This window comes from Ignavibacteria bacterium (assembly GCA_041649015.1).
Taxonomy (GTDB): domain Bacteria; phylum Bacteroidota; class Ignavibacteria; order Tepidaquicellales; family Tepidaquicellaceae; genus CAIKZJ01.
In genome coordinates this window covers 1-57,671 of record JBAZNU010000010.1, presented here as the reverse complement: position 1 = coordinate 57,671, position 57,671 = coordinate 1, and the positions used below count along the sequence as shown (strand labels likewise).

The following is a 57,671-nucleotide window of genomic DNA, read 5'->3' as shown; positions in this document are numbered from 1 at the left end:
CCGGGACGGTTGATAAAGAATTTTTTAAAAGAACCTTACGAAACGGATAAAAGCGAATAGCTGCATAATTGGAAACAAAGTACCTGGGTATCGATTACGGTTTGAAGCGAGTTGGTATTTCTGTTAGCGATAATTCGAAGAAATACGCATTCCAGCGTGATCATTTATTAAATGATAATAAATTTTTTGATAAGCTCCTGGAATTAATAAGGAAAGAAAGCATTTCAAAGATTGTTATTGGTTATCCGCTGAGATTTAACTCAGAAAAAACGCATTCAACTGAAGATGTAGAATCTTTCAGAGAAAAACTTTCATCTTTGCTCAGTAAAAACTCTCTCGATGCTGAACTTATTTTTTTCGATGAAAGGCTTACAAGCAGTCTTGCCTCATACAACCTCGAAAGTTCAGGATTAAGCAAGAAGAAAAGACAGAATAAAGGTCTCGTTGATTCTATATCGGCACAAATAATTCTTCAGGATTATATCGATTCTGTCTCTTAAACCTCACACAACATGGTTCTGGATATATTTACTCTCATTGAAGACGGCGAAAGCGAGACCGTTGAATTTAAAAGAAAATTTTCAACCTCACGGAAAATTGCAAAAGAAATGATTGCTTTTGCGAATACCAAGGGCGGATATATTCTTTTTGGAGTAGATGATGATAAATCCATATCCGGAGTGGAAAGCGAAAAATCTGAACTTGACCTTATTGAAACTGCTGCAAGGTTTTACTGTGAACCCGAAATAAAATATTCTACTGAAATAGTACCAGTTAAGTCGAAAGATGTAGTTGTGATTATAATACCCGAGAGCAACAAAAAGCCGCATAAACTCATTGATGAAAATGATAAGAAATCTGCAAGGGTTTATATCAGGTATAAGGACAAATCTATAATCGCATCAAAAGAAACAGCAAGCATACTAAAATTCTCAAATTTCGACAATTCTCCGCTTGTGATTAATCTTGGTGATGCAGAAAAGATACTTTTAAAGTATCTGGAAGAATATGACAAAATTTCGGTTAAGGAATTTAAGAAATTAGCAAATATTTCCGAAAGACGAGCGGGAAGAACACTCGTAAATTTAGTCCGGGCTGGAGTGATTAGACATCACAGTCTCGACGGAAAAGAATTTTTTACTAATGCTTAACTGGAATCAGACTCTCTTTTCAAGCAGCCTTTCAACCTGTTTCAGATTTTTTACTGCTCTATCGAGAATTTCATTTCCCTCATTCAATACTTCTGATTTATAATCCTCATCCTGAATCTGGGGTAAATTTATTTTTACGTTTTTGAAGGCACCCCATATTCCGGTTTCGAGACACTTCGCTCCAACCTCAAGGTCTGAAGCAGAAGAAAGATTTCCATACTTAGCCATTTCTTTCATGGAATCCCAGCACCCGTCCGCAGTTCTCATCACTTTTAAAGGTACTTCTACAGCTTTCTTAAGTCCATCCTGCATCATTTGATTCCTCGCTCTTTTCTCTTCCTCGGTGTTTTTAGGCAATCTCATCGCATTCATGTAATCATTAAATGCGTTCGTATCAGCGTCAATCATTAATATCAACTGCTTCATTGCAAAATGCAAAGGCGGTATAAATTTCCTCATCTTTGAATCGATATGCTCAAACTTCTTGCTGCCGTAACTCATCCATCCCATCATTGCACCAAGACCTGCACCGAGCGATGCCGCAAGTGCTGAGACACTTCCTCCGCCCGGAGCCGAGGTTCTTGCACCAACAAGCTCAGTAAAGTCTCGGACTGTCATGTTTGCGAGAGGTTCATTAACTTCTTCATCAAGCATGTATTCTATAATTCTCTTTTCAGGAATAAACTGTGAAATTGAAGAAAGTCCCATCCGTTCAATAACAAGTCTAATTTTCTGTTTTTCATCAAGAATAAAAAGATTTTCCCTTTCTATGTAATACTCAGCAGCCATAAGCATTGCTTCAAGAGGTATTAAACCAACAAGCTCGCTTCCTGCTGCGGCGATGTTAAGTTCTTTTGCATCCTTTACGCATTCTTCAAAAGCAACATGCGGGGGAGTAATTTTAAAGTTGTCAAGATTCATAGAAACCTGTGCCATGTTGTATTCGTTCACGTACCAGCCTATCGCTTTAACGGCACTCAATCTTCCCGGTTCATTATCACTCCTGCCCTGTTCGCGTATGTTAAGCGCTATCCTGTGTGCCTGCTCTTTTGTACCAAGAATATTTACGTTATAAGCTATCAGGAAGAATCTTACACCGGTTACTGTTGCACCGGATTTAGGAATAAACTCCTGCGGACCGAAATCCGGTTTCCATTCGGGTTTATAGATTTTATCTTTAATACCTTCATATTCACCTGAACGAATCTGCTTCAGCATCTTGCGTGCAGGGTTTGAAGAAGCTTCTTCGTATAGATACACAGGAATACCAAGTTCTTTCCCTACTCGTTCGCCGTATTTCTTTGAGCAATCTATACATTCCTCTATGCTGACGTTTGCCACAGGAACGAATGGACATACATCAACTGCTCCCATTCTCGGATGCTCACCGAAATGCTGCGTCATATCAATCAGTTCAAACGCTGTCTTAGCGAATTGAAAAGCAGCTTCTACAACAGATTCGGGGTCACCTACAAAAGTGAACACTGTTCTGTTTGTCGATTTTCCCGGGTCAACATCAAGAAGTTTAACTCCTTTTACCTTGCGTACAGATTCTGCACAAGCATCTATAATGCTTTGATTGCGCCCTTCTGAGATATTCGGAACGCATTCTACAATCTTTCTCATTTAAAATATAATTATATTTATTTTGAATCGTAAACCATTTTAAGAAACTCAGCTACCCCGTCTTCATCATTCGTTTTCTCGGTTACATAATCAGCCATCAACTTCAATTCTGCAACTGCATTCTGAAGTGCAACGTTGAATCCGCCGTATTCGAATAGAACCCGGTCGTTGAACCAGTCCCCTATCACAGCAACCTGGTTCTTATGATAACCAAGATGTTTAACAAGCTTGTGAATTCCCGTTTTCTTCGATGTCCCGGATTTTCTGACTTCAAGATGATAAACTCCAAGTTTTGAACTCGAACGGAAATATTTTGCAGTGTGAAACAACTTCCATGGAAAATTTATTTTCTTCTGTATATACCGTACAACACTTTTTTCATTTCCCATCATTATTATCTCAAGAATGTTGTCGGTGTATTTATCGTATGAATCTACAAGCCTGTAATCTGCACCGAGCCTGTACATAAAGTCTCGAAGTACTGAATTGCTTTCAGTAAAGACAATCTCATCCTCATGTACCAGAGCTATTCTAACAAAATACTTTTCGGCAAAATCCATTGCCTTTTTAACAATTTTTGGATCTACAATAGATTTGGAAAGTATATTGCCTTTAATGTCTTTTATGAGTGCCCCGTTTATTGAAATTATAGGTATGTCAATACCAAGTTCTTCAGCAAAACCGGTTACCGATGAGTGAATTCTTTGGGTTGCGAATGTGATTTTAACGTCTTTTGCCGCAAGTTTTTTTACAAGGTCTTTTGTTTCTTCACCTAACTCATTCTGGCTGTCTGCTATCGATCCGTCAACATCTGATACGATAAGCTTAATTTTCTTAAGTCTATCGTTTATTTTGTCATTGGGCATTAAAACGATTAATTTTATTTATTATATTTATGGAGAAATTGTTTAATTGGTAATTTAGCTATTTAAATTAACTTTTAAAATCTAAAACAGCATCAGAAATTAGCGGCTTCAAAACATCTAACTTTTTGAAATACCATTAAAATACCTGTTTTATTACATTCAGAAATTAAAGTTTTTTTAATATATTAATGCATGGGACATAAAGAATCAAAAGTTGATGCAGGAAAAATATTAATCTCCGCACCTCATTTGTCGGATTTCTTTTCACGAACCGTTATAGTCTTGACTGAATATAACGAAAACGGTTCTCTGGGATTTGTTATAAACAGACCGGTTGAAGGAAAACTAAGTGAATTAGTCGAAGACTTTCCCGAATTTGATGCAAAGGTAATGCTCGGTGGTCCTGTAGAAACTGAGATTGTTAATTTCATTCATAGAGCGGGTGATATTATCGAAGGAGGTCTTGAGATTTGTGATGGTATTTTCTGGGGAGGAAATTTTAATACGCTTAAACTTCTCGCTGAATCAGGTAGTCTGAATCCTCGTGACTTTATTTTCTTTCTCGGATATTCAGGATGGAGTGCCGGACAGCTTGACGGCGAACTTCGGGGAAATACATGGATTGTAACTGAATCAGAGGCTGACCTAATTTTCGACTTAGAACCCGATAAAATCTGGGCTGAAACTCTTAAAAGAATGGGCGGTGAGTACAACACTATTGCAAGCTTCCCCGTCGACCCCTCTGTTAATTAATCTTAATGTGATTAATTATATTCTAACTCAAATCTTATTAGTATTTTTGGTATATTATTTGTTTATAAATTGAAAATCTTATGGAAGTATTTTTACATTCTGCTTCGATAGCTTTTATAACTCTGTTCCCGCTCGTAAATCCTGTTGGCGGTGTTCCGCTTTTCTGCACTTTAACTGCTAACAGCGACGAAGCGTACCGGAGACAAATGTCACTAAAAACAGCGATAAGCGTCATTGCTATCCTTGTAGTATTTCTTTTTATGGGTAAACTTCTTCTTGAATTTTTCAATATAAACCTCGCTGTGCTTAAAGTAGCCGGTGGTTTGATTGTTGCGCATACAGCCTGGGAAATGGTCACGAATAAGAGTAAGCTTTCAACAGATGAAACCCGGGAACTGAATGAAAAGCAGGATATTTCATTCACTCCTATGGCTATGCCCGTCCTCAGCGGTCCCGGCTCTATTGGTGCTGCTATCGGTCTAACATCCGCAAAGTCAATCACTTCTATCGATTACTACCTTGGATTTTGTATAGGTATTTTTTTAATAGGCGTTATCGTTTATGTTCTGCTGATTCTATCTACTAAACTTTTTAAGATTCTCGGTAATACGGGTATTGGCGTTCTTAGCAGGATAATGGGATTCTTCATACTCGCTATAGCTGTTCAGCTTATTTACGAAGGTATTATTTCTTTGAAATTGCTGTAGAATAGTTTTAAATTTAACCAAGCTCAAACGTTGTAACACCAAATACGTTATTAACAGGTACATCCGGAATGTACTTGTTGTACATCCTCACTGTTTCAAATACTTTTTTCATGTACATCTTTTCACATATTCTAATGGCTCGCTTGTTAACAGCCGGTACATCAAGATAGAACTTTTCACCTATGGGTATGGATTTTAACAGGTCAGTAATTATTGCTTCAGCTGTATTTTTGTCGTCAGCAAATACGGGTCCTATCTTATAACCGCTGAAACATTCCCTGATTACTCCAAAACCTGTTGCTTTGCTTCCGTGTAATTTCACTTTAACCGCTTTTGCATTCTTGAACCAGACTTTTAAAAAACCTCTCCTGTCAGATAGAAAATGTTTGTTGTCATAAGAGTTTAGTTCATCGAATAAACTCTCATCAAAATCAACAGTTTTATCGAAACCCGAAACAACATTATTCAATCCTTCAAACCTAATGTTTTTATACGCCAGTTTAAAGCCCGACCTTTCATAGTTTTGTTGCTGTGCAAGTACACCATCTAATCCAATATTGATATCGCATGCGTACTCGAGTGCATTGTCCCAGATTTTTATCCCATACCCATGTTCTCTGTATTCACTGCGGACTATATAAAATCCCATAAAAGCAAAATTATCGTCATATTTCACGCATGAAATCGTTGCTATTGGAGTGTTATCGAGTAGACCGACGAAAAAACCCCTATTATCTGATTCCCAAAATGACATTATGTCATTCAAACCCGGATTCCAGCCCTCTTTTCTCGCATAATCCGTAAAAATACTCAACTCGTGTAATGCTGCATTTCTTACTACATATTTACCGTTCATGCTTATTTATGTTTAAAATTTATGATTGCCGATAAATATCTCGATTTTTGGAATTAATTTCCATTTACTAAAGATTTTGATTCTTTATTTTTATTATACGGGGATTTATATATGTTTTGAAATTAAGGTCTAAAATTGTTATATTGAATGTTTTATAAATCATAATATCGAAAAATGTTTGCAATCGTTGACATAAAAGGCTCACAATACAAGGTTCAGGAAAAACAGACTCTATTTATACCTAAAGTTTCAGGTGAAAAAGGTGCTAAAGTTAATTTTGACAAGGTTCTTATTTTTTCCCCCGACGCTAAAGCTATCGAAGTAGGAACTCCTATGTTGAATCATAACGTTGAAGCTACAATTTTAGACCATGTAAAAGATGAAAAGATTATCGTTTTCAAAAAGAAAAGAAGAAAAGGCTATAAGGTTAGAAAAGGTCATAAACAACAGTACACAAAAGTTCAAATTGATAAAATAAATTAATAAATTATAAGTTATGGCACATAAAAAAGGATTAGGCAGCTCTAAAAACGGCCGCGATTCAAACTCTCAGAGACTCGGTGTTAAAAAGTTCGGCGGAGAAGTTGTTAAAGCAGGAAATATTCTTGTCAGACAAAGAGGAACAAAATTCATTCCTGGAAAAAACGTTGGCCTCGGTAAGGATTACACAATTTTTGCTTTAATTGACGGCAAGGTAAAATTCACCGATAAACAGGGAAGAAAAATTCTTAACGTACTACCGGTAGAATAAGAGCAATTTGTTTTTATATATAAAAAAGCCCGCTTATATCGGGCTTTTTTGTTATCTGAATTGTATTTTTAACTTACTACTTTTAACATCGATTTCACATCGTTTGCCGACTTATCAAGTGCGGCTTTCTCTTCATCAGTGAGCTTCAACGGAACAATTTCTTCCATCCCCTGTGCACCTATCTTTATCGGCACTCCGAGACATATATCATTATAACCAAATTCACCCTGCAGATAAACACATCCTGCCATTATCCACTTCCTGTTGTTTACGATTGCGTCAATCATCTGTACCGTAGATGCCGCTGGTGCGTAATATGCACTTCCTGACTTAAGTAGTTTTACGATTTCTGCACCGCCGTTTCTTGTCCTTTCTATCAATGTCTCAATCCTGTTCTTAGGCAGTAAGTCTGAAAGTGGAATACCCGCAACGGTTGTGTACCTGATTAACGGCACCATAGAATCGCCGTGTCCGCCAAGAACTATTGCATTTATGTTTTCAATTGAAACATTCAGTTCCATACATATGAAAGCTTTTAAACGAGCCGTATCAAGTACACCTGACATTCCTATAACCCTGTTCCTCGGAAAATGACTGTTTACAAACGATACGTAGGTCATCGCATCAAGCGGATTCGAGACTACTATAATAATTGCATTAGGTGAGTACTTTACTATCTCCTTCGTGGCATTCGAAACAATTTCAGCATTAATGTTCAAGAGGTCATCCCTCGACATACCCGGCTTTCTTGGAAGACCCGCTGTGATTACAGCAATATCAGAATTTGCAGTAAGTTCATACGTATTAACACCGTGTATTTTTGTGTCAGAATACTGTATTGCAGCAGATTGATAGATATCAAGTGCTTTGCCCTGAGGCACTCCTTCTACGATATCAAGCAGTACAACATCGTTTGCCAAAGCTCGGTCAACGATTATTTGTGCGGCTGTTGCTCCAACATTACCGGCACCAACGATTGTAATTTTCATTTTTAATTATTTTAATTTAATAAAAATATTTTATAATAATTACTTTTTTATCACTATCCTCAGTTTAACAGTGGTTCCGCTTTCGCACGTCTTGCACTCATATCCGTCAGTCAGTGATTTCATTATAAATATTCCCCTTCCGTGGTCCTTATAAAGATTGTTATTCTTCGTAGGATCGGGCACATCGCTCGTATTAAAACCCGTTCCTTCATCTTTTATTATTAGCTCTACAGAATTTTCTTCCTCAAAGATATCAACATATACCCTTTTATCCTTAGACTCTTTATTACCGTGAACAATCGCATTCATCAGTGCTTCCGAAACAGCAATGTGAAAATTTACAAACCTTTCCTGGTCTATTTTATAGAACTCATTCAGCGTAAATAGCAGATTTTCAAGTTTACTAATCTCGCTTCGCTTGCTTTGCAATATAAGACTTCCTTTATGCAATTTCACTTCCTATATATTCCAAATAATTTTTAAAACAAGATTCTCTGACGTAAGTACATCAGGACTATCGCTTACTTCTACCCTGTCTAATCCGCCAAGCAAAAAAATACTTGAATTATTTTTCATATTCACTATAATTCCGGCAAACGGTCCGTATGTACTCTGCGTCCTTTTTAAAATTTTATCCGTTCTTTCGTACGTATAAAATCTTCTTATATAGTGCCTGTAGCCCAGATAAAACTTAATAAATCCCTGCGTTTCATAGTTTATGCTCGTTCCGAGCGTTCTCTCATCATAATATGCAAGCGGCTTTACGGAAAAATTATCCTCATTAAACTGTCCCTGCTCGTACAGTTTAAGCTCGCCAAATAAACCGACATATACTTTCTTTGTAATGTTTATCTCAGTAGAATCAAGCAGATATAGCTGCCTGTATGAGAAACTCTGCACCTGAGATACTATATCTTCGTACTTGTAAACAGTGTAATTTGAAAGTACCTGAAAAAAGTTCTTCGTTGTAACACCTTCAGCAGGTTTAAATATACTGTAAGACCCAAGTTTATAAACTCTGTTGGAATTATTATTCGAACTCTTCTCCTTGAAAATATAATTTAAAATCGAAGAATTATATTCAAAAGAGGTTTCTAATAAAAAATTTTTAAAGTTATAATACCTGTGGGTTATCATACCGTTCAGCAAAAGCTCATCTCTATCGTCGTAGTTAATATCACTGTTAGTATCGTATCTCAGCATGGATGTCGCCCCCTGTACCCTTAACGTATGAGTGTTTGTAAGATTATACATCACCTCCATGTAAGCCGTAGCCGTCTTACTATTATTGTTCTTGTCCTTTTCAATTTTCTCAATTTCAGTCCTCTGCACTGCCGGCAAATAATCCGTGTTCATTGGCTCATGGTCTTCTGTCCTTTCTGTGTAAGAAACATTCAGTCTTGTACTCAATGACTTCAGTCGGTATTCTGCCTCAAATCCCGCTCTCAGTGAATTTTCTCTTATGTTATTATCATAAACACTCTCTGTCAGGATTCCAGAGCTGGTTGGTTTAAACTTATATTGGTTTTTTATATTCTTCAGAAAAAACATTCCCTGTATTTTTATCCTTAAATCTCTGTTAAAACTGTAATCAAGGTCATCACTCACAAGAACATAATCTTCAAGTCTTGACTGTATATTATTAATCACCCCGTAATTATCAGTTATACTCTTTGTCGCAGGTGTGTAGAAGTCCGTCCGAAGCGTAAATGCCCGTAAAGTACCGCTGTTTCTCGCATTCTCAGAAAATACCTTGTCAACGGTTGTGTTTAAATCATAGTTGTAATTTGTTCTCTCGGAAAATTTATCGAGAGACATATATATGCTGCCCGAAGAAATAAAATCGGATATATTCAGATTTCTCAATCTTGATTCAAGTATCCCCGAAAATCCGGTATTGTATACTCCTATCTGCTTCTCGTCTTTAATCCCAAATTTTGTATTAACATAAAACTCCTCAGTAGGCAAATAATCTAAACTTGTAAAGAAAAAATTTGAGTATCCGTTCGATAAATCAAGCTGCTGATTTGAATATACAATCTTACTCGTCGCTCCTGCTCCCGCATAAAAATTCCTCGCAAAATTGTAACTCGAACTAACTTCAAGATTGTTGTTATCGTTGGAAAAGTTTTCTGTGAACTTTGTTACTGAGGAGTTATATACATTGCGGACAGTAAACATCATACTCTTTATTTTCGTCTTTACCGACAATGTAGCAAAGAAATTTGCCGCATTCATATCATTGTTAAAATCCGTTGTGAAAAAATTGCTCGAATCTTTTAGTGATAAAAGAGCCTGCGGCTTTACACTCGGACAAAGGAAAAATGTTAAAAGAAAGATATTAATCAAATATCTCGTCATACGAAAATTCTTTCCTTGAACTTGTTTCTCTCATATCTCGAAATATATTTTCCAATGACTTGAAATCGTTATTTGACTTGAGCTCTTCTTTTGATGAATTTATTTTAATCCTTCCATTCTCTATGATAATTACTCTGTCGCTTACCTTCTCCATTATATCAAGTAAATGAGAACAGTAGAAGATTGTCTTTCCTCGTTTTGCGAGTTTCGAGATTATATCCTGAAATGTTATTATCGAATATGCATCAAGACCGTTAAGCGGCTCGTCAAGTAGTAGAATATCAGGATTATGCAACAGGGCAGATACAATCAGCACCTTTTGTTTGTTCCCTTTTGAGAGCTTGCCGATTGATGAATTTAAAAAATCCTTAAATTCAAACAACTCAGCAAAATAATCTACTCTTCGTAAGAATTTGCTTTCTTCAATTTCCCTTACATCTTTTAAAAAATCAAAATACTCAGTCACCCTCAATGAATTGAATAATTCAGGAGTCTCGGGAACGTAACCTGTTATGGATTTAATCTTCAATGCGTCATTAGGAAGCTTGTAATCGTTTATTAAAACCTCCCCGTCGTCGAATGTAACCACACCGCACAAAATTTTTAGCGTTGTGGATTTACCCGCTCCATTAACGCCAATGTAACCAGTTATCTCAGATGGATTAACATCAAACGATACGCCGTTCAGAGCTTCAATCCCGCCCTCGTAAGTTTTCTTTAAGTTTGTAATTTTTATCATAACTCTAAAAAGCAAAATAGAATTTTTCCATCAAAAATGAAGTTCCTTTATTAATATTATTGGCTATAGAAGAATAATTATAAAGTGTCGATAATTCCTGCTAAACTATTTATCATAATAGGATTTAATAAAACTTTTAAAAACACTATCTTTATTATTATTTAAAATCTATACGGGTTTAATAAAGCCCCCGTAGGCTAATGGATAAACCCTCTGACTACGGATCAGATATTAGAGGTTCGAATCCTCTCGGGGGTACTAACTTTTTTACCGCGACTTCATCAAATCAGAATTAGTCCTTTTTTTCATAAATCACATCATTAATTATACCTTTTTACATTAATTTTTATTCTAAGTGCGCTGAAAGTGCGCATAAAGTGCGCATAAAGTGCGCATATTTTGTACCATAATAATTCTAATTCACACATTCTTGCTGCTCTCGCTGCTCTTGATTTCATTGTAACTTAATCAGAATATGGGTAATTTAATTAATTAGATAATAAAATTACGGAGAGGTGGCTGAGTGGTTGAAAGCGGCGGTCTCGAAAACCGTTATAGGGGCAACTCTATCGAGAGTTCGAATCTCTCCTTCTCCGCAACGAAATTTTTAATCCATTTCAATTCACACGTCAAAATTTAATCTTGTGATGAATTTCATTTCAGCACTTATATTATATACAAAAACCCAAATTAGATTTTACTTGCGTTTCTTCATATTTTTGATTACGTTCCGTTAAGTATAAATAAAACTGGGGGCAATATGTTAGTAAATCTAAAACATTCAATAGTTTTTGTTTTTATTTTAACAGCTGTCGTTATTTCATTTAACGGAAGTTTAAACTCTGAAACAAATAACACTGCTGCTCTTAATCCAAATCTTTTAGACACAATCACAATTCAAGCTAATCCTGGTCCTTCAAACAACGGTGGTTCTTCAAACTGGGCAATGTTCTTTGACCTGATTGCTGGGTCAAGAAATATTAGTGTCACTCAAATGACAACTGGAAACACTGCTTCAGCCTCGGGAGGTTTCAATGTTGAAGTGTTTACCAGAAATGGTACAGCATTAGGAGGTCCGGTGGGCTCTGGTCCGGGAAGTTCCTCAGACGGATGGACTTCGCTCGGAATTGTAACGGTAACTCAAGGTCCTACAACCAACGGTGTATCGCTTGTATTTACCCTTCCTACTATATCAGTACTTGCTTTTGATACAGTAGGGGTAGCAATTAAATTTATGGGTGCAGGACCGAGATATTTTGGTACAGGAACACCGCCATACAGTACGTATGCAGATACTAATCTCACATTAATAACAGGTGACGGCCGTTCTGCACCTTTTACTCCATCTGGAAGCTGGTTTGCATCCCGTGCTATGGTCGGAGAAATTCGTTATGTAATAAGTCCGGTGACATCATTAGGAAATACAGGAAATGTATTGCCAAGTAATTTTAAGCTGGGACAAAATTATCCGAATCCCTTTAATCCTGTCACAAGGATTCAATATTCCATTCCTGAAAATTCATTTGTAACTTTAGTTGTTTTTGATTATTTGGGAAGAGAAGTACAAACATTATTCAACGGAGTTAGAACTGCAGGCATTTATGAGGCTTCGTTCAATGGAAGTTCCCTGTCAAGCGGAGTATATTATTATAGACTAACTGCTGAAAAATTTACAGATACGAAGAAAATGATTCTAACGAAATAAATTTGTGTAAAATTAAATCAAAGCCGGATGGTTTTTCCGGCTTTTTTTATTCTACTGCTTTAATAAGCTATTAATAAATTATTATATTTGTTTAATTCATTAATGAGTTTTCAAAGTCATAATCCATTTTGAAGTATCTGATTGCCTTAAAAACTGACTTTGCAATTTCGGTTTGACCTTTATCTGATTTAAGGTATTCTTCATCAGACTTGTTAGAAAGGTAGCCGCACTCAACGAGTACAGAGGGCATTGAAGCACTCAACAGCACCCAAAATCCTGCCTGAAAAACTCCTCTGCTCGGCAGTTTGCATCCTTTTATCATTTCAGTTTCTATAATACTTGCAAATCTGTTGCTGTACCTCTGGTATGTTTGCTGAAAAATAGATGCAAGTATTTTTCTCTGCTCAATGAATGCTGAATCTGGTTTTTCGGATTTTGCGATGAACATGTTTTCATCATAAGTAATATTCTTTGCTTCATCAACACGAGCTAAATCGAGAACGTATATTTCGAAACCGCTTTTATCATTTTCTTCAATCTTTTTTGCGTTGCAATGTATGCTTACGAAAAGATTGCCCCCTTCACTGTTTGATATGGTTCCTCTTGTCTTAAGTTCTATAAATTCATCGCTGTCTCTCGTCATAATAACTTTTATATCTGTGTATTCCTTGCTTAAATAATCCCTTATCTTCTGTGTTATTGGTAAAACTATATTTCTTTCATAAACACCTGTCGTTCCAATTGTACCCGGGTCCTTGCCGCCGTGCCCCGCATCAAGTATTACCGTGAATATCTTTTTATCACTCCTTTCTTGTGGTACGGACTTGTCTGTTACTAAAAACAAAATCGTAATTATGAGAACAGCAGCAGGAATAAATATGTAATAATATTTCTTCATACGGTAATTTAAATAAATCTTTTTAAATAATCATCATAAATAAAAAAGTCCGAAACACTATCAGCATTTCGGACATATCTTTGTAGCGGGAGCAGGACTTGAACCTGCGACCTTCGGGTTATGAGCCCGACGAGCTACCAACTGCTCCATCCCGCGATATTTTTTAATATACTCAGATTTTACATTATTTTCAATGTATCTTTCACCATCTAATCTTGCAGCTTAAAGTCACATTTACTCATACTCTTTAATCTTTTTCAATGTCTTTATTGAATTTTAAAATATAAATTAATGTTAAAATAGTAATTTTATAAATTTAATCTGGAATTATGAAAATTGTAGTTTGTGTTTCAACCGTACCCGATAGTACTACTAAAATTAAGGTCGGTGGAAACTCTAAATCAATCGATGAATCAGGTGTTACGTTTATCATTAATCCTTACGATGAATTCGCCGTTGAAGAAGCAGTTCAGCTTAAAGAGAAAAATGGAGGAGAAGTTATTGCCGTTTCTTTTGGTACTGATAGAGCAAAAGAAGGTATAAAGAAAGCTTTTCAAATGGGTGCTGATAAGGGTATTCTGATAAAATCTGCCGTCAATGATTTTGATTCATTCACAGTATCTAAGAATCTTGCTATGGTTTTAAAGGAAATTAATCCTGATATCGTTCTTTTTGGCAAACAGTCTATCGATTTTGACGGACTTCTTGTCCCCAAAATGACTGCTGAATTCTTAAATCTGCCCTCAGTCAACGTAGTAACTAAACTTGAAATTAATGGTCAGGATGTCGTAGTTGAACGTGAAATTGAAGGCGGTAAGGAAATCCTGAAATCTAAATTGCCTGTCGTTATTGGAACTCAAAAGGGTATTAATAATCCTCGATATCCAAACCTTAAAAGTATTATGGCTTCAAAGTCTAAACCTATTGAAGAAAGATCCCCGGTTGATGAACCATCCAAATCAGTAGTAACAGATATGAAACTTCCGGACGCAAAAGGCAGTGGAAAAATATTTACAGACGGCGTTGCAAACGTCCCCGAACTCGTCAGACTTTTACGTGAAGAAGCTAAAGTAATTTAAACCTTTAAAATATAATTCTATTATGAGTAAAATATTAGTATTCGCAGAAACAAAAGATAATAGTTTTAAATCAAATGCTATTGAAGCAGTATCCGCTGGGAAAATGCTTTCCGATAAACTCGGCAAAGAATTTTCAGTTATAACGATTAATAATGCATCAGACGAACAGCTGAAAACTCTCGGTAAATATGGTGTTTCAAAAGTTTATCAAATTGGATTAGATGACCTGAACTCCAAAAGCGGGATTTCTGACATAAAGTATTCTCATGGCTCTTTCGCAGCTGCAATCAGTAGTTTTGCAAAAAACAACGATTATGATATTATCTTATTATCCGCCACTTCTTTCGGAAAGGAAATCGCACCTTCCGTTGCTGCTAAAACTGACTCTGCAATTATAACTGATTGCACTGAGTTTGCTTTCGATGAAAGTTCTGTCTCATTTAAAAGACCCGCGTATGCCGGTAAATGCTATACTTTTGTGAAATCCGAAACAGAAAAAATTGTCGCTACTATTAGGCCGAACGTATTTAAAGCTGTTGAAAATAGTAATGATACTGCAATTGAAAAAATTTCTTCCGATTCACTTGGTATCACTGCTGGTGATTTTGGGGCGTACGTATCAGATGTCTCAATAGCCTCAGGCAAGCTCGATGTAGCTGAAGCAGACATAATTGTCTCAGGAGGAAGAGGACTTAGAGGTCCCGAGAATTTCAATCTTATTGAGGACCTTGCATTAGTGCTCGGTGCAGCTACAGGTGCCTCACGCGCTGTTGTTGACGCAGGATGGAGACCTCACGGCGATCAGGTCGGACAGACTGGTAAGACCGTCTCCCCGAGTCTGTACATTGCTTGTGGTATAAGCGGCGCTATCCAGCACCTTGCAGGTATGTCATCATCAAAATTCATTGTTGCTATTAATAAAGATAAAGACGCTCCAATCTTTCAGGTTGCAGATTACGGTATAATCGGTGATGTTTTCGAAGTTCTGCCTGCATTGACTGAGGAGATTAAAAAACTTAAAAACTGAGTATTTTTGCTATTCACGATGTGCCTTTAAATTAATCTCGTTTAGCTGTAATTTGATACAGAATTATGAAACATTTTTGACGTTTTGAGTGTAATAATATTAAAGAAAGTATGTAATAAATGAATTATAATGATTTAATAAAAGTTGAACTTGCTGGTATTCCGGTTTCATCTGCAATAAGCGGTGGAGGTTACGCTCTCCTGCTTAAAGAAGTTGATGGCGAAAGACGGATCCCGATAATTATTGGCCATTTTGAGGCTCAGGCAATTGCATTTGAACTCGAGGGACTAAAACCCCCTCGTCCACTTACTCATGAACTTATAAAAAACTTACTGGAAGTACTATCATACAGAATTGAAAGCGTTGTTATAAATGAACTTCGTGATTCTACTTTTTTTGCTAAATTGATACTGGACTCCGAAGAAATCGACCCGCTCGACGCAAGACCTTCGGACGCTATAGCACTTGCTATGAAATTTAATGCACCGATTTACGTCGCAAAAGAAGTCATGGATGAAATTGGGTTTGTTCCAAAAATAAACATTCAAAACGAAGAACCTGACCTTGATGATTTAGATTCAAACGATATCTCCGAATTTGAGGAGAATACGTCTGATGACAGCCATAAGAATTATAAAACAGCAACTAAAGAGGAAAAACTAAAGAAACTACAAAATGACCTTGAGGATGCGGTTAATGACGAAGATTATGAAAGAGCTGCTGAACTTAGGGATCAGATAAAGAAAATTGAAATTTCTAATTTAAACTAATTATAATGAAACTAAAATTAATTCTCTCATCTCTCACCATCTTAATTTTATTTTCCACAGGGTATTCACAGAACAGATTAAATAACATTGAAGGTACTGATTTCATGATTTCGAAATCTTTTAGCACTTTACCCCCTTCATCAAAGATTGCACTTGGCGGCGGTTTTGGACCTTCTTTTATCGTTCAGGGCAGTACAGGTCTGACAATTAACTTTTTTGCCGAAATTAAAACAGAGAGTTTTTCTCTTTTACCGCAGGTTAATTATTGGAAAGCAGGCGATCAGAATAATTTTGAAGTCGCCGGCCTTATGCGTCTGAAGTTTAAGACTACTTCCCTCGTACCTTACGTCGATGGAGGAATAGGTGTAAATTTTTTAACTCAGAAAATTCTTGGTGTATCTGAAAACTTAACTAAAGTTGGTCTTGATCTCGGAGGAGGTATTGAATTTCCGGGTATCGGTCCGACGATTTCGCTCTACGTTGACGGAAAGTATAAAATTATAATTAGTGAACCTAATATAAGCGGATACTTCCTAACCGGCGGTATTAAATTCGATATGTAATCTGATTAAATTTATTATTATTTTTCGGGGGACAAAAGTCCCCTTTTTATTTTAAAATGAATTATCTTCTTATCGATATAGGCAACACAAGAATTAAATGCTCGCTTTCTGCTGACGGGAAAATGAGTTCACCGGAATTGTTTACGTATGAAAAGGAAATGTTTAGAAAACATTTCAGGGTATTATTAAATCGATATAAAGGACGGTTTGACGAAGTTTATGTTTCTTCGCTGAATAAGAACTTTAATAAAATTATTAAAACTATTATTTCTGACTTCAAGGTTCGGTTTATCATAGCGAAATCATCATTGCCGATAAGATTTGATTATGCAAAAACTCTTGGCAGCGATAGAATATGCTCTGCTGTCGGAGCATATTCGAAATATCGTAAGCATAGAAACATTCTCGTTATAGATTTAGGTACTGCAACAACTTTTAACATAATTTCTAACGGAATATACAGGGGCGGAATGATTTCGGCAGGTATAAAAACTGCTTCCGAAGCGTTGCTCAAAAAAACAACTCTTCCGAATGTAGTATTAAACAGCAGGACAAATCTTGTTAATAGAACTACAAAAAGTGCTGTAATCTCCGGTTTGATTCTACAGCAAGTTTTTTTCATAGAAAAATCAATCGAAGAGTACAGAAAATTGTTTGAAAGATTATTTGTCGTAATCACGGGCGGAGGCTCCGAGATTTTTGGAAATAAAATAAAAGGAGTCAATAAAATCGAACTCCACCTCGTTCTCGAAGGTTTAAACATATTAGCAACATATAATTCGAAATGCAATGAAACTATTCGATAAAAATAAACTGAAACCTGAATGGGTGTTCAATCAAAATGGAAACCTTTGGAAATTTATCTTCGGGGGTAATGACTTTATAGCCGGTGAAACGCGCGACCTTGAGAAGAAGTTGTTGTATCTTTTCTCTGTAAGTATAAAGGATGGCAGGAAACACATGTCTAATTTTACCTTCGAAGAAGGAAATTATTGGATATCGGTTGAAGGTGCGACATCAAAGATTCTTTATCTGAATAGATTTGAAAGACCCGAGATCCCATACCATAAAAACATTATTGCTCTCGATATATTGACCGGTAAGAAATTATGGGAGAATGAAGATTATCAGTATTTCTTTTCAACTGAAGAAAAACTTTTTGGAATTAAACAGAATTTCGATAAAACTGAAAGTTCTGAAATAAATATCTTTGACGGTAAAACTATTAGTGTTTTTTCTGAAAATGAATATCCCGAACTGCTCAACTTAAAAAGGAAATCCGATAATGATCTATACAATGAACAATACGATTATCCGAGGTCATTAACAAAATTTCCACCTGATAAAAATATTATAAACCTGATAAATCATGAAATATACGGTTCAGAAGGGGATACAGAGTATCTAATAAAAAATGACTATTTGATATTTAATTATTATAAAAAAACTGGGACAGATATTAAAGATATTATCCGTAATTACTATCAAAACATATTTTGCATTTTTGATATATCTAAAGGAAAAAAAATATACTCGGACATTCTTAACAAGCAGTCAGGTTATAATGTACCGGATAATTTTTTCTGCAGAAATGATTTTATTTATTATCTGAGGGAAAAGAAAGATATAGTTGCTCTAAAATTATAATTATAATAGATTACTTTAACTATCAACTAACATGACATTTTTTGAAGAAATAATTATATCCTCAAAAGGTAACTGTGATATCAAAAATATCACTGAGGAAACATCGTCAATATTAGAAAAATCAGGAATAAAGAACGGCATAGTCATATTGTTTGCCGTTGGTTCAACAACCGGTTTGACTACATTAGAATATGAACCCGGACTTCTTAAGGACTTACCAAAACTAATGGATAAAATTATCTCTCCGGCAGGAATTTATAACCATAACGATACATGGGGTGACGGTAATGGTCATTCTCACCTTCGATCAGCTCTGATAAAAACCGATTTGACTATACCTGTTTATAATTCTGAAATGACTCTCGGTACATGGCAGCAAATTGTTTTCATGGATTTTGATAATCGACCTCGTACTCGCAGAATTGCAGTCCAAATCATCGGCGAAAAATAATATTTGTCTCTTCAGGTTATACACCACATTCATATTTACGGATTCTTTAATTCACGAATCATTTAGTATATTTACGATACCTATTTATAAAAGTATATTTATCCACCTCCTGCTCCCTTAATCCTATACCTGCTCCCTTACCTTATACCTGCCCTCTGCACCCCGCTTATCGCTGTTCTAATTTCTTTATCTATAAATTTTTAATCTCTATACCCTATACTCTATCACATACACCCATATCCCCCGTCCCAAATTCTTATCTTTCATATTTATTTCCAATTCACTAACTTGACAAAAAATTTTATCAAAAATGATTAAAAGCATTCTGTTTGCAGTTATCCTGATTTCTGCTGTTGTGTTTTTCTTGTATTCAATAAAAAATTTCATTTCTTACCTAAGTCTTGGCAAAAAGGAATACCGGCTTAACAACATTAAGCAAAGAATTATCAACACTTTAAACATTGCTTTTCTGCAGACAAAACTCTTTAGGAGTAAACTTGCAGGATTTTTACATTTTTGTATCTATTGGGGATTCCTGATTCTTTCACTCGTTATTCTTGAATCTGTGATCGAAGGTTTCTTCCCGAATTTTTCATTTAGTTTTCTCGGCAGGTTTTACTCTGTAATTACTTTTACACAGGATTTCTTTGGGGCTCTCGTTTTCTGTGTCGTACTTTTTTCATTACTCCGCAGATTCATCGCAACACCTAAACGTCTGCAGGTGGAGACCTCATCGCGTAACGATGCTGTATTTATTCTCCTCATGATTCTTATGATTATGATTACAATGTTCGGGGCAAATGCAGAAAGAATTCTTCTTGGACAATCTCATGGTTACAGACCTGTTTCAACATTTCTGGCAGGGTTGTTTTCAAGTGGTAGTTTGACATTGTATGATATTTACTGGTGGATGCATAATTTAATCGTACTTGTGTTCCTGAACTATCTGCCTTATTCAAAACATTTCCATGTGCTGTCGTCAGTCCCGAATACATTCTTATCTAACTTTAGGATTGATAAAAAGAATGTTCTTAAACCTATTAATTTTGAGGACGAATCTCTTGAACAATACGGTGCAAAGGATATTGAAGATTTAACATGGAAACAGCTCCTCGACGGATACACTTGCACTGAATGCGGTAGATGTACAGAAGTATGCCCTGCAAATTCTACCGGCAAACTACTGAATCCGAAGAAGATAGTTACAAAAATTCGTAAGAGAACTATGGCGAAAGGTCCTTTGGTTGTCAATAAAATTGAAAACAATCCTGAACTTGAAAAGACCTTGGTTCACGATTATATTACTAAAGAAGAACTGTGGGCTTGCACGACGTGCGCTGCTTGCATGGAAGAATGTCCTGTTATGATTGATCACGTTACTTCTATTGTTGAACTCAGACGCAACCTCACTATGATGGAATCTGATTTTCCTCAGGAATTGAATACAGTTTTTAAGAATCTGGAAAATAATGAATCACCTTGGGCATTCCCCCCTGAACAGCGTAATGATTGGATTGATGAGTTCTCGGAGGAAATAATGAAAGAAGGGAAAGAACTTAAACTAAAGAAACTAAGCAGCATTGGTTCAGCTGATAGTTTAGACGTACTTTTCTGGGTTGGATGTGCAGGTGCTTTTGATAACCGTTATAAAAATGTTACTAAGTCATTCGCAAAAATTCTTAACAGTGCTGGAGTAAATTTTGGTGTTCTCGGCAGTGAGGAGAAATGCAACGGTGATACTGCACGAAGACTTGGTAACGAATTCCTTGCTCAGCAATTTATGCAGCAAAACATCGAAACATTTAAACGTTATAATATTAAAAAAGTTGTTACCGCTTGTCCTCACTGTCTGCATTCGTTAAAGAATGAATACTCGCAGTTTGGTGTTGACCTTGAAGTTACACATCATACGGACTATATAAATAAACTGATATCTGAAGGTAAAATTAATACTAAAAATAAAACAGATGAGAAATACACATATCATGATTCCTGTTACCTTGGCAGATATAATAATATTTACGATGCTCCCCGCAATTCTTTAATGAACGTTCCGGGTCTCGAGATAGTTGAGATGAAACGGTCAAAAGATAAAGGATTCTGCTGCGGTGCTGGAGGCGGGAGAATGTTTATGGAAGAAACTGAAGGAAAACGGGTTAATATCGAAAGAATAGAAGAAGCACTTGCAACGAATGCTGCTACAATTGCATCAGCTTGTCCTTTCTGTATGACGATGCTCACTGACGGTATTAAGGAAAAAGGTAAAACCGAAGAAGTAAAAATAAAAGATGTCGCCGAAATAATCGCTGAAAGCCTGTAAGTCATTTTACGAATAAAACTGTTTTCAATGAATGATGAATGTTGTCAGTAGTTTACAGGTAGTCGTGATACTTATATAATCTGTTTTGCGTCTTCATATTCGCCTTGAAACTATATAGCAATCCTGCAGCAGACAGACACCTTTACTTGTATAAAACTTCTCAGTTCTTGTTATTAATAAACGTAAACCTATTTCAGCACAAGCGACTATCATCTACCTTCCAATCTCTCTTTTCAACTGATAATTAATATTATTTTAATTATTTTCTTTGAATATTAAAAAATTAATTTATAAATAATAAGAAGGGAAAACCAATGTCTTACTTTTTTACGTCCGAATCCGTTAGTGAAGGACATCCGGATAAAGTATGTGATCAAATATCTGATGCAATTCTCGATGATATATTAAAACATGATCCGACAGCCAGAGTTGCCTGCGAAACTTTCTGCGCAACAGGCTTGGTTCTGGTTGGAGGCGAAATAACAACCAAACATTATGTAGATGTTCCTAAAGTCGTACGCAAAGTTGTTCAGGAAATTGGATACACAAAGGGTGAATATAGGTTCGATTACCATTCAATAAATGTGATGTCTGCTATTAACACACAATCTCCGGATATAGCAATGGGTGTCAATACTGGCGGTGCTGGAGATCAGGGTATGATGTTTGGATATGCGACGAATGAAACGAAAGAGTTTATGCCAATGACTCTTGTATTCTCTCATAACCTCGTAAAAAGACTTGCAGATATCAGGAAAAAACAGCCAAAACTTATGCCTTATCTCAGACCCGATTCAAAGTCACAGGTTACTATAGAATATGGAAATGACAATAAACCTAAACGAGTCGAAGCTGTGGTTGTTTCAACTCAACATGATGGATATGTTTCACAGAAGAAAATAAAAGAGGACGTAATTAAATACGTCATCAAAAAAGTTATTCCTGCACGACTTCTTGATAAAAATACCAAGATTCATGTCAACCCAACCGGTAAGTTTGAAATAGGCGGTCCTCACGGCGATACTGGTCTCACTGGTAGAAAAATTATCGTCGATACGTACGGCGGTAAAGCCCCTCACGGCGGAGGTGCTTTCTCCGGTAAAGATCCTTCAAAAGTTGACAGAAGCGCGGCTTATGCATCAAGACACATTGCAAAAAATATCGTCGCTGCAAAACTCGCTGATGAGTGCCTTATTCAACTTTCTTACGCTATCGGAGTTGCACAACCCGTATCTATCTTCGTTAATACATTCGGTACAGGAAAAATATCCGACGAAAAACTTGCTGACATTATTAGAAAGAATATTGACCTTACTCCGGCTGGAATCATTCGCAGACTTGACCTCAGAAAACCGGTATACAGAAACACAGCTGCCTACGGACATTTCGGAAGAAATGAAAAGGGATTCACATGGGAAAAACTTGACTTGATTAACAAACTCAAAAAACTTGTTAAATAATTTAACAGGAAATTTATTATTCTCAAAAACCCGTTGACTTAACGGGTTTTTTATTTTTTACAAGCACATTTTAAAATTTGCTTTGTTAATTCTATGTATTTTTCATAATTTGATAGAACATATATTAAATTTATCCGTAATAATAGTATTTAACAGAAGAATTGAAGTTTCTAAGTAAATATACAGATAATACTCTTAGGTTTTTTATTATTATTCTGACACTATATGCACTCATATTTGCAGGTATTCCTATATTTAATTCAATTTTCACAAAGCGGCTTACATTTGATGATTGCAGCAAAATTGAATCAGTTGATATAAACGGAAATGTACATGTTGAGATTTCCCGCCTTTTTCCTAATGGCGTCGGAGAAAAATCAGGTCTAAAAGTAGGCGATAAAATTCTTGCTGTAAACGGTATCCCTGTTAACTCAATGAATGAATTCCTGAATATAATCGTTAAAGTTGATACCCACGTGCCTGCACTGTACACAATCGAAAGACAGACAGAAATAAAAAGTATTGTAGTTCCTGTTTATAAATATTTTCATCTTATATTCTATATTTTTGCTTTTCTCGGACTCGGGTTTCTTATGAATGGATTCTTTGTCGGCATTTCAAAACCAAAAGAACTAACATCGCAAATTTTCTTCCTCTTTGGGTTTTTCTCGTCAGTAGGTTTTATGATTTATGGCGGTGTATGGTACTATGTAGGTTACAGCGGTACCCTTATGATACACTATTATATGGCGAATATTTTTGTTTACCCTCTGCTGTTCCACTTTTTCACGATTTATCCCGTTTTTGTTAACTTTAAAAAACGGAAATTAATTATATTTTTTGTTTACCTTTATTCACTGATTTTAAGTTTTCCGCTTCTGCTGTCTGAACAATCTGAACTTTTTCTAGATAAAAGCCCTGTCGTCTCTATATTGGTTAGCTATTCACCGTTGTTAATCATAATCGCCGCATTTTCAATTTTTGTTAAATCATACTTAAAAATAAGAAATCCTGAACGAAAAGAACCACTCAGGGTTCTCTTGATAGGACTCATAATAGGTCTTGCAGGGTTTGCTTATTATTATTTTGTGTTCTCACTTTTTGTTATTAATCTCGGAATGAGCCCTCTGTATCGTTTGCCGGCTATAATGGTTCTTGCAATTCCAATTACTTTTGGATATTCTATATATAAATTCAGAATTTTAGACACTGAATTTTTCGTAAAACGTGGTATAGTATTTACGCTTGCTGCTTTGGTAACTATCGTAGCGTATCTTTTTGCGATTGATATGCTCGAAACTATTTTTGAATACTATAAATTCAGCAATAAGCAGCTGATAACCGTTATTACCGTTATTCTCGTAATATTTTCTTTTAGTTATATTACTAAACTTATTAAATCATTCGTCGATAAAAGATTTTATAAAACCAGGTATAATTATAGGAAGTCCCTTCTGAATTTTTCAAACGAACTGCCCTATCTGAATAATATGGATGAAGTTGCCGTGAAATTGAAGAATACTCTGTCGGAAACTATGGGTGTTAAGAAAGTGGAATTCTTGGAAATCAAAGGGAAGTACTGTGTTTCGGATAATCCTGAAGATAAACTTATAAATGACCTTTGTTTTTATCTATTCGAAAATGATAAGAACCCGAAACTTCTTTTTGATATTAATATGGCGGAAAATAGTATCCCGCATGAATACGCCGAATATATTAAAAAAGAGAATATCGTTCTTGCTTTGCCCGTGCTCGTAAAAGATGAACTAATTGCCTCAATTAATCTGGGAGAAAAACCCGAAGGCTCTCCTTACACAGATGAAGATATAGACCTCTTGAAAACTATTTGCTCTAATATTTCTGTCGTTTATGAAAATTCAAGACTGCGTTTAGAAGAGATTAGAAAGAATAAGATTGAAGAAGAACTGAAAGTAGCAAAGAATATTCAGGAAGGACTTCTGCCTGATAGAGATTATAAGTGCGAACATCTTGAGATAAGTTGTGCTTCATCCCCCGCAAGAATAATAGGTGGGGATTTCTTCGATATTATTTGTTTGGACAAAGATAATATTCTTATAGTTATCGCGGATGTCTCAGGTAAAGGTCTTCCCGCAGCACTCTATATGGCGAAAGTGCAGGCATTAATCAGATTTGCTGCAAAAATCTTCAAAACTCCTAGGGAAATAATCATCGAAGTAAATAAACAGATTTTCGGTAAGTTTGAGAGAAATGCATTCGTCACAGTTTCGCTCGGAATGTTTAATATTAAAGAGCGAAAACTTAAATATGTGCGGGCAGGTCATAACCCTGCAATATTTGCAAGAAACGGCTCTGTTGAATTGCTTAATACACGCGGAATTGGGCTTGGTCTGGATAAAGACCATCTTTTTTCAAAGCATCTTGATGAACATGAACTTAAACTGGAAAGTAATAGTATAGTGCTCTTTTACACAGATGGTTTAAATGAAGCAATGAATAGAAATAAAGAAGAATTTGGTATGGAAAGATTAATTAATTTAATACGCCAGAACAAACACCTGTCACCGTCTGATATCAACAGAAAACTCGAATCAAATGTAAAATCTTTCGTAAAAGATGCTGAACAGCATGACGATATAACTTTTGTGGTTGTAAAAACGTATTAAAAGTAAACTAAGTTTATATAGTTCTTTAACATTACTGATTTTAATACACTGTCATTCCGGCAGTTTAAATCAGTGTGCAAATGTTTTTTGATATTATAAGAATTTGAAAATAAAATTTGTGATAATCTGTGTTCAAAGGTCTATTTGTGGAAATCTGTGTTCAAAGGTCTATTTGTAAAAATCAGCGTTCTATTATTTAAAAATGAAATTATTTAACAACATATCCGAAAACACTCTGAGATTTTTCATAATTCTCATTGCATTCTTTTGCCTTATACTTTCATTAATCGCTTTCGAAAACAATTTCTTCTCCAAGCGCATGACAACCGACGATTGCCTTTGGATTGATAAAACAGATTCTCTCGGTAATCACTTCCTTATGATTACTCAGATAATCCCTGGTGGTGTCGCAGATGAAGCAGGAATTAAAGACGGTGACCTGCTAATCGCAATTAATGGTATCAGTCTTAGCCAGTCAATGAAAGCTATGGATATTTTAAATAAATTCAGCAGTGAATTTATCACTTATACTGTTCTGCGGAATGATGAAATTATGGATTTCAAAATCTGGGTTTATAAATTCACAAACTATAGTTTCCTTATATTCTGGATAGTCGGACTCGGATTTCTCTTTGTCGGTACCGCGGTTGGCTATTCAAAACCAAAAGAACTTACTTCGAAACTCTTTTTCTTCTTCAGCGCTGCAGCATCCATTGGACTTATTATGTATTCTGGAACAAGCCCCGCAGGAGCAATTCAGATTGAAATTGTCACTATTTGGCAGAAGATTTTCTTTATTACCTTAAATATACTCTTTCTTACGGGAGCTGTTTGCATTCCTCCTTTGTACGTGCATCTTTTTCTTACCTTCCCGGTAAAGTATGAATTCCGTCGCAGGAAACTTTTTATACTGCTTCTATATGCAATCGTTGTTCTTCCGGTATTAGTTAATATTATTACATCTGCAAAGTTTAACAGAATTCTCTCATTATTCTTATTTCAGGTAGCACCTGTTCTTTACTTTATTCTTGGTACTGTATTCTACCGCCGTTCCTTGAGTAAAGTTATCGACCCCGCTTTGAAAAAATCCCTGTCAATTATCAGCAAAGGATTTTTCCTGGGCGGACTCGGCATTTCTTATTACTTGATCTATAATCTTATTAATAATAAACCCGTATTTCTTGTTAATCCGATTCACCTTACTCCAAGTATTCTCGTAATGGCAATTCCTATTTCATTCGGTTATTCAATCATGAAATACAGGATTTTCGATACTGAATTTCTTGTTAAAAAAAGTATTGTCTTCGGTATCGTCACATTGACAATAGTTATTCTGTACCTCGTTCTCGTGTTTGTTTTGAATTCTTTCTTCAGAGAAGTTTTTGAAGGGAGCAACCAGATGATGATTATTACTTTTATTATAATTTTTACATTCTCTTTCGATTTCGTCAATAAACAAGCTAAGTCGTTTGTCGATAAACAGTTCTTCAGAGAAAATTATAATTACCGTAAATCACTTCTCGAGTTCTCTAAAGAACTTTCTCGTATATCCGACATAGATGACCTTGTCGCTAAAATCAGAACTTTCCTGAATGAAACAGTTGGGATTAATTATTTTAATCTTCGTGTTTTAAGCTCCAAATACATTAAGTCACTCGGCCTGACTAATGATTTTGACCTTGATAAACTCCTTCTCAAAATTACTAAATATAATTCTGGTGAAGCTGTCATCATAAACGCAGCTAACATAAACGAACTCGGTATTTCTGACACAGAAAAATCTTTGCTTTCCGGTATAAATTTAATTATTCCCATTAACCATAAAAATGAGTTAATTGGAGCTCTTACATTCGGCAGTAAAAGTTCGGGAAAAGCCTTCTCAGAAGAGGATATCGATTTGCTTAAATCATTTGCATCTCAAAGTGCAGTATCTCTCGAAAACACACGTCTCAATATCGAACAGATTAATAAACAAAAATATGAAGAAGAAGTCAACATAGCAAAACGTATCCAGAACGGCCTTCTGCCGAAAGAAAAGTCTGCTCATAGCAGACTTGTTATTTCAGGATATTCCGAACCCGCTCGGGAAATTGGTGGTGATTTTTATGATATAATAAACATATCAAAAGATAAGGTTCTCGTGGCTATTGCAGATGTATCTGACAAAGGAATACCCGCCGCACTTTATATGTCTCAGGTTCAGGCGGTTCTGCAGTTTGCTTCGAACATATTCCCGTCCCCTAAAGAAATGCTCGGTGAAATCAACAAACAAATTTACAGTCAATTCAATAGAAAATCTTTCGTTACAATACTTCTTGCTCTATTCGACCTTAACCAAAATATAGTACAGGTCGCGCGGGCAGGACATACTCCTTTAATTAGACTTCGTAACAATAGTATTGAAAACATATATACAAAGGGAATTGGCATCGGACTAGATAAAGAAAATATTTTTAACACAAACATCGAAGAACAAACATTTGATATCACCCCCAATGACATATACATGTTGTATTCAGACGGCGTTTCTGAATCAATGAATGCACAAAAAGACCTATTTGGCTCCGAGCGTATCGAAAAAATTCTTCTTCAAAATCATAATGCCTCCCCGGAAACCATAAAATCATCTCTCCTCGCATCCATTAGTAATTTCACTCAGAACATAGAAATACACGACGACATAACATTCGTAATACTGAAAATCACCCCATAATCACAATAATCTAATCACTTTATCTTCTTATCTTTTTGTGATATCAATAGCTTTAAAAGTTCGAATAATTTCTTTATTTTACAACCGTACTTATATTTCGCATTATTCAATTGAATACATGATAATAAATCATTTTTTAAACTTTTGTCATTCCACCATGCTTTTAGATGAATCCAAAAGATTTTTATTTATATCTGTGTTTTTTCGTAAAACCAATGTTCTATTTGTTCTTTATTTTTATACGAGTTGATATCACCTGCTCATTGTGAGATTTGTGTGAGAATGATTTTAGGAGCAAAAAGTACTCTAAAATTTCTATCTGTGTAAATCAGTATTTTTCAGGCTATTTAGTTTTATTTGTTCTTTATTTTTTCCGTGTTTATCCGTTTAATCTGTGTTACCAGCGTTCTATTGAATTGCATAATTTGCATCATCCGTGGTCACATTAAATATTAACTATTAGATTTAAATTATTAACTATCAAATATTAGCTATCAACTATCAACTATAAACTATCAACTTAAGTGTTTCTAAATAACATAATATTATTATCTCTTATTGCTGTTGCCGTCCCAATTCTTCTCCATCTACTGAACCTTCAAAAAGTTCAGAAAATGGAGTTCAGCACTATCATGTTCCTTAAAGAAATCCAAAAATCAAAATTCCGCCGACTCCGAATAAAAAATCTTTTTCTCCTTCTTGTAAGAATAGCTATCATTGTTTTTCTTATCTTCTCATTTGCAGATCCCTTTCTTAAAGGTTACTCCGGAAAAAACTCGGATTCAAAGAAACTCGGTATAATATTCATCGATAGCTCTTTCAGCATGTTGTACAAAAAGGATTCTGCAAATTTATTCTCAAAAGCATTAACCGTGGCTGACCGCATAAGTAGCACATACTCATCATCCGATGAATTAATTTCATTAGTCGCTAAAGTTCAATCAGATACATCAAACAGCTATATCCCTGTAAAACCAAACTTGAATTCAATACTAAATAAAACAAACGAAATCTTTGAAAATAGAAATCAAAACACTTCAGAAATTTTTATCATAAGCGACATGCAAAAAGTTAATTTTCATGATAACCTCTACCAACCGGATAATTACTCAAACTTCTACTTCATCGATGTCGCGGAAAATGAAATGCCGAATATTTCTGTAAGTAATATTATTATCGAGTCTAAAATCCTGGGAATCTCATTTCCTTTAAATCTGAAAGTCATTGTCAGAAATCATACTAATAATTTTATTATAGAAGAAAAACTTTCACTATACAACAACAGTACATTTCTGGAAGAGAAATACTTTGACCTTAAACCAAATGAAATTAAACAAATTGATTTCTTGTACAAACCGGTATCAGTCGGAATCCAGACTCTGAAAGTCGAGCTTAAATCACCCAATAAACAATTGGATGCATTCAGCGAAGACAATCTCTTCATTAAGCAAATTTATATTCCCGAAAAACTTAACATAGCAATCATTTCCGGAATCCGTGAATCTTCAAAATACATTAAAGCTGTTTTCGATGCAGCCAATTTAAATTCACCGAATGAAAAAGTCTATAATTACACTGAATCAACCTTCCTTGACAATTTACAGCAATACGATGCCGTTTATCTCTGCGGAATAAAAGAATTCTCTGACACCGACAGAAAAAATATAAGAAATTTCTCCGAATCAGGAAAAATGATTGTAATATTCCTATCTGACAATATCAACATCGAAAGTTACAACAAGATTTTAGGAGAAAAAATAAACAATCTCAATAAAGTAAATACTAATGCATCCATCAGTGAAATCGACACCGAATCCTCACTATTCAGTGATATATTCAAAATAAAAAAAGGTGAAACCTTTAACAGTTCCACCCTTGATAAAATAAACTTAAAATCCTATTTCAGTATAGTCCCATCACAAAATTCTATCACATTAATATCATTACAATTACTAAACTCCAACACCACAATCCCTCTCATTATTTCTTCCCTAACCCCAACATCCCCCCTCTTCGTAACCGTATCCTCTGATAACACAATGTCATCATTTGCCGAACACTCCCTATTTGCTCCCTTCATACTTCGTTCCGCCACTCACACTTCTAACTCCGCATTATACCCTGCTCCTTCATCCCTATCCACTACACCATATACAATATACCCTGAAAGAGATACCCTCGAATCCAACTCTGAACTCATAAACGAAAACGTATTAAAAACAGCCCTTGACACAAAAGGTATAAAAAATTACCAAATAATCCCAAACAGTAAATTACAGTCACTCGAATCCATCATCTACGAAAACCGCACAGGCAAATCTCTCTGGTACATACCTCTCATTATCGTTCTCACTCTCATCCTCTTGGAAATATATGTGTCAAGGATAAAATAATAGTATTCCAATTGATGATACTACTTCGCAATGTTGGTGATTGGTATATCAGGAAGTTATTTGAGAAATACCTAATAACATCTTTTTAATAATAATCTGATAATTTTATATAAATTATAAAATTTTAGCGTTATTAATAAAAAGATTATCGGTTATTATCCCTATATGTTTTTTTTAATAACCTTTGCAGGTACACCAGCAACAATGGTCGAGGCAGGAACATTTTTTGTAACTACCGAACCTGCTCCCACTATAGAATTCTCCCCTATTGTTACGCCGCAAAGAATAGTTGCTGATGAGCCAATTGAAGCACCTTTTTTAACAACTGTTTCTACAACTTTCCAGTCAGTCTCGGTTTGCATATTTCCATCCTCGTTAGTCGAACGAGGGTACTTGTCGTTAATAAAGGTTACATTATGACCAATAAATACATTATCCTCTATATGTACACCTTCACAAATAAATGTGTGCGTAGATATCTTGCAGTTTTTTCCAATTATTACATTTTTCTGTATCTCAACAAAGGTACCAATCTTCGTATTATCATCAATTGAACATCCATATAGATTAACAAAATCAAATATTTTAACATCTGTCCCTAACTTTACATTCTTAATAATCTTTGCCATCAATTTATTTTTATTTTAGCGTCTTTATAATGTTATAAGTTTTCCTCTATTTTTTATTGACTTATTCGCGGCTTCTAGAATTCTTACGACTTCCAGACCGTCATATGCATTTGTTAATGGATCCCTGTTATCTTGAATTGATTTAATAAATTCTGACACACCAAGAGATAAAGCCTCTGTTTGATTAACCTTTGGTGAATACATATCGCCTATTCTGTATTGAACTAATGCATCATAAATATTCTGCTTATTATTCATATTAACCCCAGAATCATAAATCTTAATCTTTTCAAAATTCTCCATATCATCAAATACAAGCATCTTCTTATCCCCCCCTGCAATCATTTTTCTAATTTTAACTGGCGAAGTCCAATTAACATGAAAATGGGCAAAACAGTTATTTTCAAAATAAACAGAAATGTGGGCAATATTTTCTTGCTTATAATAATTCGCAATTCCGTTTGCTGAAACAGCAACTACCTTTTTGGGAAGTACATATTTCATTATAGATAGATCATGTGGGGCTAAGTCCCAAATAACATTTACATCAGATTGAAAAAGACCAAGATTAATTCTTACTGAATCAAAATAATAAATATTTCCTAAATCACCAGAATCTATAATTTCTTTCATTTTCATTACTGATCCAGTATAAATAAAAGTGTGATCTACAAATACTTTCAGGTTTTTTCTTGTTGATAGTTCAATTATTTCTTCTGCCTCTTTTGAATCTGACATAAAAGGCTTTTCTACCCAAATGTGTTTACCCGCTTCTAATGCTGATTTCGCGAGCATATAATGAGAATCTACTGGTGTACTAATTGCTATAATGTCAATGTCAATTAGTTTTATTAAATCTATACTGTCTTTTATTATTTCAATCTCAGGAAAACGCAATTTCATTTTTTGTAGACGATTTATATCAAGATCGCTCGAATACACTTTTTTTACATTACAATTGCTTAGAAAATTTCTGATAATATTTGGTCCCCAATAACCTGTTCCGATAACACCGACATTCATATGAATAATTTAAGATTGATTAAAAATAAATATACAAAAGTGTAATATCTTTAAATAGGAAATAAGTAGATGTTAATTAGTGAGTTATCAAAATAATCATTTTAATATCCAACTAAAATAAAATAATATCAATGTAATTTTGGTACTACAGCTATTCTAAAGTTTAAGATTTTATTTACCTCCCTTAGCAAAAATCATTACTGGTATGGTTTTAAAAATTAGCTGCAAATCTAACCAAGGTGTAATATTGTTAATATAATATATATCCATTATAACAGAATCATTAAAACTCACTGCACTCCTTCCTGAAACCTGCCATAATCCGGTACAGCCTGGGGTGACAGATAATCTCCTCTTTTGCCATTCATCGTAATGCTGATATTCATAAGGCAAACAGGGTCTTGGACCAACAAGACTCATATCACCTTTTAATACATTAAACAATTGAGGTAATTCGTCAAGGCTATATTTTCTAATAATATATCCAATACCTGTTATTCTGGAATTGTTCACTATTTTTTCTTTGTAGCCAGGATCTCCACCTTTCATATAATTAAGCATTTTCTCTACACGTTCATTATCCTCACCCTCTATTTCTTTCATCGACCTAAATTTATAGAAATGGAATGGTTTCCCATCTTTTCCAATTCTAACTTGTTTAAATATTATCGGCCCATTTGATGTTATTTTAATAAATACTCCCAATATTAAGAAAAGTGGTAGTAATATAATAATTCCTAAACTCGATCCAATAATATCAATAAGTCTTTTTATGAGTAAATATACATTTATATTTATCTTTGTCGATACATCTGTTAATGCAATATTTTCGTATTGCTCTGATAGATATTTATCAGATATAATACCAAATAGATTTGATACAACCTTTACTGAAGTTTTTTGCTTCTTACATTCATCTATTATTTGAAGTAGTTCCCCATATTCAATTTTGTCAATACAAATTATTATTTCGTCATAATTGTAATTTCTATGTATTTCACTTAAATCCTTAAGACGTCCGAGAACCTTAATCCCATTAAATATAACCGAATCTATTTCTTTAGTTTCATCAACATACCCTATAATTTCATTCCCAAAATAATTCTCAAATGTGATTTTCTGTGCAACTAACTGTCCTGACTTACCTGCACCAACGACTAATATCCTTCTTTTAAAAATGGTTTTAGATAGTATTTTATTGTAAAGTCTGAATAAAATAAAAACACGGATTATAATAAAAAGACTTAAGGAGATAATAAAAAATATCAGCAATGTAAGCCTGGAATCCGTTAGAATATTAAATTTCATAAAGAATGAAATCACTACAATTACGAATATCCCGTAAATTAAAGATTTCATTATTGTAACCGTCTGATTTACTCGAGTTAGAAATACACTAAGTTTGTACAAATGGAAATAATGAAATATAAAAATAAACATTATATTTACGATTATTAATAAAAGGAAATCATCAACTTCTAAATTGTACAAAAATGTTTTTTGACTTGAAAAGTAAAATAAATAAACCTCTTGAGATAAAATAAAAGATACTGTCAGTGTAAGAAAATCGGATAAAGCATAAAAATATTTGTACGAAGGATATTTTATAATCATCTATTATTCCCCTAAATATTTAAAATTCTTTATATTCTAAATTATATTAAAATTATAAAATAATCAACTAATAATCAATCTTTGCAGTAATCCAAAAATAAAAATCATTGTATGTCTTGTTTAAATAAATTAGACTGGAATTTCTGTAATAAAATTTGGCTTCAAGAAAATATTGTTTAATCGGTTCTATTATACAAGAGAGGGTAAAAATGTTCCTGTTTGTTCTATCTCCCTGAAGAAACCTGTTCTTTTCTATATACCAATAGTCTCCTCTATTAATGTCACCTCCATAATTTTGCTTTATATTTCCCGTTGAATCAAACAAGAATCCTCCTCCGGATCTTTGGTATTGATAGACAAATGATAATTTTATTCTGTTCGTAATATCATATCCCAATTTTATGGCTATTTCGTCTGAATTTGGTTGTAATCTGTGACCTAATGACATCGACCAGTTTGTGTAAGAATTCTTATTCGATTTATGTGCATACATAAACGGGTCTAATCTTGTATATTCAACTGCAAAAGACAAATTTGGTAAAGTAAATGCATTTACCCATAATCCTCCGAATTGCCAGCCAAACCTGTTTGTATTATACGTCTTATCATTATTCCCGATAGTCTCAAAATCTAGATCATCTATCATAATCGTTCCTTGAAAAGCCAAATCTTTAATAAAAGTTAATTCAAAATCTAATCCTAAGAATGTATTATTTTCAAATGATTTTTCTGCTCCAACATTCATATCTGCTGATATAAGAAAACCAAATGGATTCAAATATTCCCAACTGAAAGGAGTAGAAGTAAAAACAACAGATTCATATAATCCTAGATTAATAAACTTACTTGGTCTGATATTTAATCTGTGCAAAGCTATGCTTTTCCAATTTAAATCTCTCCCTAAAGAATCACCTTTTAAACTGCCATACACAAAAGTATAAGAAAACGCTTTATATTTTAAATCGACTTTACCAAATGGAAATGGAACGGTATTATTCGATAGATACAACTTATCTATATATCCAAATCCCATGTTTAAAGCTTCTTTACCTATTGTAATCGCAAATAAGTTGTTTTGAGTTCTATATCGCAAATATCCTTCATAGGTGTCAAAATTCTTATTTTCATAGTAAAATTTTGTATTACCTCTCAATATTGGATCAGTTTCAGCAGCAAAATTGATTGCATTCTGATCACCAAATAATTTCGCTCCATTTGAGATTCTCAGATAGTAACCCAAGGAATTAAATAAAGTACCCCTTATCCTACCACCAATTTCTCCAAGTATAATTTTATTATTTCCTAGCGAATCCCCGCTCGATTGTCGATAAGAAAAATTACCTGTTCCATCTATAAACATTGTTGCTAAAGAATCTGCATAACTGTAGATATATTTTTGTTTATTATTATCAAATAATCTTTTGATATTAAAATTTTTCTCAAATAAATCTGATGTATTTTCCATGCCTCTATTCAAGTCATATCCAAACTCAATATCATAATCATTAAGCATGTCTTTATCTATTTTATCTATATCTTTACTTTGGCGATTGATAATTTTTAGATTATTTGCTACCTCTTCCCTCGAAATTGGAATATTTGATGAATTGTAATCTGGTATCACACCCTTAACTTGCATCTTTTTCAAAAATAAATAAACTGGGTTACTAACTGGTACCAGTTCAACTTGTGTCAATCCATCCACCGTCACTACTACAATAAAAATTAAAAGAATAAAGATTCTAATTCTCATATTTATTATATTCTTATATAATTTATATACAATGTTCCAATTATTAGTCATTACTCTCAATTCTCTTTTCTATTAAACGGAAACTATTCGGACCTTGTCTTATTTATTTTCCTGGATTATCATTTTGAGAAGTGTCACAGATTTGTTTACCGTTGTTTCATCTCGTCAAAACTATAATCCTAATGCAAACATTTAAATATAACTCTTTTTGTGATTAATTGCTTTTAAAGAATTCTATAACCTTCTCAGCTATATAAAGAATATGCTCATCTGTTAATTCTGCATACATCGGAAGTGATAATCCTCTGTTCGCTAAATTTTCTGTTATGGGAAAATCTCCTCTTTTATAACCTAAGTGATTAAAACAGGGTTGCAAATGCAATGGGATTGGATAGTGCAATCCGGTTGCAATTCCGTTATCATTAAGAAATTTCCCTAATTCATCTCTTCTCCCATTTTTTACCTGAATTACAAATAAATGATATACATGTTTAGAGTAATACATTTCCTCGGGAAGGATAATACTATCACAATTTTTAAGCAAGTCATAATACCTTGCTGCTACTTTTCTTCTTCCTTCGGTCCAGCTATTTAGGTAATTAAGCTTTACCCCTAAAACTGCACCCTGAATTCCTTCCATTCTGTAATTATGCCCGTAAATTTCATGAACATATTTCTGCCTGCATCCATGATCTCTTAGCATCTTAAATTTTACTCCTAACTCATCATTATTCGTGCATACTGCTCCCCCTTCACCATAAGCTCCAAGATTTTTTCCGGGGTAAAAACTAAATGACGATGCCAACCCCAAACCTCCGACTTTCCTTCCTTTGTATTCCGCAATATGAGACTGTGCACAATCTTCAACTAAATAAATCTCCTGACCTGTCTTTTGTTTACGGTATTTTCCTGTACCGGTCAACTCAAAATCATTACTAATTAATTCTTCATTAATAGCATCCATATCCGCAGGCTGTCCATACAAATGAACAGCAACTATTGCCTTAGTTTTTGTAGTAATTGACTTTAATAATGACTTGGCATCAATGTTATATGATCTCGAATCTATATCAACAAAAACAGGTTTAGCCCCGCAGAGTGTCGCCCCCCAGGCTGTGGCAATGAATGTATTAACTGGAATAATAACTTCATCTTCGGGACCGATGCCAAGCGCCCATAATACCATGTGATTTCCGTCCGTTCCGGAACTGACTCCTGAACAATTTTTTACGTCATGGGCTTTCCCAAAATTTGCTTCAAAATCAGAAACTGATTGCCCAAGAGCAAATGCTGTATTATCCAATACTTTTTGAATTGCAACACCTATCTCGTTTTTGATTGACTCATATTGCACTTTTAAATCTAAAAATGGTATTTTCATATATTATTAATTTATATTAATTATCAAATCAGTTATCTTATCAACTAAATTATTTTTAATATTCACTTTTTTGTCTTTACAATAATTTATAAAATTTATTTTTTTAACGTCGCTTTCATCTTTAAGGTAGGATATTAACTCCTTCCTTTCAAGATATTCATCAACAAAAGGCTTTTTGCCAGTAAATATACTAAATGTTTTAGTACCCAATAGAGCGGATTCTCTGTTCATTGTACCCCCACCACTAATACATATATCAGATGCATATAGTAACTGTAATCCATCTACTGATTTATCAAGAAATCTAATATTTTCTGTTAACCTTATACTGGTTTCTATAAACTTTTTATCTATAACTGTTCTTGGAACAATTATTGTCGTAACATCCTTAATTTGCGTAAGTCTTGATAAAATATTTAGAAGAATCTTTTCGCTGAATTTGTTGTGATAATTCGAAGTCATACTAGGTGGTCTGATTGTCACCAAAACATCTTTCAAATTAACATTTATGCTTTCCCTAAATTTTTCCTCAGGGATAAAACCCCCTAAATATATTTCCTCTTTAAGACCATCGTACCGTAATATTTTTCTTAAGTTAAATCCGGTCTCTTTTAGTCTGTTGTCTGGTATTATTTGTGGTAATAATATATAATCAGAAAAATAATTAAAAATTCTGTTTTCAGTATATTCGTAATCCATCATTACAATTGATTTTATTCCTAATCTTCTTGCTGCAATAACTTGGGTTCTTGATCCATGATTTACAGCTTTTACTATATTTTTCCCTTTAATAAATTTTATAAGTTCTTGGCTTCTCGTAAATAGATTGAATATTTTTGATAACTTATTTTTCCCTCCATAATAGCCAACTTCCTTGTAATCAAGATTATACAATTGCAATAAATTAATTGTTTGGGCAAAGTCCCGTGCAGTAATTTGATAATCAATACAAATTGATTCAAGCTTTTTTAGTATAGGTCTAAATATCTGAACATGCGGCGAATTATCAAAGTCAAACCAGATCATTTCCCAACAAAGTACAATAATTTTGACAACGCATTAAACATCCATGCATTTGACCATCGCATATACGAGATCTTATTAGTATAAAATCTGTGGTTTTGATAATAGAAATATCCATCTCTATCTTGCATATTACTAATTGACCATTGTGCAATATCCAAGGCAATTTTAAAAAAATTAAAATTAGTTAAAGTAATTATTGATTGAGCAATTGATGTGGAATCAATCGGATATAACGAATTATTATAGTATTTCGGTATAATATTATCTTTAAAGAAAGTATTAATATAATAATCTAATCCTTTCTTTATTGACATATCTGGAGCTTGATCCCCTGAGTTTTCTTTATATTCCCTCAAGCAATCCAAAACATAACCTGTATGGAAATTATCTACCCATACACGTGAATCTCCTTTTGAATAGCTCCAACTACCATCAGGATTTTGTGAATTTAAAGAAAATAAAACTGTTTGCCTTGCCTGTTCAAGTAAGTTATAGTTTTTCTTTTCTATTGAATAAACCTGAGAAAATAATCTAGCCCCTTTTAAAGTCGCATTATAGACCTTTTGATTGTCAAACGGTGAGTATGACCAACAGAAAGTACTTCCTTCATAAAATCTATTCAGATCTTTGTTAATAAAATCACAAGCTGATTTACACATTTCATACATTCTTTCATTTTTAAGTAATTTATAACTTTCGAACAATCCATTGGTTATTATACCTGTTGCAACGATAGTCGGAGTATAAGCCGGAATTTTAGCATATTTTGCCTCCCAATCAAAATCGTATCCCCAGCATATTCCAGAATAACCTTTTGAACTTGTCTTTTCTAGAATATCTAATAAGTTATTAACCTCCTTGCTTAAACCATTATTTGAAGGATCTAATTGCATAATATAAGCGTATGCTGGAATCACAAGACCTATAGTTACAGGATTAAGACTTTTTCTAATACCTAATATTTGCCTTAAATTAACAGGAATCCTTTTAATTACTTGCTGGAATCCTAATCTAATAATTTTATTGGCTTTTAAAAAAGGTATTTTAAATAATGGAGAACTTAAAGCGTCATATGGATCGAATCCCCTATAATTTTCTTCTTTTATATAATTTTGCAGGTATGAAACTGATTTATGTAATACTTCCATCATTTTTAAAGTATATCTATTTCTATTATTTGATTTACATAATGTTCTTTTTTAAATCAATCGAGACGTGACTTTTTAAAGATTCTAAAACTTTTATACTAGTATATGTAGTATTGAAAATCGATTCAAAAGATATAACTTGATTTTCATTACTGGTTAATGCAGCTATAAAGCTCGATATTTCTTCTTTGTGTCCTTTTTCGCCATTATACTTCATTTTTGATACTTTACCATTTGAATAATACACATTCTCTTTAAAATTATTCATTATAGCTGTCTTTCCGCCGGAAAATATTTCACAATACTCCTTAGGCAATGATGAATCCCCATTTGCTAAGTATAATAAATTACCAACAGAACCATCCTCATATTCTATTGTTATTATGGAATTATCAAAATCCACTTGATTGATGTTGTCTGTTCTAATTGAATTTGCATAAACATTAATTGGTCTTGAGCCGGTAATATATTGCATTGTATCAATAAAATGACAACCTTCACCAATAATTCTCCCTCCTTGATTCGGATGTTGAATCCAATGAGATTTAGGAATATATCCGGCATGAACCCTGTAATTGATTATATAGGGATCATTATTATTATTAAAAAATTCTTTAATATCCTTAAAAGATTTTGAATATCGGCGATTGAATCCAACCATTATCAAGATATTACTATTTATACGTCTGAAGATATCTTTAATCTCAAAAAGCTCTTCCTGATTTATCGTTAGAGGTTTTTCTACATATACATTTTTTCCGGCTAAGATTGATTCTTTCACAAAGTTCCCGTGTGAATCATGCCTCGTTGCAATGAAAACAGTATTTATTTCTTTATCATTTAAAATATCTTTGAAATTGGATGTACAATAGTTAAAGCCAAATTTCTCTGCAACAGATTTTGAATTTACAGGGACTGATGTGCAAACTCCTAACAAATTAGCTTTCAATGTTTTTAATGGTGGTATCAAATATGACTGAGCAAAATTACCCGCACCAATAAAACCAATATTAACAAATGTATTTTTTTTATTAATACTTGATATTTTCAGCTTTTGTGATATTGTTTCGGGGGTTTTGCTGTATTCAATTAATATGCCAATGAACCTTTCATTAGTCTTACCTGTAATAATATCATAAGCATTTAGCCCTTTTTCAATAGGTATTTTGTGAGTTATTAATTTTTTGAAATCAAGCTTTTTCATTGATAGAAGGTCAAGTATTGCTTGCATATTTCTGTTTTCAGTCCATCTCACGTATCCTACTGGATAATCAATACCAAACTCTTCATAAATTACATCATACCTCCCCGGTCCATAACTGCAGGATATCTTTAGATCAATTTCCTTTTCGTAAAATGGGGACCTTGGTATGTTCATCCCAACAGCACCAACAACGACTACTTTGGATTTCTTCCTTGCTATATTAAGAGCCAATTCAATCGGTTCATTAGATTTAGTTCCAGCTGTTATTATTACAGCATCGGTTCCTATACCGTTCGTTATACTATCAACTTTTGTAATCGCTTCTTCATTAGAGAGTAAACATTCATCACAACCAAGTTCTTTTGCTATTTCAAAATTAGATTCGTTGATATCGAATCCTATGACTTTGCAACCCGATAACTTAGCTAATTGAACAGTTATCAGGCCAAGAAGTCCTAAACCAATTACTCCAACACACTCTCCTACTCTAATATCACCTTGCCTGATTCCCTGTAATGCAATAGAACCAAGTGTAGTAAAGGCAGCCTCCTCTGATGTTACATTATTTGGACTCTTTGCACATAAGTTTTTTGGTACTAAAACATATTCAGAATGATTTGCTGTCACTCCTGCACAAGCAACTAAATCACCCGGTCTAAATTCTTCTGTTCCGCTCTCAATAACTTCACCTGAACATGAATAGCCTAGTTCCTTGTAATTATCCAGTCTGGTTTTAACCTTATTATATGTGGCAAGTATGCCCTCCCGTTTCACATTTTGTAACACTTGCTTAACGAGATCTGGTCTTGATTTTGCTTTTCCGATTAACGAAGCTTTAGCTGTCTGTACGCTTGATTTTTCTGTTCCTGAACTTATTAATGAATGATAATTCTTAACTAACACACATCCGTCACGTACTAATGGTACAGGAACATCATCTATCTTCATTTCCCCCGTCTTTTGATATTGAACTATTTGTTTCATTTCAATATTAATAACTTAATTTTATTATTAAAAAACATTTATGTTTAGTTTTTCTTGACATAATCCTTATCAAATGTATCAAACCACATCTCTAAAACCAGAAATCGCCAAATTAAATGAGCAAAATCGGATTTTCCATTTCTGTCAGCTATTATTAATTCCCAAACCTTTTCAGGATTGAGTATTCCTCTTTCTAAGATAATGTTTTTGTTTAGTTTTGTGTCAATTACATTTTTTAGCTGCCCCTTTATCCAAGAACGTAAAGGTGAAGCAAAAGGAGCTTTCGGCCTATTAACAATATCCGAAGGAAGATATCTTTCAGCAACTTTTTTTAGAAGATATTTTTGTGTGTTTCCTTTTATTCTATATTTTGGCGGCAAGCTGAACATAAATTCTACAATTCTGTGATCAATTAATGGCGGCCGTATCTCAACTCCGGCCATCATACTTGACTTATCAGAATAATTTAAATTGTGTGCAGGCAAAAATGCTTTTGTATCACAATAACACATTTTAGTTAAATAACCGATGTTTTCGTTTGAAATTTTATCTTTATCCTTCCCTAAATAATCGTAACAGTCTTTCAAATATGAATAGTAAAAAGTATTATAATATTCTGTGGAACCGACAAATATTTCATCAAATAATTCTTTTGATATACCAATATCCGATGAAATAAACCTGTCAAATCTTTCAAAAGAAGCGAACGATAAAAACCTTTTAATCCATCGTAAGATTTTGAATCCTTCTTTACCGGATGACACACTTATTTTCATAAAACCTCTTTCAATAATACTCCGTATAATTGAGGGCAATAATTTTTGATATATATCGGCTTTTAAACAAGCTAAATGTTTTCTATATCCACCGAAAATCTCGTCACCTCCCATACCTGACAAGAGAACAATAATATCCTCTTTACGTGCTGCTTCAGATATTAAAAACGTGTTAACTGAAGCTGGATCTGCAATCGGCTCATCTAAATGATATACAGTATCATAAAATAATTTCTCATTATTTGGTTTAATAATGATTTCCGAATAATTAAGCTCAAGAAGATCCGCTACTTTCTTTGCCCATATGCTATCATCTTCCATTTTTTCAAATTTCTTATCTTCCTGAGAGAATTTAATTGTAAATGCATTAATCTCTCCTTTGTAATGTTTCCGCATTAATGCAGCAATTATTGAAGAATCTAATCCACCGCTTAATAATATACCTACAGGTACATCACTAATCATTTGAAGTCTGACAGAATCATTTAAGAGGTTATCAAGTTCGTCAACTAATTCTTTCTCGCTTTTATCACAATTTTCACTAACATTGATTTCCCACCATTTTGTAAGAAGCAAATCTTTACCGTTGTCTTCTTTCGCATTATATTTTAGAAAATGACCGGGAGCTAGTTTACAAATATTTTTGAAACCTGTATTAGGTGCAACTTGATAATGCATTTGAGTTTTTAAACAATTAATATCTGGTTCTGCAATTATTAAACCACTTTTAAAAATTGCTTTTATTTCACTTGCAAAAATTAAACCACCGTTTAATAAAGAATAATAAAATGGTTTTATTCCCAACCTGTCTCTGGCTGCAAATAGTTCTCCGGTTTTTAAGTTAAAAATTGCAAATGCAAACATACCGTTCAACTTTTCCAGACATCGTTCTCCCCATTGCTCATAAGATTTAAGTAATATCTCAGTATCCGAGTTGCTTAGTAATATTAATTCAGGTATTTCTTTTCTAAGTTCTGCTTCAATGTCTTTGTAATTATATATTTCGCCATTAAAAACAATACATAGTGATTTATTTTCATTGAACATTGGTTGGTGGCCAGCAGGACTCAGGTCGATAATACTTAGTCTCGTATGTCCGAAACCCGAACTCCATTTATCAAACCATTCGCTCCCATCATCATCAGGTCCACGATGCTTAATTGAGATTACGGAGTTTTCAAGAAGTGATTTATTCCCAATATTAATAAATCCGACTATGCCGCACATTCCATTATCGTATAATTATTATAATTTATTCTGAACGAAATCATTGCAAACCTAAATTTTGTATAACTTATATGGTTTTAATGTTTTAATATTCTTTCATAAAATTCATCTAATTCTTCAGCTTTAGCATCCCAACTTAAATATTTTTCTGCAATATCTCGGCAGTAGGTATTTCGTTTTGATAAATTATTTCTGTTTTCAAGTATATACTTTATTCTATCTTTTATACTCTCCTCATTATTTTCAACTACAATAAATGCATCAGAGTATTTCTCAATATATGGATTAATATTTCCAAATTTATTAACCAATATGGGACGTCCCGCTGCAAGATAATCTCCGGTCTTGTTCGGCCATCCTGCCTTATTTTCAACATTATCCTTTTTTATAAGCAAAAATATATCTGCACAACTCAATAGCTTTGAATCTTTACGGTAATCTATCCATCCGTATTCATAATAGTTGTCTGAGATTCCATATTTTATTTTTTGCGCTAAAGTTAAATTCTCACCGATTGAAAACCAGTTGATTTGCTCTTTATTGCGAAACTCAGACATGACATTTATAAAAGATCTTAATCCCTCTAATTCAGAGTCATTAATACCTATGATACAAAATGTCAAACTTTCATTTGGAATCCCATATTGCTTTTTATATTTTGTGTCTTCATAAAATGAAATATCATCAATATCTGCTCCGCCATGAATAATTGTAATATTACTTTCCTTGATCCCCGCTTTCAGACCTCTTTGAAAGTTAAATTCCGATAATGAGACTACTCCATCTGCATGAACCTTATTACGAACTTCAAAAAAGCTGTCATACTTTTGTACAGTATTTCTGTATATGAAATTTCTTTTCAATCTTTCACAGGATATACCGTAGTAGTCCCACCATTCAGATATATACTTTGATTTTCGAAATAATCTGTTCAGCAAACATGGAATACCTGAAGCCGGACGATGACCCGTATCACTTTGAACTATGTCAAATTTATGAAAAATTACATAAAATGCTTTTAAAATTGTAGAAAAGAAACCAAATCCTCCTCGGCGGAATGATTGCGGAACAATATCAGGAAAAGAAATTATCTTTACGTTATTCCGTATTTCATCTTCAAAAGGAAATTTGAATCCGTTTGATTGGGTTGTTAATAATACTACATCATGATTTATTTTAGCAAGCCCTTTTGCTATCGAAAAATTCCTGCTAAAACCCGCTTTATCCTTCATACCGTAATGTGCAATGAGAATTCTCATAACATCAAAGCGAAATTAGAAATTCAGCAATATTTCTTGCCTGGATCCTGTAATTAAATACTCCGTAAGCCAATTCTTTGCCTTTAATTCCTACAGCCTTCGATTTATTAGGATTCGATAATGCTTCATCAATTTTTTCTGCAAATTCTGAAGGATCATTAGTTTTTGAAATAAATGCATTTACTCCATCGGTTAAATACATGGATATCTCACCTACATCTGTCACAACAACTGGATTTCCGGTCGCAAGGTATTCTCCAAGCTTTGTTGGAAATCCTCCCTTTGCCCTTTGATTATCCGGTCTGGCAAGAATTAGTAATGATGCACCACATAGATAAGAAGGAACTTCGTTTCTGTCAATTTTCCCCAAAAATTTTATTCTATCGGTGAGTTTATAATTTGTAACAAGTTCTTTTAATCTTTCAAAATCAATCTCGTTTTTTGCAGAACCTATAATGTAAAATTTATATTCTGGATACTTATTACTTATAATATAAAATGCTGATATTGCATCATCAACCCCATCTTTATCTTTTACGAGATCACCAATATAGGCAATATATTTTTCTTTCGGTATCTCATGCCTTTTAATATTGAATCTGTCTGGTTCAACTGTCATTGGAATTATTTTCATCATACACAAATCATTCTTATATCGACTAAAATATTCTTTTAGCGGACGTGTCATAGTTATTATTCCATCAAAAAAACGATACCCTATTAATGGTTCAAGTTTAAGTAATAATGGAAAATAACGATAAATTGGGATGCTTTCCCTCAAAACATATGGGAATTCATCAACAATCAAGACAGTTCTTATCCTTAATAGAATTTTTAGATAAAAAGATAAAAATAATATATAATAAACATTGTCATTACTGATTAAAACAAAATCATATGGATTCTTATATTTGCTGTTAAGTAGTATATAAAACGACTTTAAATAGCCGTATAGTGCTTGTAACAACATGATAAATTTAGATCGTGACCATTTTGTAGTTCCGTTTGTATATTCAAACTCAACTCCTTCAAATACACCTTGATGACTTTGATTTATAACATTATCTTGTTTTTCTGTCGGTCGAAGCGAGAAGTGCTTTACTGAATGTCCTAATTCAACTAGTCCTTTAGAATACGAAAGAATTCTGTTTGTAGCAGAATATCCGATTGGAAACGGATACGCAGATATTACAAGAATTCTCAATGAAAATTATTAATTATTTTTTATTGTACGAAATATAAGTTAGTATAAGCTTGTCAAGTAAATTATTTTTCCGTGATTTCGTATTCTTCCGATTCTTCACCCAATTCCATTTCTAATTGTAACTCTTCATTTCTCTTAAGTATAATTGAAGCAAATATAGCAAAAACTACTACACAAGAATTAGTAAAGAAAGTTGCATTGAACAGGGAAATAATGAGATAAAAAAGTATCACCATATATGCTTTTTTAGTTATGCTATCAAACCTATTCTTATAACCTAATCTTAATAAAGGTAGCAATATAAAAGTAACAATCAAGAATAATCCTATGATTCCTTGTGTCGGTAGAATATCTAAGATGAAGTTATGCGGTATCCAAAAAAATTCATCTGATACTAAACCCGCAGGATAATAATAACCTGATAACTTAGTACCGTTTATTGGATTATCCAAAAATGTATTAAATGCAAGCAAATTTTTTAATAAACGATCTTGATAGTTTTGGTCACCCATATCAAAAGAATATTCTGCTCTGCTTAAAAAAATATCAGAAACAAAAGGGATTTGTCCTAATAAAAGAATAACTATAGGAATTGCAAGAATTGCTAAAATTGTAGTTCTTGTCTTATTTGATTCTCGATTTGATATAAAAAAGGCAATGAATAACATCAAAGCTACAACCATGTAAACAGACCTATGTGCAGATATTAATATACCAAGTAATGTTATAAAAATAATTATTATCTTATTTTTCTCAGCACCAAATAATGCAATTCCGTCAGTTAAAGTAACAAAGAAAAACAATGTCGCAACGACAGTTACTATTCTTATTTCTCCCGTATTTGTTTCTATAATTATACCCTGTGAATAATTATAAAAACCAGTAATTATAAAGGCTAATGTCGCAATAAGAAATATATAGAATATAAATTTGTATGTTTTTTCTGAAGCAAGATAAAAGTAAAACATAGGTATAAGCAGGAAAAAGAAACGGTTACTAATTTGACTGAAATATTTTATTGGATCCATGCTTTCGTATTCAAGATACGATAATGGCAAAACTACAGCTAATTGATAAACGCAGTAAAAATATATTCCAATTAATATATATTTGTTTTCGTTGTACTTTTCGTTTATAATTTTTGTAACAAAACCAAGACTTGCAAGTAGTATAAATAAAACTGATATTGCATTATATGTATTCAATCCGTATATCTTTACATCGCTTACTTCCTGATTATATGAATGCAAAAGGATTGAATTTAATGTAAGTAATATAAATATTATCGAAGAAAGTATATACTTAAACTTCATTTTATAGTTTAATATTTAAATTCAATATTTGGTTTCACTACTCTCCCGTTAAAAATAACAAATCACTATTACCCATAAAAATAATTCACTTTCGTTTCTTTCTAAATTAATTCTAATTTGCTTTCAGATAGAATATATATTCTCTGCATTTATAACGTTCTAAAAATGACTGTTATATTTTTTAATTAACAAGTATACTAATTAGTCGAAATGCAAAGCATTCAATTGCGTTTAACAGAAATACTATAATTAACCATACTTTCCAGTTTACTTATTCCAAAAACTCTTTGCTCTGTCATTAATAATTTTATAATATTGAATTGGCATTAGTAGCATAAAAGGAACTAAGGAAATTATCGATGCAATGACCACCGAAGCAACCCCAAAATTAAATACTTTTAATAAAAAAATGGTCAGTGGGATATAAGATATTATTATTATTATACTCAATATGAATTGAAGATATATCTTCCCCGACCCATTCAAAAAATACATGTATGGTGAAACAAATGTCATTGCAATAACATACAATCCCATTGTCGTAGTTAACAAAAAAGGTATATCAAAACTCCGGTTTTTTCCAAGCCATATATCATAAATAAAACCAGATACTAAAACCATTATAATCGTAAATATTATTAATATAATTCCTATTTTGTTTAGCTTTTTAATTGTGTTTTTTATCCATGAAAAATCTTTTCTATAAAAAGCATCTGTAAAACCGGTCCAGACTGGACTTAATATAATATAAAATACCATATTTATGATAGAGAAATATCTGAACACGATATTATATGATGTAACTGACTCCGGTCCTATTAATTGAGTAAGAACAATTGAAGCCGACCCAAAAATAAAAAATGTTGAAATTTGTATAATAAAGAATCTAATACCTAAATCTGATAATCCTCTTAAATATTTTATATGAATAAATTTGGGGGAGGGTATTAGAAACCTATATCTATTAGAAAAATTAAAAACAGTAATAAGGAGGAGTAAAATAACAGGTATTATACTTAATGACATTCCAAGTACAAATAATGAAGGGGAAGTATTATGCGTTAATATCCATACTATGATTACTGAAGAAATATTTGTCAGAAAACCTAAAAAATCATTATATGACGGTTTTTGATCAGCTGTAAGTATTGTTATAATAAGTTTGAGAACAAATTGCAAACCAAAAAATAGCATTACAAAATTTGCAAGTTTATTCACTTCTGGTTTCAATTCGGCGGGTGTATTAAAGACTGAACTCCAGTCTATAAAAATACCTAAAGAAAAGTATATAATTAAGAAAATGGAAACGATTATTGTTAAAGCGAAGTAAGCAGTACTAACATATATTCTTCCTAATTCTTTATCATCTTTAGCTAATGATTCTGCAAGCTTGTTTCTAAGTCCGTTTCCTAAACCTAAATCGAATAACGTAAGCCAAGCTAATAGAGATGAAATAGTCACCCAAATACCGTATTCTAACACGTTAAGGTAATTAATTGACATGGGCACAAGTAGAAAAACAGCAAATACTGAAAAACCTTTAAAAACAAATGAAAGCAATATATTCTTCTTTGCTTTTTGAGAGCGGATACTTCCGCCTAAAAAAGAAGATTTTAATTTATTAATTAATTGCAAATGAAATAGATTTATTTCGAATATTCACTTCCAAAAATGCCATTCCATATATTATTTAGTTTTGATGTTCCTTGTATAAGTTTTACAACTCTTAAAGACGAGTTTAGTACTTTATAATCTTCAGTATATTCATTCTTGAAATTATGCAAAGATTCGGATAATAATAGTTTGATTGAATTAATTATTATATTTTTATCTAAGCCGGTCAGAATAATTGAGCCATAATCCAATCCTTCCGGTCTTTCCATAGAGTTTCGAACTGTAATAGCAGGAAATCCTAATATTGAAGATTCTTCGTTGATTGTTCCGCTGTCTGAAATAACACAAATCGATTGCTCTTGCAATTTTACGTAATCAAAAAATCCAAATGGTTTTAAAAACTGTATCCTATTATCAAAATTGTATCCTTTTAAAGATTCAATTCTCTTTCTTGTTCTTGGATGAGTAGAAAATATTACCTTTTCATCATAAATTTCTGCAATACTATTCAAAGTATCTAGTAACTTTATAAGATTATCTTTGTTATCTACATTCTCTTCCCTGTGAATGCTAACTACAAAATATTTCTTACTTTTTAGTTTAAGAATTTCCAGTATTTTTGATTTCTCAATTTTTGAGCTGTAATATTTCAAAACTTCATTCATAGGAGACCCGGTTAAGTATATCCTCCTATGTGGTAGCCCCTCGCTTATTAAATGTCTTCTTGCATGTTCGGTATATACTAAATTAAAATCTGCTATATGATCTATTACCCTTCTGTTTATTTCCTCGGGTACATTAAAATCAAAACACCTATTACCTGCTTCCATATGATATATTGGTATATGCATTCTCTTTGCCATATATGCTGATAAACATGAATTTGTATCACCCAATACAAGCAATGCATCAGGTTTTTCTTTCTTTAATACTTCCTCGGATTTTTTTATTATATCACCAACAGTCGCTCCCAATGAACTCGTGTCTGCATTAAGAAAATGATCGGGTTTCCTCAATTCAAGTTCTTTAAAGAATATTTCGTTCAACTCATAATCATAGTTTTGGCCTGTGTGAACTAAAACATGATTAACTGTTTCATCAAGCAATGAAATTACCCTCGATAGCCTTATTATCTCCGGTCTTGTTCCTACTATTGTCATCACTTTCAATGACGGTTTATTTTTCACTTATACCTCCTCAAAAAAAGTGTCTGTGTCATCCGGATTAAAAATCTCATTAGTCCAGAATAATGTTAATAAATTTGTGGTTCCCGTATTCTCTATATTGTGCGTATGCCATATCGGTATATCAATAAAGCACGGCGTTTCACCGTTTACCTTGTATTCTGTAATTTCCTTCGTTCCAATTTTTCGTAAGCGTATTACTGCCTCTCCCTTTATTACGCTGAAACGTTCTATCTTTCTCAGGTGAAAATGATTCCCGCGTACAATCCTGGGTTTCGTCTCGGAAAAGAATGTCTGGCCGTGTACATACGCTTTTGTTATTTCGGTTAAATATCCTCTGTTGTCAACTTTCCTTTCAATGTTTCTGATTCTGTTCTCATATTCCATATACGACCGGAATGTATTGAATAAGTTTACATCATTCTTATCCTTAAGCAGAGGTATCAAATTCTCTTTGATATAAGTATTGTTGTAATAATTCAATTTTTCCAGTATTTCTGTTACTTTTATCTCAAAATCATAATTTATCTGATAACCTTCGGAATATATTTTGTGCTCAATTATATTTGTTATTTCCTTTATAAGATTATTGACAAAAATAAGCTTTAAATTGTTATCAACATCAATCCTTGGTGTCTGTTCATGAGTAATCTGGTATGAAAATGTTGAAATAACCGAATTGTAAAAAGGTCTTCCGAATGGCCCAAATACATTGGGTATTAACATTCCCGTGAATTTTACTCCCGCTTCTCTGCACCATTCGGCAAGCAATCCCCTGCCTTCTTTCTTGGATTTTCCGTATATATTGTCAAGACTTTCCTGCGTAGAGGATGAGAATAAAATATGAGGCTTGGTATCAACTTTTTTAAGTCCGTTTATCAGGCTTAAAACCAGTTCTATGTTCTTTTTGTAGATTTCATCAGGATCGTTATGCCTGTTCAATGCCGCAAGATGAACTACAACATCGCATTGATTCAAAAATGCATATAACTTGTCCTCATCATAAAAAAATGAGTCATCAAACAGTATTCTATCGAATTTTTCTTTGAATATTCCAAGATAATTATACAAATGACTGCCGATAAATCCGGCCTGACCCGTTATACCGATTCGCAATCTATGCATTTAGTTCTTCCTGAATCTCTTTTAATGAAAGAACAAGGTTTACTGTCTCTTCCAGGCTTAACCGTTGAGTGTTGGCTGATGTATATCCTTCTTTCGGAAAATGATTTATCGTACCCTCTGAGAAATATTTTTCAAAATCTATCTTTTCAAGGTTTCTAATCCTGTAATAATTATCGTAACTTTCTGCTTTCATAAGGTCTTCTTGTGTTACAAGCGTTTCATGCATTTTTTCACCTTCCCTGATTCCAATTTCTTTAACTTCAGCATTGGAATTGAATATTTTCAATGTCGCTTCTGCCATATCATCTACTGTTGATGCGGGTGATTTTCTTACTAAAATATCTCCGTTTTGACCCTCTTCAAGAGCAAATAGTACTAGGTCAATAGCTATCGGCAGTGGTAATAAAAATCTTGTCATTTCTCCGTTAGTTATTGTTATCGGTTTATTTGCCTTTATTTGCTCAACAAACAACGGAAATACGGATCCTCTTGAATACATTACGTTTCCGTACCTTACTCCGCAAAATACTGTTTTGGATTTAGATGTCCGCGCTTTTGCTAGCATCAGTTTCTCAAGCATAGCCTTTGATATGCCCATTGCATTAATAGGATATACTGCTTTATCAGTACTTAATACTACTATCTTCTCTATTTCTTCATCTTCTGCAGCGTCCAATACATTCTGTGTGCCTATTATATTCGTCTGTACTGCTTCGTAAGGAAAAAATTCACAATTAGGTACCTGTTTCAATGCTGCTGCATGAAAAACTATATCAACTCCTTTTATCGCTTTGTAAACTCTTTCTCGGTCTCTAACATCACCAATGATAAACTTTAACCTTTCATCATGGTATTTATTACGCATATCATATTGTTTCTTCTCATCACGGCTGAAGACTGTTATTGATGCAGGATTTGTCTCCTTCAGCAGCTTATCAACTATCGTATTACCAAATGATCCTGTCCCACCTGTGATAAGAATTTGCTTATTTTTTATCATGTCAGTTTATAATTAATTAGTTTTTATTTGTTATATATCATAATATTTAATAATACTGTTAGCATTGATAATATTGGTAATACAACCACTCCTGCTATACCTTGTGCAACCTGCCAGAAATCCTTTTCCGGTTTAATTGCGAATGCGATAATATCACCTGGTTTTAAAATTGGATTAATTTGCTTTACTGTACCTTCTTTTTCTTTATCAAAATAATCAAGATAATCAAAAACAAATATTGTATCTTTCCTCAATTCAGGATTTTTTTCCTTTGTTCTAATAAGTTTGAAATTCTCAAAAATACTCTCATCAGGTGCACCGCCTGTCAATGCTACAACTTCAACAAGACTTGTTCCTTGTGGTACCAAATAAATTCCTGGGTTTTTGACTCCGCCAATTACAACAACTTCGAAATTAAACTTATTTGGTTTCGATAAATTAAAGTAATTTGTACTTATCCTTTTCAAATCCTGCTCCCTGTATAATAGAGAATCGGTTTGTTGGGTAAGTGTATCATCCTGACAATACAAAAAATTCAATGCAGTAAAAACAAACAAAGTTATAAACAAAATTCTTTTCATAAAACTAATTAATTTTTTAATTGAATAATAATTGCTTAAAGCTTTTCTAAATGTAATTTAAATTTTGGAATAGCTCCGCTAATAAATCACAGATTCTATTACAAATTTGCATATGTTAAAACAATATATAATATGCTTTTTTGACACGGTAAAAACAAGGAATTAGTGCGGTTTTTAAGGGTTTATTACATTATCTTGATTGTTTTAATTTGTTTATGATAAAAAGATAATTGCGATATTATTACATTTTCATATATAAAAACTAGTCATATTCCCAACCAAATATTCCCTACTAAAAAACTTAAATTTTAGGATAAATCCATTGTCATCTTGAACAATATTCATTGATTTGTTAAAAGATCTCATCTGTTCTTACTTCATATCAAATACTCTGATTAAATATATTATGGATGCTTTACTATTTTTAAGGTTAAACTGAAAGTGTTTTCACCTGAGTAAACTGAGTAAATGAATTCCATAATTTCAGCATCCCATCAAATAATTTAATCATTCACCACATTATGAAGAAATTGAATCTTTTAAAATGTGAAAATTCTCTTTTTATAATGTGAAATCTTAAGTTATCTGTGAATAAATAATCCCTTCAATGCGTTTTCAACCATTTTCTTATTTTACAGTAAACTGTTATTATCAAGAAACCATTATTTAATAGTATACTGCTCGCATCTTACCTGAGCCAAGGTTTCTCTTTTTCACTATTCAAATTCGCCTTGATTTCTTAACAATCTAATGCCCGACACTAAAATACCCAAATCCTATTCTTCTTATTTCTTCCGCATCAAGAATATTTCTTCCGTCAAAAATATTGCATGGCTTTCTCATAAGTCCGTAAATCTTTTTGTAATCAAGCGTCTTGTAAACTTCCCACTCAGTCATTATCGCAATCGCATCCGCATGCTCCGCGGCTTTGTAAGGATTATCAGTGAACTCTACCTTGCCTTTAAATTCTTTTAAATCTTTTCTCGCATTTCCTAATGCCTTCGGATCCGTTATAACAATATGTGCATTTTCTTCCGCCATAAATTTCGCAGCATAAAACGCCGGTGTTTCCCTCGTGTCGCCCGTGTTCGCTTTGAACGCGAATCCAAACATCGCTATCTTTTTCCCCGATAAAGTGTTAAACATGTTCTTTATCATCCTGTTTACAAACCTCTTCGTCTGGTAATCGTTCATCCTTATGACCCATTCCCAGTACTCAGCAACTTCATGAAGTCCCATCGATTCGCTAATATAAACCAGATTCAATATATCTTTCTTGAAGCATGAGCCTCCAAATCCTACACTCGCATTTAAAAATTTCGATCCGATTCTCGAATCCATTCCTATCGCTTTACTCAGTTCCTCTATATTCGCACCCGTAATTTCACATAAAGCTGATATGCTGTTTATAGATGAAATTCTCTGTGCTAAAAAAGCATTAGCCGTTAGTTTCGAAAGCTCTGAGCTCCATACATTACTCATTATAATTTTTTCTTTTGGAACCCAGTTCAGGTATAAATCCGCTAATTCCTGCCTCGCTTTCCTGCCCGATTCAGTCTCGTATGAACCGATTAATACCCTGTCCGGATTTATTAAATCATTTACCGCAGTACCTTCAGCTAAAAATTCCGGATTCGATAGTACTTCAAACTTTAATTCTTTCTCGTTGCTCCCGAGTATCGCGTTCAATGTCTCTGCTGTCTTAACAGGCAGAGTGCTTTTTTCAACGACTATCTTCCCTTCTTCTGAATTTTCAATGATGCTCCTTGCAGTACTCTCAACATACTGAAGGTCAGACGCCCTGCCTTTGCCCTCACCGAATTGCTTTGTTGGTGTGTTCACTGATATAAATATGATATCCGATTCCTTAATCGCCTTACCCACATCAGTCGTAAAAAATAAGTTCTTCCCTCTGACCGATTTTACAACCTCCAGCAAACCAGGCTCAAATATCGGCAGCTCATCCGTCTTCCAGGCATTAATCTTTTCTTTATTTATATCCGTCACGGTTATCTTATACTCCGGACATTTTGCTGCAATCACAGCCATCGTAGGACCGCCGACATAACCCGCCCCTATACAGCAAACTTTTTTATAAAACTTCATTTCTGTACTTATATTTTTATTTAATAAATTTTCTTCCTTTCTTCCCGTTCTCCTTGTGGGTTCTTTGTCTAAGTTACGCCGCGGAGATCATCCCGACGTACCTGAACTTTATTCAAAAACTATATCCACCGGTATCCCGGCATTATTTACCCTTTCCAGATCCTTCTTCAGTTCTTCTTTTATAAACCCGTCTTTCTCAATCAACGCTTTCGCACCCGCATAGTCACCGTCTCCCTGTATCTTCAAGATTTGCTGTGATGATGATATAACAGCATCTTTCATCTTCTCAAAATTCACCGTGTAAGTACCGTCAGAATTTCTTGTGAATGCACCCTTTTCCTGAAAATAATAGAACCTAACCATATTTGCTTTGCCGTGTGCGCTCGCAGCACCAAACCTGCATGAACGGAATATCCCGGCCAGAAAAGTCACATAGTTATCCATAAGTTCTCCGTCTTTTAACTCACCCATTTCATAAAGCTTTGTCACTAAGTAAAGACCTAAAATATCCGCCTTGCCTTCCTCAAGTCCTGAATATTGTTCTTTTAATACATCCCTTACCGTACCCGCACCGGTTATTGTATTCTTTATCCCCAATCCATGAGCAACTTCATGAAACATCACGTTTTCAAAAAAGGCGTTGAACTTGCTGTATTTCCTCTGCTCCGGTGTAATCAGTAAATCTGATATCGGTGCCATTATCGCATCGAACTTTGCCTTCATCACATTCTTTAATTGTAGTCTTCTTGACCCCGATTTTAACTGGACTTCTTCATCATTAGGTAAATTAATTGCTATCGTCTTGCTTCCTGAATTGCAGTCACCTGCATAATATAATGCATCATATGCGTTTAAATCTGAATCAGCTCCCGCTTCTTCCTGTTTATACTTTTCATCAACAGGCAGTTCCCGCTGTAATTGAGGTAGTAGTGACGCAAACTTTTCAAGTTTCTTGCTCCATTCCACATCCTTCACTAAAACGTATGCCTCAAATGCTGTCTTGTATCCGAATAACTGGTCTGTGTAATTCTCTATCGGTCCAACCACAAAATCTATCACGTTCGTCTTCATTTCCATCCATGCAAAATCACTCGGCTGATAGTTATCAGTAACAAGCGCTTCCGCTCTCATCGATAAATACTTCTTTAAACCCGCGTCTTCAGCAAGTTCCGACGCCTGTTTTAAAAGCTCCGAGGCTCTCTTCAGCTCCCTCTCGTATGACTTTGAATACATAACTACTTTGTATTCCCCACCATCCTTTACAACTATCGAATAAGGACTCATCTTCATTGGATCTTTTATTTTTTCAAAATCACTCTTTGTCATTTCAATGGGATAGAAATTCGCTCCGGCTGGTCTCTCGCCGTAACCTTTTATAAATGGCTTCTCGTCATTCAACTGATCCCACGGTCCATAGTTTATCAGTGCAAACTGCTTCTCGTATTCATCCGTCAAACCCGAAAGAAATTTTTCCTTATCACCGAAGTTCTGTTTCCAGAAAAGGTCATCCATAATTTTTGATATTTCTATCAATATCGGAATCATCTTCTGTTCGTTAGCCGTAAGTCTGCTTAAATCCGTCGAAAGACTCACCTTCTTAAACGCCTGAACTCTCTGTTTTGCGTAATCATTTTGCGAAAATAAATTTCCTGAATTCAATAATGTTAAGATTAAGATTGTTAATAGTATGCTTTTCATGATTGTAATATAAATTAAAGAAAATTAGTAATTCTTGATTTAATTTCTGCTTTTTTCGGATAATCATTATCAACACATCTTATCGTCTCTAAAACCTTTAACCCGAATATGTACTTTGCTCCTCAGAAAATACTTCAATGCTAAAGTCTAGATATTCATTATATCTTGATTTTTTATATCTCATATCTATTAATTTAATAATTTTCTTTCAACATTAAAAACCATTCACACAGAAAGAAATTAATCCCTCTTTAACTAATTCCATCTTCCAAATACTATGCGCTTTACTTGCTCTACCTCTTATTCTTATACTTACTCTTACTCATACTATATATCTTACTTTTGCTCTTCAAATTGCCGTTGCCTTTTGGTACGACTTTAGTCCTGACTTTAGTCAACGGATTTAAATGTATTAAAAGAAGTCCCAAGCTTCAGTTCCATAATTTACTCTATTTCTTGCTCTTCAGATTGCCGTTGCCTTTAGGCAACGGATAATAAATGCATCAAAAGAAAACCAGGGCTTCAGCCCCATTCATTTTCCTTTATTTTCCATTTTGTACTTTGCTAATATTTCATTAATTTCTTGAACAAACCCCTGGGATTTATGATGTTCCTCTTGTTTTTTAATATAATCAATTAACTTTTCTCTACCTGACTCACCAATAGAAACCGCATAATAATCATCCTGCCAACTAAACTTTATCTCTAATAACTTTCCTTTATTTATCCAAAATGAACTCTCCCCTTTTAATAAATTTGCTATCTTAGAAATGTTCTGTTCTTTTCCTAATGAGATTAATAAATGAATATGATCATTCCATCCACCTATTGATTCCAAAAATATATCTTTAGTGCCGGCATATTCATGGATATGAATATACAATTTATCCCTAATCTCTTTAGATAATAATGACTCTCTGTTTTTGGTGCTAAACACTAAATGAACTAATATTCTAACGTATGACATATTAATATTGTTTTTTATTGGGCTAAAGCCCTTTTGGATGATATTTTCAAAATCCGTTGCCTAAAGGCAACGGCAATTCATCAATTAAATTATGATAAATTTTGTATAAATTCTGTGTCTTTCCATTTCCCTTTATTGATTTTACTCATCCTCCTCTTTTTCTTACTCTTGCCTTGCTCTATCGCTTGCCTTAACTCTTGCTCTATCTCTTACTCTTTTTCTATCTCTTGCTCTTACCTGTCTCTTGCTCATTCTCTATCTCTTGCTCATTCTCTATCTCTTGCTCATTCTCTATCTCTTGCTCATTCTCTATCTCTTGCTCATTCTCTATCTCTTGCTCATTCTCTATCTCTTGCTCATTCTCTATCTCTTGCTCATTCTCTAT

At 33.7% G+C, this 57,671-nt stretch carries 48 protein-coding genes and 3 tRNA genes (1 of these 51 running past the window's edge); 22 read left to right on the top strand and 29 right to left on the bottom strand.

The annotated features are described in order from the left end of the window. The 3 genes in view from WC644_13160 to WC644_13150 are tightly spaced (at most 12 nt apart) and all read left to right on the top strand, a layout consistent with a single transcriptional unit that may run on beyond the window. Positions 1-60 carry the end of an HU family DNA-binding protein gene (locus WC644_13160; protein MFA5012883.1) on the top strand. 309 nt of this gene lie to the left of the window's left edge, so 60 of the gene's 369 nt are visible here — the last part of the coding sequence; its start codon lies beyond the left edge, outside the window; it ends in the stop codon at positions 58-60. A gap of 8 nt (positions 61-68) precedes the next feature. Then, complete coding sequence (gene ruvX, locus WC644_13155; GenBank protein MFA5012882.1) at positions 69-500, top strand: Holliday junction resolvase RuvX; 432 nt, start codon at positions 69-71, stop codon at positions 498-500. A gap of 12 nt (positions 501-512) precedes the next feature. Beyond that, positions 513-1,151, top strand: coding sequence for an ATP-binding protein (locus WC644_13150; GenBank protein ID MFA5012881.1), 639 nt, complete (start codon positions 513-515; stop codon positions 1,149-1,151). A gap of 6 nt (positions 1,152-1,157) precedes the next feature. On the opposite strand, the gene ftcD is transcribed toward WC644_13150, so the two are convergent. Beyond that, on the bottom strand, positions 1,158-2,777 hold the full coding sequence (gene ftcD / locus WC644_13145) for a glutamate formimidoyltransferase (protein MFA5012880.1): 1,620 nt from the start codon (positions 2,775-2,777) through the stop codon (positions 1,158-1,160). 17 nt (positions 2,778-2,794) lie between these two features. Next, positions 2,795-3,643 (bottom strand): HAD family hydrolase, encoded by an 849-nt coding sequence (locus tag WC644_13140; protein ID MFA5012879.1) that lies wholly within the window; start codon positions 3,641-3,643, stop codon positions 2,795-2,797. 192 nt (positions 3,644-3,835) lie between these two features. Here WC644_13140 and WC644_13135 point away from each other — a divergent pair, with 192 nt between their 5' ends. Further along, positions 3,836-4,396 carry a YqgE/AlgH family protein gene (locus tag WC644_13135; protein MFA5012878.1) on the top strand — a complete coding sequence of 187 codons (561 nt, stop codon included), beginning with the start codon at positions 3,836-3,838 and terminating at the stop codon, positions 4,394-4,396. Positions 4,397-4,476: 80 nt separating this feature from the next. Continuing rightward, positions 4,477-5,103: a MarC family protein gene (locus tag WC644_13130; GenBank protein ID MFA5012877.1), complete on the top strand. Its 627-nt coding sequence runs from the start codon at positions 4,477-4,479 to the stop codon at positions 5,101-5,103. Positions 5,104-5,116: 13 nt separating this feature from the next. On the opposite strand, the gene WC644_13125 is transcribed toward WC644_13130, so the two are convergent. After that, a complete protein-coding gene (locus WC644_13125; GenBank protein MFA5012876.1) occupies positions 5,117-5,959 on the bottom strand; it encodes a GNAT family N-acetyltransferase in 843 nt (280 codons plus the stop codon). Positions 5,960-6,133: 174 nt separating this feature from the next. On the opposite strand from WC644_13125, the gene rplU reads away from it, so the two are divergent. Next, entirely contained in the window at positions 6,134-6,442 is a 309-nt protein-coding gene (gene rplU / locus WC644_13120) for a 50S ribosomal protein L21 (protein ID MFA5012875.1), read from the top strand. A 13-nt stretch (positions 6,443-6,455) separates the two neighbouring features. Then, a complete protein-coding gene (gene rpmA, locus WC644_13115) occupies positions 6,456-6,710 on the top strand; it encodes a 50S ribosomal protein L27 (protein MFA5012874.1) in 255 nt (84 codons plus the stop codon). Positions 6,711-6,778: 68 nt separating this feature from the next. On the opposite strand, the gene mdh is transcribed toward rpmA, so the two are convergent. From mdh to WC644_13095, 4 genes are read right to left on the bottom strand one after another with little or no spacing between them, the layout of a single operon-like run. Beyond that, positions 6,779-7,699, bottom strand: a complete 921-nt coding sequence (mdh, locus tag WC644_13110) for a malate dehydrogenase (GenBank protein MFA5012873.1) — start codon at positions 7,697-7,699, stop codon at positions 6,779-6,781. Between the two features lie 39 nt (positions 7,700-7,738). Then, a complete protein-coding gene (locus WC644_13105) occupies positions 7,739-8,155 on the bottom strand; it encodes an ATP-binding protein (protein MFA5012872.1) in 417 nt (138 codons plus the stop codon). 3 nt (positions 8,156-8,158) lie between these two features. After that, positions 8,159-10,060 (bottom strand): hypothetical protein, encoded by a 1,902-nt coding sequence (locus tag WC644_13100; protein MFA5012871.1) that lies wholly within the window; start codon positions 10,058-10,060, stop codon positions 8,159-8,161. After that, positions 10,041-10,799, bottom strand: coding sequence for an ABC transporter ATP-binding protein (locus WC644_13095; GenBank protein ID MFA5012870.1), 759 nt, complete (start codon positions 10,797-10,799; stop codon positions 10,041-10,043). The genes WC644_13100 and WC644_13095 overlap by 20 nt, the downstream gene beginning before the upstream one ends. Before the next feature lie 186 nt (positions 10,800-10,985). Here WC644_13095 and WC644_13090 point away from each other — a divergent pair. The 3 genes from WC644_13090 (at position 10,986) to WC644_13080 (ending at position 12,504) form a co-directional block, all read left to right on the top strand. After that, positions 10,986-11,057: transfer RNA gene (locus WC644_13090), tRNA-Arg, on the top strand. Between the two features lie 251 nt (positions 11,058-11,308). Next, positions 11,309-11,395: transfer RNA gene (locus WC644_13085), tRNA-Ser, on the top strand. Between the two features lie 164 nt (positions 11,396-11,559). Continuing rightward, positions 11,560-12,504 (top strand): T9SS type A sorting domain-containing protein, encoded by a 945-nt coding sequence (locus WC644_13080; protein ID MFA5012869.1) that lies wholly within the window; start codon positions 11,560-11,562, stop codon positions 12,502-12,504. A gap of 91 nt (positions 12,505-12,595) precedes the next feature. On the opposite strand, the gene WC644_13075 is transcribed toward WC644_13080, so the two are convergent. After that, complete coding sequence (locus tag WC644_13075) at positions 12,596-13,402, bottom strand: N-acetylmuramoyl-L-alanine amidase (protein MFA5012868.1); 807 nt, start codon at positions 13,400-13,402, stop codon at positions 12,596-12,598. A gap of 83 nt (positions 13,403-13,485) precedes the next feature. Further along, positions 13,486-13,558, bottom strand: a tRNA-Met gene (locus tag WC644_13070). 173 nt (positions 13,559-13,731) lie between these two features. On the opposite strand from WC644_13070, the gene WC644_13065 reads away from it, so the two are divergent. The 12 genes from WC644_13065 (at position 13,732) to WC644_13010 (ending at position 30,470) form a co-directional block, all read left to right on the top strand. Next, on the top strand, positions 13,732-14,481 hold the full coding sequence (locus tag WC644_13065) for an electron transfer flavoprotein subunit beta/FixA family protein (GenBank protein MFA5012867.1): 750 nt from the start codon (positions 13,732-13,734) through the stop codon (positions 14,479-14,481). A 22-nt stretch (positions 14,482-14,503) separates the two neighbouring features. After that, complete coding sequence (locus tag WC644_13060; protein ID MFA5012866.1) at positions 14,504-15,508, top strand: electron transfer flavoprotein subunit alpha/FixB family protein; 1,005 nt, start codon at positions 14,504-14,506, stop codon at positions 15,506-15,508. Positions 15,509-15,627: 119 nt separating this feature from the next. Then, positions 15,628-16,278 carry a bifunctional nuclease family protein gene (locus WC644_13055; protein ID MFA5012865.1) on the top strand — a complete coding sequence of 217 codons (651 nt, stop codon included), beginning with the start codon at positions 15,628-15,630 and terminating at the stop codon, positions 16,276-16,278. A 5-nt stretch (positions 16,279-16,283) separates the two neighbouring features. Further along, positions 16,284-16,841, top strand: a complete 558-nt coding sequence (locus WC644_13050) for a hypothetical protein (GenBank protein ID MFA5012864.1) — start codon at positions 16,284-16,286, stop codon at positions 16,839-16,841. A gap of 56 nt (positions 16,842-16,897) precedes the next feature. After that, positions 16,898-17,647 carry a type III pantothenate kinase gene (locus WC644_13045; GenBank protein MFA5012863.1) on the top strand — a complete coding sequence of 250 codons (750 nt, stop codon included), beginning with the start codon at positions 16,898-16,900 and terminating at the stop codon, positions 17,645-17,647. After that, positions 17,631-18,488 carry a DUF4905 domain-containing protein gene (locus tag WC644_13040; protein MFA5012862.1) on the top strand — a complete coding sequence of 286 codons (858 nt, stop codon included), beginning with the start codon at positions 17,631-17,633 and terminating at the stop codon, positions 18,486-18,488. The genes WC644_13045 and WC644_13040 overlap by 17 nt, the downstream gene beginning before the upstream one ends. 31 nt (positions 18,489-18,519) lie before the next feature. Further along, complete coding sequence (locus WC644_13035) at positions 18,520-18,939, top strand: secondary thiamine-phosphate synthase enzyme YjbQ (GenBank protein ID MFA5012861.1); 420 nt, start codon at positions 18,520-18,522, stop codon at positions 18,937-18,939. Positions 18,940-19,249: 310 nt separating this feature from the next. Continuing rightward, positions 19,250-21,259: a (Fe-S)-binding protein gene (locus WC644_13030; protein ID MFA5012860.1), complete on the top strand. Its 2,010-nt coding sequence runs from the start codon at positions 19,250-19,252 to the stop codon at positions 21,257-21,259. A gap of 314 nt (positions 21,260-21,573) precedes the next feature. Beyond that, a complete protein-coding gene (gene metK, locus WC644_13025; protein MFA5012859.1) occupies positions 21,574-22,719 on the top strand; it encodes a methionine adenosyltransferase in 1,146 nt (381 codons plus the stop codon). 161 nt (positions 22,720-22,880) lie between these two features. Next, a complete protein-coding gene (locus tag WC644_13020; protein MFA5012858.1) occupies positions 22,881-25,364 on the top strand; it encodes a SpoIIE family protein phosphatase in 2,484 nt (827 codons plus the stop codon). Between the two features lie 202 nt (positions 25,365-25,566). Then, the gene (locus WC644_13015) at positions 25,567-28,077 is read left to right on the top strand and encodes a SpoIIE family protein phosphatase (protein ID MFA5012857.1); all 2,511 of its coding nucleotides are present in this window, start codon (positions 25,567-25,569) and stop codon (positions 28,075-28,077) included. Positions 28,078-28,601: 524 nt separating this feature from the next. Beyond that, complete coding sequence (locus tag WC644_13010; protein ID MFA5012856.1) at positions 28,602-30,470, top strand: BatA domain-containing protein; 1,869 nt, start codon at positions 28,602-28,604, stop codon at positions 30,468-30,470. Between the two features lie 161 nt (positions 30,471-30,631). Here WC644_13010 and WC644_13005 read toward each other — a convergent pair whose 3' ends face one another. The 20 genes from WC644_13005 to tnpA form a co-directional block, all read right to left on the bottom strand. After that, the gene (locus WC644_13005) at positions 30,632-31,099 is read right to left on the bottom strand and encodes an acyltransferase (protein ID MFA5012855.1); all 468 of its coding nucleotides are present in this window, start codon (positions 31,097-31,099) and stop codon (positions 30,632-30,634) included. A 24-nt stretch (positions 31,100-31,123) separates the two neighbouring features. After that, entirely contained in the window at positions 31,124-32,122 is a 999-nt protein-coding gene (locus WC644_13000) for a Gfo/Idh/MocA family oxidoreductase (protein ID MFA5012854.1), read from the bottom strand. 171 nt (positions 32,123-32,293) lie between these two features. Continuing rightward, positions 32,294-33,736, bottom strand: coding sequence for a sugar transferase (locus tag WC644_12995; protein MFA5012853.1), 1,443 nt, complete (start codon positions 33,734-33,736; stop codon positions 32,294-32,296). 67 nt (positions 33,737-33,803) lie between these two features. Next, positions 33,804-35,489, bottom strand: a complete 1,686-nt coding sequence (locus WC644_12990) for a capsule assembly Wzi family protein (GenBank protein MFA5012852.1) — start codon at positions 35,487-35,489, stop codon at positions 33,804-33,806. Positions 35,490-35,703: 214 nt separating this feature from the next. Continuing rightward, the gene (locus tag WC644_12985) at positions 35,704-36,870 is read right to left on the bottom strand and encodes a DegT/DnrJ/EryC1/StrS family aminotransferase (GenBank protein ID MFA5012851.1); all 1,167 of its coding nucleotides are present in this window, start codon (positions 36,868-36,870) and stop codon (positions 35,704-35,706) included. Between the two features lie 6 nt (positions 36,871-36,876). Beyond that, positions 36,877-37,896: a DUF354 domain-containing protein gene (locus tag WC644_12980; protein MFA5012850.1), complete on the bottom strand. Its 1,020-nt coding sequence runs from the start codon at positions 37,894-37,896 to the stop codon at positions 36,877-36,879. Then, positions 37,893-39,047 carry a delta-aminolevulinic acid dehydratase gene (locus WC644_12975; GenBank protein MFA5012849.1) on the bottom strand — a complete coding sequence of 385 codons (1,155 nt, stop codon included), beginning with the start codon at positions 39,045-39,047 and terminating at the stop codon, positions 37,893-37,895. The genes WC644_12980 and WC644_12975 overlap by 4 nt, the downstream gene beginning before the upstream one ends. Before the next feature lie 31 nt (positions 39,048-39,078). Further along, positions 39,079-41,196 carry a bi-domain-containing oxidoreductase gene (locus WC644_12970; protein MFA5012848.1) on the bottom strand — a complete coding sequence of 706 codons (2,118 nt, stop codon included), beginning with the start codon at positions 41,194-41,196 and terminating at the stop codon, positions 39,079-39,081. Positions 41,197-41,276: 80 nt separating this feature from the next. Continuing rightward, positions 41,277-43,235 (bottom strand): asparagine synthase (glutamine-hydrolyzing), encoded by a 1,959-nt coding sequence (gene asnB / locus WC644_12965; GenBank protein ID MFA5012847.1) that lies wholly within the window; start codon positions 43,233-43,235, stop codon positions 41,277-41,279. Between the two features lie 77 nt (positions 43,236-43,312). Further along, a complete protein-coding gene (locus tag WC644_12960) occupies positions 43,313-44,494 on the bottom strand; it encodes a glycosyltransferase (protein ID MFA5012846.1) in 1,182 nt (393 codons plus the stop codon). 4 nt (positions 44,495-44,498) lie between these two features. Beyond that, positions 44,499-45,698 carry a glycosyltransferase family 4 protein gene (locus WC644_12955; GenBank protein ID MFA5012845.1) on the bottom strand — a complete coding sequence of 400 codons (1,200 nt, stop codon included), beginning with the start codon at positions 45,696-45,698 and terminating at the stop codon, positions 44,499-44,501. A gap of 62 nt (positions 45,699-45,760) precedes the next feature. Continuing rightward, positions 45,761-46,903 carry an O-antigen ligase family protein gene (locus tag WC644_12950; GenBank protein MFA5012844.1) on the bottom strand — a complete coding sequence of 381 codons (1,143 nt, stop codon included), beginning with the start codon at positions 46,901-46,903 and terminating at the stop codon, positions 45,761-45,763. Positions 46,904-47,278: 375 nt separating this feature from the next. Continuing rightward, the gene (locus WC644_12945) at positions 47,279-48,646 is read right to left on the bottom strand and encodes an oligosaccharide flippase family protein (protein ID MFA5012843.1); all 1,368 of its coding nucleotides are present in this window, start codon (positions 48,644-48,646) and stop codon (positions 47,279-47,281) included. An 11-nt stretch (positions 48,647-48,657) separates the two neighbouring features. After that, a complete protein-coding gene (wecB, locus tag WC644_12940; protein ID MFA5012842.1) occupies positions 48,658-49,785 on the bottom strand; it encodes a UDP-N-acetylglucosamine 2-epimerase (non-hydrolyzing) in 1,128 nt (375 codons plus the stop codon). Positions 49,786-49,812: 27 nt separating this feature from the next. Continuing rightward, positions 49,813-50,934: an NAD-dependent epimerase/dehydratase family protein gene (locus WC644_12935; protein MFA5012841.1), complete on the bottom strand. Its 1,122-nt coding sequence runs from the start codon at positions 50,932-50,934 to the stop codon at positions 49,813-49,815. Then, entirely contained in the window at positions 50,927-51,934 is a 1,008-nt protein-coding gene (locus WC644_12930; protein MFA5012840.1) for a polysaccharide biosynthesis protein, read from the bottom strand. The genes WC644_12935 and WC644_12930 overlap by 8 nt, the downstream gene beginning before the upstream one ends. Positions 51,935-51,957: 23 nt before the next feature. Next, a complete protein-coding gene (locus WC644_12925) occupies positions 51,958-52,515 on the bottom strand; it encodes an SLBB domain-containing protein (GenBank protein MFA5012839.1) in 558 nt (185 codons plus the stop codon). Positions 52,516-53,262: 747 nt separating this feature from the next. Next, positions 53,263-54,621 carry a nucleotide sugar dehydrogenase gene (locus tag WC644_12920; protein MFA5012838.1) on the bottom strand — a complete coding sequence of 453 codons (1,359 nt, stop codon included), beginning with the start codon at positions 54,619-54,621 and terminating at the stop codon, positions 53,263-53,265. A 108-nt stretch (positions 54,622-54,729) separates the two neighbouring features. Further along, positions 54,730-56,319: a Zn-dependent hydrolase gene (locus tag WC644_12915; GenBank protein ID MFA5012837.1), complete on the bottom strand. Its 1,590-nt coding sequence runs from the start codon at positions 56,317-56,319 to the stop codon at positions 54,730-54,732. A 532-nt stretch (positions 56,320-56,851) separates the two neighbouring features. Further along, the gene (tnpA, locus tag WC644_12910; protein MFA5012836.1) at positions 56,852-57,286 is read right to left on the bottom strand and encodes an IS200/IS605 family transposase; all 435 of its coding nucleotides are present in this window, start codon (positions 57,284-57,286) and stop codon (positions 56,852-56,854) included. Positions 57,287-57,671 lie beyond the last annotated feature (385 nt).

Excerpts from the sequence above, each read along its gene's own strand:
- WC644_13095 (MFA5012870.1), bottom strand. The coding sequence starts at position 10,799 with ATGATAAAAATTACAAACTTAAAGAAAACTTACGAGGGCGGGATTGAA.
- metK (MFA5012859.1), top strand. The coding sequence starts at position 21,574 with ATGTCTTACTTTTTTACGTCCGAATCCGTTAGTGAAGGACATCCGGAT.
- rplU (MFA5012875.1), top strand. The coding sequence starts at position 6,134 with ATGTTTGCAATCGTTGACATAAAAGGCTCACAATACAAGGTTCAGGAA.
- WC644_13125 (MFA5012876.1), bottom strand. The coding sequence starts at position 5,959 with ATGAACGGTAAATATGTAGTAAGAAATGCAGCATTACACGAGTTGAGT.
- WC644_13000 (MFA5012854.1), bottom strand. The coding sequence starts at position 32,122 with ATGAATGTCGGTGTTATCGGAACAGGTTATTGGGGACCAAATATTATC.
- WC644_13150 (MFA5012881.1), top strand. The coding sequence starts at position 513 with ATGGTTCTGGATATATTTACTCTCATTGAAGACGGCGAAAGCGAGACC.
- WC644_13050 (MFA5012864.1), top strand. The coding sequence starts at position 16,284 with ATGAAACTAAAATTAATTCTCTCATCTCTCACCATCTTAATTTTATTT.
- WC644_13130 (MFA5012877.1), top strand. The coding sequence starts at position 4,477 with ATGGAAGTATTTTTACATTCTGCTTCGATAGCTTTTATAACTCTGTTC.
- WC644_12985 (MFA5012851.1), bottom strand. The coding sequence starts at position 36,870 with ATGAAAATACCATTTTTAGATTTAAAAGTGCAATATGAGTCAATCAAA.
- WC644_12915 (MFA5012837.1), bottom strand. The coding sequence starts at position 56,319 with ATGAAAAGCATACTATTAACAATCTTAATCTTAACATTATTGAATTCA.
- WC644_12975 (MFA5012849.1), bottom strand. The coding sequence starts at position 39,047 with ATGATGGAAGTATTACATAAATCAGTTTCATACCTGCAAAATTATATA.
- WC644_12935 (MFA5012841.1), bottom strand. The coding sequence starts at position 50,934 with ATGCATAGATTGCGAATCGGTATAACGGGTCAGGCCGGATTTATCGGC.
- rpmA (MFA5012874.1), top strand. The coding sequence starts at position 6,456 with ATGGCACATAAAAAAGGATTAGGCAGCTCTAAAAACGGCCGCGATTCA.
- WC644_12980 (MFA5012850.1), bottom strand. The coding sequence starts at position 37,896 with ATGATCTGGTTTGACTTTGATAATTCGCCGCATGTTCAGATATTTAGA.
- ftcD (MFA5012880.1), bottom strand. The coding sequence starts at position 2,777 with ATGAGAAAGATTGTAGAATGCGTTCCGAATATCTCAGAAGGGCGCAAT.
- WC644_13045 (MFA5012863.1), top strand. The coding sequence starts at position 16,898 with ATGAATTATCTTCTTATCGATATAGGCAACACAAGAATTAAATGCTCG.
- wecB (MFA5012842.1), bottom strand. The coding sequence starts at position 49,785 with ATGACAATAGTAGGAACAAGACCGGAGATAATAAGGCTATCGAGGGTA.
- WC644_12970 (MFA5012848.1), bottom strand. The coding sequence starts at position 41,196 with ATGAAGATAGATGATGTTCCTGTACCATTAGTACGTGACGGATGTGTG.
- WC644_13065 (MFA5012867.1), top strand. The coding sequence starts at position 13,732 with ATGAAAATTGTAGTTTGTGTTTCAACCGTACCCGATAGTACTACTAAA.
- WC644_12990 (MFA5012852.1), bottom strand. The coding sequence starts at position 35,489 with ATGAGAATTAGAATCTTTATTCTTTTAATTTTTATTGTAGTAGTGACG.
- asnB (MFA5012847.1), bottom strand. The coding sequence starts at position 43,235 with ATGTGCGGCATAGTCGGATTTATTAATATTGGGAATAAATCACTTCTT.
- WC644_13080 (MFA5012869.1), top strand. The coding sequence starts at position 11,560 with ATGTTAGTAAATCTAAAACATTCAATAGTTTTTGTTTTTATTTTAACA.
- WC644_12960 (MFA5012846.1), bottom strand. The coding sequence starts at position 44,494 with ATGAGAATTCTCATTGCACATTACGGTATGAAGGATAAAGCGGGTTTT.
- WC644_13055 (MFA5012865.1), top strand. The coding sequence starts at position 15,628 with ATGAATTATAATGATTTAATAAAAGTTGAACTTGCTGGTATTCCGGTT.
- WC644_12995 (MFA5012853.1), bottom strand. The coding sequence starts at position 33,736 with ATGATTATAAAATATCCTTCGTACAAATATTTTTATGCTTTATCCGAT.
- WC644_13035 (MFA5012861.1), top strand. The coding sequence starts at position 18,520 with ATGACATTTTTTGAAGAAATAATTATATCCTCAAAAGGTAACTGTGAT.
- WC644_13075 (MFA5012868.1), bottom strand. The coding sequence starts at position 13,402 with ATGAAGAAATATTATTACATATTTATTCCTGCTGCTGTTCTCATAATT.
- WC644_13015 (MFA5012857.1), top strand. The coding sequence starts at position 25,567 with ATGAAATTATTTAACAACATATCCGAAAACACTCTGAGATTTTTCATA.
- mdh (MFA5012873.1), bottom strand. The coding sequence starts at position 7,699 with ATGAAAATTACAATCGTTGGTGCCGGTAATGTTGGAGCAACAGCCGCA.
- WC644_13060 (MFA5012866.1), top strand. The coding sequence starts at position 14,504 with ATGAGTAAAATATTAGTATTCGCAGAAACAAAAGATAATAGTTTTAAA.
- WC644_13135 (MFA5012878.1), top strand. The coding sequence starts at position 3,836 with ATGGGACATAAAGAATCAAAAGTTGATGCAGGAAAAATATTAATCTCC.
- WC644_13100 (MFA5012871.1), bottom strand. The coding sequence starts at position 10,060 with ATGACGAGATATTTGATTAATATCTTTCTTTTAACATTTTTCCTTTGT.
- WC644_13030 (MFA5012860.1), top strand. The coding sequence starts at position 19,250 with ATGATTAAAAGCATTCTGTTTGCAGTTATCCTGATTTCTGCTGTTGTG.
- WC644_13140 (MFA5012879.1), bottom strand. The coding sequence starts at position 3,643 with ATGCCCAATGACAAAATAAACGATAGACTTAAGAAAATTAAGCTTATC.
- WC644_13040 (MFA5012862.1), top strand. The coding sequence starts at position 17,631 with ATGAAACTATTCGATAAAAATAAACTGAAACCTGAATGGGTGTTCAAT.
- WC644_12920 (MFA5012838.1), bottom strand. The coding sequence starts at position 54,621 with ATGAAGTTTTATAAAAAAGTTTGCTGTATAGGGGCGGGTTATGTCGGC.
- WC644_13005 (MFA5012855.1), bottom strand. The coding sequence starts at position 31,099 with ATGGCAAAGATTATTAAGAATGTAAAGTTAGGGACAGATGTTAAAATA.
- WC644_12930 (MFA5012840.1), bottom strand. The coding sequence starts at position 51,934 with ATGATAAAAAATAAGCAAATTCTTATCACAGGTGGGACAGGATCATTT.
- tnpA (MFA5012836.1), bottom strand. The coding sequence starts at position 57,286 with ATGTCATACGTTAGAATATTAGTTCATTTAGTGTTTAGCACCAAAAAC.
- WC644_12925 (MFA5012839.1), bottom strand. The coding sequence starts at position 52,515 with ATGAAAAGAATTTTGTTTATAACTTTGTTTGTTTTTACTGCATTGAAT.